41 protein-coding genes (2 of these 41 running past the window's edge) are annotated in these 57,671 nt (G+C 68.6%); 17 read left to right on the forward strand and 24 right to left on the reverse strand.

What is annotated here, in order from left to right:
• Positions 1 to 823: the 3' portion of a carboxylesterase/lipase family protein gene (locus tag AC5P5M_RS14500; protein WP_495206064.1), read on the forward strand. 815 nt of this gene lie to the left of the window's left edge; 823 of the gene's 1,638 nt are visible here — the last part of the coding sequence; its start codon lies off the left edge, out of view; its stop codon occupies positions 821 to 823.
• Between the two features lie 51 nt (positions 824 to 874).
• On the forward strand, positions 875 to 1,462 hold the full coding sequence (locus AC5P5M_RS14505) for a cysteine dioxygenase family protein (RefSeq protein ID WP_053516003.1): 588 nt from the start codon (positions 875 to 877) through the stop codon (positions 1,460 to 1,462).
• Positions 1,463 to 1,481: 19 nt separating this feature from the next.
• Here the strand turns inward: AC5P5M_RS14505 and AC5P5M_RS14510 are convergent, their stop codons facing one another.
• Together AC5P5M_RS14510 and AC5P5M_RS14515 are read right to left on the reverse strand one after the other, a co-directional pair.
• Positions 1,482 to 5,282: a LamG-like jellyroll fold domain-containing protein gene (locus AC5P5M_RS14510; RefSeq protein WP_495206065.1), complete on the reverse strand. Its 3,801-nt coding sequence runs from the start codon at positions 5,280 to 5,282 to the stop codon at positions 1,482 to 1,484.
• A gap of 137 nt (positions 5,283 to 5,419) precedes the next feature.
• Positions 5,420 to 8,185 (reverse strand): TonB-dependent receptor, encoded by a 2,766-nt coding sequence (locus AC5P5M_RS14515; RefSeq protein WP_053515999.1) that lies wholly within the window; start codon positions 8,183 to 8,185, stop codon positions 5,420 to 5,422.
• A gap of 285 nt (positions 8,186 to 8,470) precedes the next feature.
• Here AC5P5M_RS14515 and AC5P5M_RS14520 point away from each other — a divergent pair, with 285 nt between their 5' ends.
• The 3 genes from AC5P5M_RS14520 to adhP all read left to right on the forward strand — a co-directional run bounded on the left by AC5P5M_RS14520 (position 8,471) and on the right by adhP (position 11,238).
• Entirely contained in the window at positions 8,471 to 9,490 is a 1,020-nt protein-coding gene (locus tag AC5P5M_RS14520; RefSeq protein ID WP_495206066.1) for a sugar kinase, read from the forward strand.
• Positions 9,477 to 10,115: a bifunctional 4-hydroxy-2-oxoglutarate aldolase/2-dehydro-3-deoxy-phosphogluconate aldolase gene (eda, locus tag AC5P5M_RS14525; protein WP_065174105.1), complete on the forward strand. Its 639-nt coding sequence runs from the start codon at positions 9,477 to 9,479 to the stop codon at positions 10,113 to 10,115. The genes AC5P5M_RS14520 and eda overlap by 14 nt, the downstream gene beginning before the upstream one ends.
• Before the next feature lie 94 nt (positions 10,116 to 10,209).
• Positions 10,210 to 11,238, forward strand: a complete 1,029-nt coding sequence (adhP, locus tag AC5P5M_RS14530; protein ID WP_495206067.1) for an alcohol dehydrogenase AdhP — start codon at positions 10,210 to 10,212, stop codon at positions 11,236 to 11,238.
• 92 nt (positions 11,239 to 11,330) lie between these two features.
• On the opposite strand, the gene AC5P5M_RS14535 is transcribed toward adhP, so the two are convergent.
• Complete coding sequence (locus AC5P5M_RS14535; protein ID WP_065174107.1) at positions 11,331 to 12,206, reverse strand: methylglyoxal synthase; 876 nt, start codon at positions 12,204 to 12,206, stop codon at positions 11,331 to 11,333.
• 260 nt (positions 12,207 to 12,466) lie between these two features.
• Between AC5P5M_RS14535 and AC5P5M_RS14540 the strand changes: the two genes are divergently transcribed.
• Positions 12,467 to 14,836, forward strand: coding sequence for an ATP-binding protein (locus tag AC5P5M_RS14540; RefSeq protein ID WP_495206068.1), 2,370 nt, complete (start codon positions 12,467 to 12,469; stop codon positions 14,834 to 14,836).
• Here the strand turns inward: AC5P5M_RS14540 and AC5P5M_RS14545 are convergent.
• The 3 genes from AC5P5M_RS14545 to AC5P5M_RS14555 all read right to left on the reverse strand — a co-directional run bounded on the left by AC5P5M_RS14545 (position 14,822) and on the right by AC5P5M_RS14555 (position 21,381).
• Entirely contained in the window at positions 14,822 to 16,267 is a 1,446-nt protein-coding gene (locus AC5P5M_RS14545; protein ID WP_065182099.1) for an FAD-dependent oxidoreductase, read from the reverse strand. The genes AC5P5M_RS14540 and AC5P5M_RS14545 overlap by 15 nt on opposite strands.
• Before the next feature lie 95 nt (positions 16,268 to 16,362).
• Entirely contained in the window at positions 16,363 to 20,817 is a 4,455-nt protein-coding gene (gene gltB / locus AC5P5M_RS14550) for a glutamate synthase large subunit (RefSeq protein WP_065174109.1), read from the reverse strand.
• 174 nt (positions 20,818 to 20,991) lie between these two features.
• Entirely contained in the window at positions 20,992 to 21,381 is a 390-nt protein-coding gene (locus AC5P5M_RS14555) for an I78 family peptidase inhibitor (protein WP_053515984.1), read from the reverse strand.
• 111 nt (positions 21,382 to 21,492) lie between these two features.
• Between AC5P5M_RS14555 and AC5P5M_RS14560 the strand changes: the two genes are divergently transcribed.
• The gene (locus AC5P5M_RS14560; RefSeq protein ID WP_495206069.1) at positions 21,493 to 22,548 is read left to right on the forward strand and encodes a DNA topoisomerase IB; all 1,056 of its coding nucleotides are present in this window, start codon (positions 21,493 to 21,495) and stop codon (positions 22,546 to 22,548) included.
• Here AC5P5M_RS14560 and AC5P5M_RS14565 read toward each other — a convergent pair.
• The gene (locus AC5P5M_RS14565; RefSeq protein ID WP_128987665.1) at positions 22,526 to 22,834 is read right to left on the reverse strand and encodes a hypothetical protein; all 309 of its coding nucleotides are present in this window, start codon (positions 22,832 to 22,834) and stop codon (positions 22,526 to 22,528) included. The two genes, AC5P5M_RS14560 and AC5P5M_RS14565, sit on opposite strands and share 23 nt — an antisense overlap.
• Before the next feature lie 151 nt (positions 22,835 to 22,985).
• On the opposite strand from AC5P5M_RS14565, the gene AC5P5M_RS14570 reads away from it, so the two are divergent.
• Positions 22,986 to 23,219 carry a metallothionein gene (locus AC5P5M_RS14570; protein WP_065174491.1) on the forward strand — a complete coding sequence of 78 codons (234 nt, stop codon included), beginning with the start codon at positions 22,986 to 22,988 and terminating at the stop codon, positions 23,217 to 23,219.
• A gap of 34 nt (positions 23,220 to 23,253) precedes the next feature.
• Entirely contained in the window at positions 23,254 to 24,369 is a 1,116-nt protein-coding gene (locus AC5P5M_RS14575; protein ID WP_164151521.1) for an SDR family oxidoreductase, read from the forward strand.
• Here AC5P5M_RS14575 and AC5P5M_RS14580 read toward each other — a convergent pair.
• Positions 24,326 to 25,423, reverse strand: a complete 1,098-nt coding sequence (locus tag AC5P5M_RS14580; protein ID WP_495206123.1) for a serine hydrolase domain-containing protein — start codon at positions 25,421 to 25,423, stop codon at positions 24,326 to 24,328. The two genes, AC5P5M_RS14575 and AC5P5M_RS14580, sit on opposite strands and share 44 nt — an antisense overlap.
• 256 nt (positions 25,424 to 25,679) lie before the next feature.
• On the opposite strand from AC5P5M_RS14580, the gene AC5P5M_RS14585 reads away from it, so the two are divergent.
• Positions 25,680 to 26,549: a hypothetical protein gene (locus AC5P5M_RS14585; protein WP_495206070.1), complete on the forward strand. Its 870-nt coding sequence runs from the start codon at positions 25,680 to 25,682 to the stop codon at positions 26,547 to 26,549.
• Positions 26,550 to 26,770: 221 nt separating this feature from the next.
• On the opposite strand, the gene AC5P5M_RS14590 is transcribed toward AC5P5M_RS14585, so the two are convergent.
• Positions 26,771 to 27,202 carry a Rap1a/Tai family immunity protein gene (locus AC5P5M_RS14590; RefSeq protein ID WP_193395705.1) on the reverse strand — a complete coding sequence of 144 codons (432 nt, stop codon included), beginning with the start codon at positions 27,200 to 27,202 and terminating at the stop codon, positions 26,771 to 26,773.
• Between the two features lie 171 nt (positions 27,203 to 27,373).
• On the opposite strand from AC5P5M_RS14590, the gene AC5P5M_RS14595 reads away from it, so the two are divergent.
• From AC5P5M_RS14595 to AC5P5M_RS14605, 3 genes are all read left to right on the forward strand, one after another.
• Positions 27,374 to 27,775: a hypothetical protein gene (locus AC5P5M_RS14595; protein ID WP_495206071.1), complete on the forward strand. Its 402-nt coding sequence runs from the start codon at positions 27,374 to 27,376 to the stop codon at positions 27,773 to 27,775.
• Between the two features lie 225 nt (positions 27,776 to 28,000).
• Positions 28,001 to 28,387 carry a BlaI/MecI/CopY family transcriptional regulator gene (locus tag AC5P5M_RS14600; protein ID WP_053515971.1) on the forward strand — a complete coding sequence of 129 codons (387 nt, stop codon included), beginning with the start codon at positions 28,001 to 28,003 and terminating at the stop codon, positions 28,385 to 28,387.
• Positions 28,388 to 28,390: 3 nt separating this feature from the next.
• Positions 28,391 to 30,364, forward strand: coding sequence for a M56 family metallopeptidase (locus tag AC5P5M_RS14605; RefSeq protein ID WP_495206072.1), 1,974 nt, complete (start codon positions 28,391 to 28,393; stop codon positions 30,362 to 30,364).
• 86 nt (positions 30,365 to 30,450) lie between these two features.
• Here the strand turns inward: AC5P5M_RS14605 and AC5P5M_RS14610 are convergent, their stop codons facing one another.
• The 4 genes from AC5P5M_RS14610 to AC5P5M_RS14625 form a co-directional block, all read right to left on the reverse strand.
• On the reverse strand, positions 30,451 to 30,786 hold the full coding sequence (locus tag AC5P5M_RS14610; RefSeq protein ID WP_495206073.1) for an I78 family peptidase inhibitor: 336 nt from the start codon (positions 30,784 to 30,786) through the stop codon (positions 30,451 to 30,453).
• Positions 30,787 to 30,803: 17 nt separating this feature from the next.
• On the reverse strand, positions 30,804 to 32,933 hold the full coding sequence (locus AC5P5M_RS14615; protein ID WP_495206074.1) for a DUF4132 domain-containing protein: 2,130 nt from the start codon (positions 32,931 to 32,933) through the stop codon (positions 30,804 to 30,806).
• Positions 32,934 to 33,065: 132 nt separating this feature from the next.
• Positions 33,066 to 34,106 (reverse strand): ribonuclease H-like domain-containing protein, encoded by a 1,041-nt coding sequence (locus tag AC5P5M_RS14620; protein WP_414487569.1) that lies wholly within the window; start codon positions 34,104 to 34,106, stop codon positions 33,066 to 33,068.
• Positions 34,103 to 36,592, reverse strand: a complete 2,490-nt coding sequence (locus AC5P5M_RS14625) for a DEAD/DEAH box helicase (protein ID WP_495206075.1) — start codon at positions 36,590 to 36,592, stop codon at positions 34,103 to 34,105. The genes AC5P5M_RS14620 and AC5P5M_RS14625 overlap by 4 nt, the downstream gene beginning before the upstream one ends.
• Positions 36,593 to 36,896: 304 nt before the next feature.
• Here AC5P5M_RS14625 and AC5P5M_RS14630 point away from each other — a divergent pair, with 304 nt between their 5' ends.
• Entirely contained in the window at positions 36,897 to 37,415 is a 519-nt protein-coding gene (locus AC5P5M_RS14630; protein ID WP_495206076.1) for a hypothetical protein, read from the forward strand.
• Between the two features lie 18 nt (positions 37,416 to 37,433).
• Here the strand turns inward: AC5P5M_RS14630 and AC5P5M_RS14635 are convergent, their stop codons facing one another.
• From AC5P5M_RS14635 to AC5P5M_RS14675, 9 genes are read right to left on the reverse strand one after another with little or no spacing between them, the layout of a single operon-like run.
• On the reverse strand, positions 37,434 to 39,263 hold the full coding sequence (locus AC5P5M_RS14635; protein WP_495206077.1) for a hypothetical protein: 1,830 nt from the start codon (positions 39,261 to 39,263) through the stop codon (positions 37,434 to 37,436).
• The gene (locus tag AC5P5M_RS14640) at positions 39,260 to 41,440 is read right to left on the reverse strand and encodes a hypothetical protein (protein ID WP_495206078.1); all 2,181 of its coding nucleotides are present in this window, start codon (positions 41,438 to 41,440) and stop codon (positions 39,260 to 39,262) included. Before AC5P5M_RS14640 ends, AC5P5M_RS14635 begins: the two co-directional genes overlap by 4 nt.
• Positions 41,437 to 42,564 carry a BatA domain-containing protein gene (locus tag AC5P5M_RS14645; protein WP_164151540.1) on the reverse strand — a complete coding sequence of 376 codons (1,128 nt, stop codon included), beginning with the start codon at positions 42,562 to 42,564 and terminating at the stop codon, positions 41,437 to 41,439. The genes AC5P5M_RS14640 and AC5P5M_RS14645 overlap by 4 nt, the downstream gene beginning before the upstream one ends.
• Positions 42,561 to 43,454 carry a DUF58 domain-containing protein gene (locus AC5P5M_RS14650; protein ID WP_065174124.1) on the reverse strand — a complete coding sequence of 298 codons (894 nt, stop codon included), beginning with the start codon at positions 43,452 to 43,454 and terminating at the stop codon, positions 42,561 to 42,563. The genes AC5P5M_RS14645 and AC5P5M_RS14650 overlap by 4 nt, the downstream gene beginning before the upstream one ends.
• A gap of 7 nt (positions 43,455 to 43,461) precedes the next feature.
• On the reverse strand, positions 43,462 to 44,445 hold the full coding sequence (locus tag AC5P5M_RS14655; protein ID WP_053515950.1) for an AAA family ATPase: 984 nt from the start codon (positions 44,443 to 44,445) through the stop codon (positions 43,462 to 43,464).
• Positions 44,446 to 44,458: 13 nt separating this feature from the next.
• Positions 44,459 to 45,166: a DUF4159 domain-containing protein gene (locus tag AC5P5M_RS14660; protein WP_065174125.1), complete on the reverse strand. Its 708-nt coding sequence runs from the start codon at positions 45,164 to 45,166 to the stop codon at positions 44,459 to 44,461.
• On the reverse strand, positions 45,166 to 46,500 hold the full coding sequence (locus AC5P5M_RS14665) for a TldD/PmbA family protein (protein ID WP_053515946.1): 1,335 nt from the start codon (positions 46,498 to 46,500) through the stop codon (positions 45,166 to 45,168). Before AC5P5M_RS14665 ends, AC5P5M_RS14660 begins: the two co-directional genes overlap by 1 nt.
• Before the next feature lie 21 nt (positions 46,501 to 46,521).
• Positions 46,522 to 48,156: a TldD/PmbA family protein gene (locus AC5P5M_RS14670; RefSeq protein ID WP_074902370.1), complete on the reverse strand. Its 1,635-nt coding sequence runs from the start codon at positions 48,154 to 48,156 to the stop codon at positions 46,522 to 46,524.
• 28 nt (positions 48,157 to 48,184) lie between these two features.
• Complete coding sequence (locus tag AC5P5M_RS14675) at positions 48,185 to 49,816, reverse strand: TldD/PmbA family protein (protein ID WP_065182083.1); 1,632 nt, start codon at positions 49,814 to 49,816, stop codon at positions 48,185 to 48,187.
• A gap of 653 nt (positions 49,817 to 50,469) precedes the next feature.
• Between AC5P5M_RS14675 and AC5P5M_RS14680 the strand changes: the two genes are divergently transcribed.
• Positions 50,470 to 51,084: a DUF938 domain-containing protein gene (locus AC5P5M_RS14680; protein ID WP_164152952.1), complete on the forward strand. Its 615-nt coding sequence runs from the start codon at positions 50,470 to 50,472 to the stop codon at positions 51,082 to 51,084.
• Positions 51,085 to 51,123: 39 nt separating this feature from the next.
• Here AC5P5M_RS14680 and AC5P5M_RS14685 read toward each other — a convergent pair whose 3' ends face one another.
• Positions 51,124 to 54,810: an indolepyruvate ferredoxin oxidoreductase family protein gene (locus AC5P5M_RS14685; RefSeq protein WP_495206079.1), complete on the reverse strand. Its 3,687-nt coding sequence runs from the start codon at positions 54,808 to 54,810 to the stop codon at positions 51,124 to 51,126.
• A gap of 172 nt (positions 54,811 to 54,982) precedes the next feature.
• On the opposite strand from AC5P5M_RS14685, the gene AC5P5M_RS14690 reads away from it, so the two are divergent.
• Positions 54,983 to 55,621 (forward strand): tetratricopeptide repeat protein, encoded by a 639-nt coding sequence (locus tag AC5P5M_RS14690; protein WP_065182080.1) that lies wholly within the window; start codon positions 54,983 to 54,985, stop codon positions 55,619 to 55,621.
• A 72-nt stretch (positions 55,622 to 55,693) separates the two neighbouring features.
• Here AC5P5M_RS14690 and AC5P5M_RS14695 read toward each other — a convergent pair whose 3' ends face one another.
• On the reverse strand, positions 55,694 to 57,178 hold the full coding sequence (locus tag AC5P5M_RS14695) for an AAA family ATPase (protein ID WP_065182079.1): 1,485 nt from the start codon (positions 57,176 to 57,178) through the stop codon (positions 55,694 to 55,696).
• Positions 57,179 to 57,301: 123 nt separating this feature from the next.
• Here AC5P5M_RS14695 and AC5P5M_RS14700 point away from each other — a divergent pair, with 123 nt between their 5' ends.
• Positions 57,302 to 57,671 carry the 5' portion of a ParA family protein gene (locus tag AC5P5M_RS14700; RefSeq protein ID WP_053519980.1) on the forward strand. Its footprint extends 260 nt past the window's final position, so the window shows 370 of its 630 coding nt (coding positions 1-370); the start codon lies at positions 57,302 to 57,304; its stop codon lies off the right edge, out of view.

A 57,671-nucleotide genomic window follows, 5' to 3' on the forward strand; every position in this document is an offset into this window, starting at 1 on the left:
GATCGCGATGCAGGCCGTTGCTGCACGTGATGTGCAGGCCCTGCTGGATCTGCCGGTCGACATATTGCTGGAAGCCACCCGTGCGCGTGATCCCTCGCGCGTGGAAAGCACGTCGCTGTACTTCGGCCCGGTGCTGGACGATGTGGTGCTGCCAGTGCATCCGTTCTGGCCACAGGCGCCGCAGCAGTCGGCGGCGATTCCGATGGTGATCGGCAACACCCGCGACGAGACCCGCGCGTTCCTCGGCAACGATCCCGCCAACTTCGCCCTGACCTGGGAAACACTGCCGGCACAGCTCGAACGACAGCAGTTCGTCGATCTGCGGCCGGAGACCGTGATCGCCGAGTATCGCCGCCTGTATCCGCACTACACGCCGTCCGAAGTGTTTTTTGCTGCAACCACGGCTGGCCGCAGCTGGCGCGGAGCGGTGGAGGAACTGGAAGCGCGGGCGCGCCAGCCCGCGGGCGCAGCACCGACCTGGGCGTACCAGCTGGATTGGGGGTCGCCGGTGGAGGAGGGGCGCCTGCGTGCTTTCCATACGCTGGACATCCCGCTGGTCTTTGACAACGCAGGGCTGCCGGGCGCGCGCACCGGGGGGGGCGATGATGCGCGTGCGCTGGCGGCGACCATGAGCGAGGCCTTGATCGCCTTCGCCCGCAGCGGCGACCCCAATCACGCCGGATTGTCGCAATGGGCCCCTTATACGCTGCCGCAACGGCGGACAATGCTGTTCGATCGCACCAGTCGCGCGGTTGACGATCCGCGCGCAGGCGAGCGCGCGCTCTACGGAAAAGTGCCTTTCGTGCAGCGCGGCACGCAGTGATGACACCGCAGCACAAACATTCTGTTAACTCCGCTCGGCTAGAGTCGGGTCATGGGAGACACGTTCACGCCACTGCCGTTCGCCGGCCGGGAGCGCCTGCTTGCCGCCATTGATGGTGCGGTAGCACTGGCGGATCCGCACGCGATCACCGAGGGCCTGCAGCGCGTGCTGCGTGATGCCATCACCGATCCTTCGATACAGCTGCCGCCGTGTGTACGGCGACCGGTGCGTGGTCACTACGCACGTCGTGAACTGCACCGCAGCCGGACCCTGGGGTACAGCGTCATCGCCATGTGTTGGGGCCCGGGGCAGGGTACGCCGCTGCACGATCACGATGCGATGTGGTGCGTGGAAGGCGTCTGGCAGGGCGAACTGCTGGTCACGCCGTATGCGCTGCTGGAGCGGAAGGGCACTCGCCACCGCTTTGCCGCGCAGCCGACGCTGTACGGCCAGCGCGGCAGCGCCGGCAGCCTGATTCCCCCGCATGAATACCACACGCTGCGCAATGCCAGCGATGCCGACGTGGCCGTGTCGCTGCACGTCTACCAGGGCGTGATGGAGCGCAGCGCGGTGTTCGAGCCGCTGGGCGATGACTGGTACCAGCGACGGGTGAAGCGGATGGAGACCGACGCGGCATAGCCCGCGCCGGCCGCCGCGTTCAGCGCGGCACGTCCACGACGTTGTTGAGCAGGGTCACTTCCTCGCCACCGTCAGCGAGGGCCACGCGCACTCGCAGGCCACCCCGATGACCGGCGGGGATCATCAGTGTCACGTGGGCGGTCTTCGGTTCCAGGTCATCGGGTGCCGCCATCGCGGGCACATCGGCACGCGCGATCTCACGGCCCGTGGTGTCTTCCAGGATCGCCACGCCCGCGCCGGTGGCCACGTGGCCCAGGCTGTGCACGGTCACCCGCACACGCTGGCCGTCCACCTGCACATCACCGCGGCCGACGCCCAGGTCGGCGCGTGTTTCCACCGGGCTGCCGGCGACGACGCGCTCGAACTCGAACAGTTCCGTGCGCCCGGGACGGAACTGCATCGGCACCGCGCTGCTGGTTTCCAGCCGCACCGTGCGCTCCGTCGGCGTGCCATCGATGCGTCCATCTCCATCGGCATCCACGCCGGCACGGATGCGCCACGTGCCGCTGGCAACGTTCCAGCCGGTCATGTCGGCACTGATGGTGCGGTTACCCAGATTGTGGCTGGTGATGGTGAAGCGCTCGCGCGAGGGCGCATGCACCAGCAGTGCAACCTGTTCGGCGGCACCGTCGCGATCGAAGCGCCAGCTGACCGTATGCCCGGGCCAGCTCTGGTTGCGCTTGAGCGCGATGCCCCCCAGCCGGGCACGCTGCAGGAACTCGCTGGGTGCTTCCACGCGATCGGACCACCAGTGGCCCTCGGTGTTCATGTAGGCCCGCAGCACCTTCGCCTGCAGTCCTTCGGCATGCAGTGCATCGATGTACTTCAGGTCACCACTGGCCTGCCAGGCCATCAGGCTGGCGAAACCGGTCTTTCCGGCGTCGGCTTCGGCAGTCAGCTGCGGATACCAGTCCTGCTGGCGTCCCAGCACCTCGACGATGTTCTCGCCGAGATTGGCCAGCGCGCCCGGTCCCCCGCGTGCCACGCGATAGTCCAGCGCCTGCAGGTACTTCGTATCGCCGGTCCAGCGCCAGGCGGCCCAGAAGGTATGCAGCGTGTCGCCGCCGCCGGAACCGTCGTTGAGTTCACCGCCGCGGGTGGCGCCGGTGGCCCAGTGGATCTCGTTGGGCAGGGTGAAGCGTCCTTTCGCGTCCGTGCCGGCATGGGCGAGGTAGCTGTCGGCCAGGCCGGTCACCAGCCGGCGCCCGGTCGGATCGGCGTTGTACTGGCCCAGCAGGAACGCGGGGTGCAGCACCGGGAACGAATACGGCTTCTGCCATTGCCAGTTCGGTTCGCGGTAGATCCTGTTGCCGCCGAACCAGTTGCTGGAGAACAGCAGGTGTCCCTGCGGATTGGGCAGGATGATCCGCTCGTCGAATGCCTTGACCGTCTCCATCAGCCGTTCCAGCGTCAGCGGATCGCCCCAGTTGAGGTACAGCATCGCGCTGTTGGTGTTGATGCCCTCTTCGTAGGCATGCAGCTCATCGGTTTCGATGGTGCTCAGGCCGTTGCTGAACATGCCATTGCGATACACCGCATCGGACAGGGCGGTGAGCGAGGCATTGAGGCGGTCCGGCTGCACGCCCATCAGCGCCAGGCCCGGCCACTGCTGGGTGAGATCGGAATCATCGGAGATGCCGCCGCCGAAGTCGCCGTAGGGCACCTGGCGATGGTCGATCCACCAGTCGACGAAGCGACGCACCTGTGCGAGGTCCTGCACCTGGTGGAAGGCCCAGGCCGGCACACCGGCGGGCACCGCCGGTGCGGAGTAGGGCGGCCGGCCCTGGCTGTTGTAGCTGATGTAGTTCCAGTACTGCCGCCCCAGTGCGTGGTCCGGATCGACCCGCAGCAGGTCGCTCAGATCGGCGTAGACGCGCGCATACAGGCGCTGTCGTTTGGAGGTGGTGTGCTCCTCCACCAGGAATCCCCAGTTGTCGCGCACCTGGTTGAAGCGGTCGGCCACGTGCTCCTTCAGCGCTTCGGCGCGCGGCTTGAACACCAGCCGGATCTGCGCGCCATCGAGCGCCCGGGCATCGAAGCCGGGCGCGGCCGAGGCGATGCTCAACCACAGGCTGTCAGGGGTGAGGATGCGGTCGCGCAGATCCAGCCACAGGGTGCGCTTCTGTCCCGGCTGCACCGAGACCGACACGTCGATCATGTCGCGCGCCGGCCAGATCGGGTCCTTGATGCGGATGTTGAGCGGGATCAGGCCTTCATGCGTGGCCGCCAGATCCAGCGCGGGAAGATCGATGGCAACGCCGTCCAGGCCGTCGTGCATGTTCTCCCAGCTGTAGGCCCAGCTGCGGATCAGCGGCTGGTCGGGCGGCGCATCGCCTACCCCGGAAGGAATGAGCACGTGCACGATCGGGCGCGGCTGCGCGGGCAGGGTACCGGCATCGCGGCGGCGTGAGCCGGCCCCCTTGGGCAGCGCCATCACCGTGCTGCGTTCGGCCTCGGGATAGCGACCGTCGATGTAGCGGCGCAGGGCATCCAGATTGGTGTAGTCAGGCAGCGCCTGGCTGTCGATCGTGTAGGTCTGCTTGACCGTGCCGTCCGGCTCGCTGCCCTCGCTCACGGCGTAGGCCCAGATTTCCTGGATCGGCGTTTCCTGCTCGACGTTGCTGAAGCGCAGCACGCCGCCGCCGAGGGACGGGATCGGATCGACGCTGCGCACCACGCCGCGCGGGCGGGTGAACAGGGTGCGGGTGGCGTGCGCGGCGTCGCTGCCATGTGCCAGCGTGCCGAAGGCCGCGCCGCGGATCTCGATGCGGTTGACCGTCTCGCCGTCCGGCAGCGTCAGGTCCAGGTGCTTTCCACCCTCCACGTAGGTGTTCCAGTCCGGCAGCTGGAAGTAGTCGTTGCGTCCGGGCAGCCGCGAGCGGTTGTAGACGCCGGGCCATGTGGTCTCGGCGATGCCGTCGGTGGCCTTCCACATCCACGCCTTCAGGTCGCGGGTGTCGGCGAATTCGACCTTGCGGATGCGGGTGGTCGGCGCGGTCAGCGCCGGTGGTGCGGTGCCGTCCCAGCCGAAGCGATGGCGCCAGGCACGCAGGCCTGCCTCGGGAACCTCGGCGGTGGTGGGCGTAACGCCACGGGCCAGCGCCGCCACGGCCGGCGCATCGAGCATGCGGTCGTAGATGCGGATGTGCTGGAAATCGCTGCCGCGCAGGAAGTTGTAACGGCTCTGTACCTGGTACGGTGCCATCACCCGACCGGCCAGGCCAAGCTGGTCCAGCGCGGCATCGTAGTCGCCGGTGGTCTGCGCGCGGGCCACTTCGCGTCCATCGATGAACAGGCGTACACCCTGGTCCTCGTCCCAGGCGAAGGCCAGATGCAGCCACTGGTCCGCGCGTGGCGGCGTGTCCATGCGGAACGAGACGCGGGTGCGGGCAAGATTGGCATCGGTGACGAACGCATCGAAACCGTGGCCGTTCCAGTCGATGCGCAGCCACGCCATGTCCCAGCTGCTGTGATCGGCATAGCCGACGCGGAAGATCACGAACGGGGCTTCGCCCACCGCGTACCGCGCACGCCAATCGAAGGCCAGGGTGCCGCGCTGGGCCAGGATGTTGCCCGGCGCATCCCACGCCAGGACGCCATCGTCCTGCCATTGGATGGCCTTGCCGCGTACACCGTCATCGACCACCGCCACCCTGTCGCGGAAGTTCGGTATCGCCTCGCCGTGCGCCACGGTGGCCTGCAGGCCCTGGTTGGCGTCGACGTGGAACAGCAGGGTTGGGCCATCGGCAGCTGTCGCAGGGCCAGCAGCCAGGGCCACTGCCAGCAGCAGGCAGCGGGACAGGGTCGAGCGATGCGGCATCAGATGTTTCCTTTCAACGGGCGACAGCCGGCGTAGGGCCGCCGGACCGTAGCAAGGCCACGCCGCCACGGCACCTTGCGGCGCAGCAGCGGTCGTGGCGAACGGCGATGCACCGGTCGGCGCATCGCCGGCGCTGCTCAGAACTTGTAGCGCACGCCGAGCAGGAACTGACGGCCGGTCTCGGTGTACTGCAACGGCAGGCGGCCGGTCGCGGGCGAATACACCCACTCATCGGACGCTTCGTTGGTCAGGTTCACGCCTTCCAGGCTCAGTTCCAGCTGGTCACTGATCCGGTAACGGACCGACGCATCGATGACCGTGGTACCGGTCATGCCGTGGTAACCGTCCAGATTGAAGCCGGTTTCCTGGCCCGGCACCTGGGTCAGGTAGTCATCGCGGTTGGTGGCCGAGATGCGCCCGGAGAAGGTGGTGCCTTCGTAGAACAGGGTCGCATTCCACGAGGTGTTGGACAGGCCCAGCAGATCGTTCTTCATCACCGGCTGACCGGCCGAGTTGATGTACTGGATCTTCGAATCCACCCAGGTGTAGTTCAGCTGCAGACCGAGGTTGGCCCACTTGCCCGGCAGGAAGGTGAAGGGCTGGGTGTAGTTCGCTTCTGCGCCGAACAGCTCGCCACCCGGGGTGTTGACCGGACGGGTGAAGGTGAACTCATCGGTCGGCGATGCGCCGGTGCCGATCAGCAGTTCGGCAGGCAGGCCGCTGTCGGTGTACGGCCGATTCTCGCGCAGCGTCTGTACGGAGGTTTCGATGTCCTTGTAGAACAGGCCAAGGCCGGCCATGGCGCCTTCGGCGAAGTACCACTCGAAACTCAGATCGACATTGGTCGCGCGGGTCGGATCCAGGTTGGGGTTGCCGCTGGAGATGGTGCGTGCGCCACCAGCCACGGCCACAGTGGCACCCGGCGTCAGGCTGCCCAGGCCGGGTCGGGTCATCACCTTGGCCGCACCCAGGCGGATCAGGAAATCGGGGGTGACTTCGGCAACCAGGTTGAACGAGGGCAGGGTGTCGTCGTAGGTGCGGGTGGCGGTGGTGGACGTGGTGCCACTGGCCAGCGTCGACAGCCCGGTGGAGGACTGCTTGGTGCGCACATAGCGTACGCCGACGTTGCCGGACAGCGGCAGCGAGCCGATCTCGGTGGAGAACTCACCCATCAGGTAGGCACCGCGATCCTTCTCTTCCACGCTGCGCACGTTGTTGGCGCGCGGTGCGACGGCGTAGATGCCGCTGTTGCTGTAGATGTCGAACTGATCGGCGACGGCGTCCAGGTCCGGCACCACCCAGTTCGAGGGATTGCCGCTGATGCCCTTCAGGCCGGCCTGCGTGGTCATGTCCACCGGAACGATCCTGCTGCCATCGGCGAAGGTGGGCACGGCCAGCTCGCTGCCACGGCGCAGTTCGGTGGTCTTGAACGTGTAATCCTTGGCCAGCACGCCACCCTTGAGGCGGAAGCCGGGGCTGATGTTCCAGTTGAAGTCGATCTGGCCGGTATCGAAATCATTGTCCACGTACTGCGGTCGCAGGCGGATCTCCGCCAGTTCCCAGCCGTTGGGATCGGTGGGATCGATGCCGTAGTTGAGGATCGGCGAGCGGTTGTTGCCCCGGTAGTCGTAGCTGTAGCCGTCGACGTCGTACTTGTCCATGATGATGGTGGTCTGCACCGGGTTCTCATGCCGGGACCGCGAGACCCCCAGCTTGCCGGACAGGGTGAAGTCGTCGCTGAAGCGGTGCTGGCCGTTGAGGCTGATCTGCTTGAACTCGGTGCTCCACTCGTCGTGGCGGTTCTCGCTGCGGATGTCGACGTTGTCGAACTCGCCGTAGACCAGCGCGTTGTTCTCGATGACGCCGTTCCTGACGATCATCGACGGCTTGCCGGCCAGGCGTGGCTGGCTGGTGTTGGCACCGCGGCTGAAGGAAATCGCCTCGATGTAGTGCTCGTCGCGGGTGGCATCGATTTTCGAGTACAGCGCGTCCAGCGAGATCTCGGTCGCGTCGCTGGGCTTCCACTGCAGCGTACCGGTCACGCCCAGGCGCTTCTGCTCATGTTCCATCTGCACGTAGCGCGGGAAGCGCGGGTGGTAGACGTCGGCACTGCGCGCGGCGGTGAACGGGGACGAGGCACTGAAGTTGCCGTTGCTCGGGCCGTTGGCCCAGCGGCCCGTGTTGGAGCCCTCCTCCAGCGCCTGGCGCTCGGAGTAGGCCACCGACAGCAGGGCGCCGAACGTACCGTCGGCGAAGATGTTCGACACCAGCGCGGCCATGCGCGGGTCGGCCTTCTCCGCCATCGCGTTGTAGCCGGCCTGGCCGCTGGCGGCGAAGGTGAAGCCGTCATAGTCGAACGGCCTCGCCGTGCGCAGATCGACGGTGGCGCCCAGCGAGCCTTCTTCGACATCGGCCGAAGCGGTCTTGCGCACCACCAGCTGTGAGAACAGGTCGGAGGCGAAGACATTGAAGTCGAAGCCACGGCCGCGGTTGGTACCACCGCTCTGATCACCGGCGCCGACGGTGGTCAGCGCCTCCATGCCGTTGATGCGCACGCGGGTGAAATCCGGGCCGAGGCCGCGCACCGAGATGTTGCGGCCCTCGCCGGCCTCGCGGGTGATGACCACACCCGGGATGCGCTGCAACGACTCGGCCAGGTTCAGATCCGGGAACTTGCCGATGTCCTCGGCGACGATGGCGTCGACCACGCCGGCCTCGCCACGCTTGATGTCCAGCGCCTTCTCCACGCTGGCGCGGTAGCCGGTGACGGTGACCGTATCCAGGTCCGTGGCGCCGGCGGCGCTGCTCTGCTGCTGGGCGGTCGCATTGGCCGCCAGGGCCAGTCCGACGGCCATAGCGAGCAAGGTAACCGGTGTCTTTTTTTGGTGGTTCCGAGACTGCATGCCTTTCCCCTCTCCCAAAGGTCTGGTGCTGCGGCTGTTTCAGCGTGATGACACCGCTGGTCAGAGCGGACGTTAGCAGCACGTCCCGGATCCGGCATCTTGCACCGCAACAGATCTGAAATGTCTCCAAGAGGCTTGCAGGACAATGCTTCCGTCAGTTTCTACGGGTGCGTGGGGCGCATCGGAAGGCTAGAATGACACCGATGGCCAAACGCCGCGCCGACGCGTGGTACACATTCACGCCGTGCAGTTTCACATGCTGGCGGCAAGCGGGGAGGAGTGGAGATGGGGCGTATCGTATGTTTCGGGGAACTGCTGCTGCGGCTCGGCGCGCCCGGTCGCGAGCTGCTGCTGCAGTCGCCGCAGCTGCAGGTGCACGTGGGCGGGGCGGAAGCAAACGTGGGTGTCTCGCTGTCCCGATTCGGACATGACGTGGCCATGGTCAGCACGGTGCCCGGCAATGCCCTGGGGGCGCACGCACTGGGTGAACTGCGCCGCCATGGCGTCGATACGCGGGCGGTGCGCGAGGTGGCGGACGGTCGCATGGGCCTGTACTTCCTCACCACCGGCGCGGTGCAACGTGCCAGCGAGGTGGTGTACGACCGGGCCGATTCAGCCTTCGCGCGCAGCACTGCAGCCGATCATGACTGGCCGGCGCTGCTGCAGGGCGCGGACTGGCTGCACCTGTCCGGCGTCAGCCCTGCGCTGGGGCCGCAGGTGGCCGAGGCGACGCTGGCGGCGGCATGCGCCGCGCGTGCCAGTGGCGTGCGCGTTTCCTTCGACGGCAATTTCCGGCCCACGCTGTGGCAGCGCTGGGGCGGCGACGTGCAGGCGATCCTGCATGCCCTGTTCGACCAGGCTGACATCGTGTTCGCCGACTACCGCGATATCGAAGTGATCCTGGGCCAGCGCTTTACCCAGGCCGGCGCCGTGGAGCGCGTGGACGCTGCCGCAGCGGCGGCATTCGCCGCGTTCCCGCGGCTGCAATGGCTGGCATGCACGCAACGGCAGGCGCTGAGCGTGGACCATCATGCGCTGGGCGCCCTGCTGCTGGGCCGCGAGGGCGTGCGTGCGCAGGCGCCCGTGCGGCAGCTGACCGGCATCATCGATCGCATCGGCGGCGGCGATGCCTTCGCGGCAGGCATCCTGCATGGCATCCTGTCAGGCTTCGATGCCGACGCCACCGTGCGTTTCGGCCTGGCTGCCGGCGGACTGAAGCATTCCATCCCCGGCGATTTCAATCCTGTCAGCGAAGCTGACGTGCTGGCCCAGATGGGCGAGGAGCGATTCGATGTCCGGCGCTGATCCGCGCGTTCGCGCGGTACTGAAACTGGCACCGGTGATTCCGGTGTTCACCCCCGATGATGTCGACGATGCCGTGCAGGTGGCGCAGGCGCTGTTCCGGGGCGGTCTGCCGGTGATCGAGGTCACCCTGCGCACACCCCGTGCGATGGATGCCATCCGGGCAATGGTCGAGGCCGTACCCGACGCGGTGGTGGGGGCCGGAACGGTGCTGACGCCCGCGCAGATGGAGGCGGCCAGGGCCGCAGGTGCGCGCTTCGCGGTGTCGCCGGGCGCAACGCCGACGCTGTACGCGGCCGCGCGCGATGCCGACCTGCCGTATCTGCCGGGCGTGGCCACGGGGTCCGAGCTGATCCTTGGCCTCGAGCATGGCCTGGATACCTTCAAGTTCTTCCCCGCGGTGCAGGCCGGCGGCGCGGCACTGCTGGCGGCCTGGCACGGCCCCTTCGCCGACGTGCGCTTCTGCCCGACCGGTGGCATCAGTGCCCAGACCGCGGCGCAGTTCCTGCACCTGCCGAACGTGCTGTGCGTGGGCGGTTCATGGCTGACCACGGCGGCCTTGCTGCAGACCCGCGACTGGGGCGCGATCGAACGCCTGGCACGCGAGGCGTCCGTGCTGGCGGGCTGAACCGGCAGGCAATCTTCCAGGATTTGATCGGGATCAAAGCGCCGGCCTCGTGCCGGCGTCACTCTGTCTGCAAGCGCACGACGGAGGAAAACCCATGAACAGAACCATGAAGGCCGCTGTCGTTCGCGAGTTCGGCAGCCCACTGGTCATCGAGGAAGTTCCGGTACCACGCCCGGGGGCGGGCGAGGTGCTGGTCAGGATCGAAGCCTGCGGTGTCTGCCACACCGACCTGCACGCCGCCGAGGGCGACTGGCCGGTGAAACCGGACCCGCCGTTCATCCCCGGCCACGAGGGCGTGGGGCACATCGTGGCCGTGGGCGGCGGGGTCGGGCATGTCAAGGAAGGCGACAGGGTCGGCATCCCCTGGTTGTACTCGGCGTGTGGCCATTGCGAACACTGCCTGGGCGGCTGGGAAACGCTGTGCGAGACGCAGCGCAACACCGGCTACTCGGTCAACGGCGGCTTCGCCGAGTTCGCACTGGCCGATGCCAACTATGTCGGCCTGCTTCCGAAGGAGGTGGGCTTCGTCGAGATCGCGCCGGTGCTGTGCGCCGGCGTGACGGTCTACAAGGGCCTGAAGGTGACGGACACGAAGCCCGGTGACTGGGTGGCGATCTCCGGCATCGGTGGCCTGGGCCACATGGCGGTGCAGTACGCGCGTGCGATGGGCCTGAACGTGGCTGCCATCGACGTGGAGGACAGCAAGCTGGCACTCGCGCGGCGGCTGGGCGCGCAGGTCACGGTCAACGCGCGCACGACCGATCCGGCAGCATTCCTGAAGAAGGAGATCGGTGGCGCACACGGGGCGCTGGTCACCGCGGTATCGCCCAAGGCCTTCGAGCAGGCGCTGGGCATGGTCCGGCGGGGCGGCACGGTCTCGCTCAACGGACTGCCACCGGGCAACTTCCCGCTGGACATCTTCGGCATGGTCCTCAATGGTGTGACGGTGCGCGGTTCGATCGTCGGCACGCGGCTGGATCTGCAGGAGTCGCTGCAGTTCGCCGCCGAGGGCAAGGTGGCGGCCACGGTCAGCACCGACCGCCTGGAAAACATCAACGAGGTGTTCGCCCGCATGCGCGCGGGCACCATCGACGGGCGCGTGGTACTGAACATGGCCGCCTGACACCCGTGCATGGCCGCCGCGGCCCGGCACCCTCTCCCACGGGTGCGGCGGTCATGCCGATCGATGCGCGCCCGGCGTAGCTGCGCAGGTGGTCAGCGCTGTGACCCAGCGCGCCGGGCGGCAGCCGTCGCCCAGCGCGCTGCCACCACCGGAGCCGTGATGCACACCGCCTGGTCGGTCACCGTGGTCACCGCGCGTTCCAGCAGCTGGATGTCTGCCTCGTGCTGGCGTGCCACGTGCGGGTCCTCGAAGAAGATGGCGCGCTGGCAACGGCCCTCCAGCACGCGGTCGGCGATCTGCGCATCGCCGCCCATCGGTCCGCTCTGGTAGCGCGTCACCCAGGGCGTGTCGCTGGGCCAGCCGCGGCTCCATGCCAGCTCGTTGAGGCGCTGACCGGTGGTCCCGGTCGCCACCCGCTCGCCGAAGCGTGCCAGCACGTCGAAGTGCTCGTCGGCGAAGGCGAGCATCGCCGGCTTCATCGCATCATGCGCGATCAGTGCCAGGGTCTGGGTACCGAAGGCATGCAGATCGTCGGCACCGGCGTCGGCCTGCAGGCCGGCGTGCACGCGCTCCACCTCGATCCAGTCGCGTGCGGTGGCTACCGTGGAAATGAAAGGTTTGCCGTGGATCACGCACTGCCGCTTGAGCGCGGTCGCTTCGGGAAACACCGAGGACGGATCGACCGGATCGATCAGATAGATGGCACCGTCGAGCGTGCGCTGCGGGCCCATGCCGACCACCTCGGCGACCAGCTTCATCAGCCCGCCCTCGCGGCCGTAGGGATAGCGATGGAGGCCGGCATAGCCGTCGAGGAAGCCGTGGCGCCCGATCGCATCATGGGTGCGGCCGACAGCGTGCAGCGTTATGCCCAGTTCGCGCAGGCCCGGTTCGCAGGCACGCAGCCAGCGGAACAGGGCGGCGCGCGCATCCTGGTGGTGGAGCCGGTTGGCGGCCAGGCCGATACGCATCGAACGCTCCGTGGGCTGGTAGAAGCGGCAGTTTATGTCGCGAATGGCCAATTCTGCGCGCTTTGCAACTTTCCTCATTGTTGCTGTGCCGTGCGTCGCTAGCGTGGCAGGCAGAGCGGTACCGCTGCGCGGCCGTCGTCTCCGCCTGCGATTCGAGGATGCCCATCGTGAATGCCGCCGGCCCTGCGGCCGCATCCATTGCACGCTCCTGCCCGTGGCTGCGATCCCGCATCGTGCTGCCTGCCCTGTTGCTGTGGCCCATGATCACGCGTGCCGACGGGTGCGACATGCCCCTGGTCGTGGCCTGGCCCAGTGACCGCCCGCCACTGTCCTTCAGCGCGCAGGGCCAGCCCGGCGGCCTGGTTGCCGACTACCTGCGGCGGCTGGGCGAGCAGATCGCGCTGCGTCCACATCCGCTTCCCGCCGCGGCCGGCGCGGCCGGGGCGGCCGGGGCGCTGCCGGCCGGTACCCAGGCCGTGCTGGGATGGCCGCGCGAGCAGGTGCCCGACGGCTGGGTCGTGAGCAGGCCCTACCTGCAGCTGTCACAGGTGATCGTGCGCCGTCGCAACGACACGCCACTGCAGGGACTGGGCGGTCTGCGCGGCCGCCGCGTCGCCAGCCTCGACACGGTGCCACTGGCGGCCCACCTGCGTGAGCAGGCGCCGGGCGCATGGCTGCTGCAGGTCGACGCGCTCGATCATGCGCTGCAGCTGCTGGCCATCGGCCAGGTGGACGCGGTGGTTGCCACGTTGGGCGAAGTGGAAGCCGCATTGCGCAGGCCCGGCAGCGATGCCCTGGTGATCGCCGCGCCGGCCGGCTTCGATGATGCCTGGGTGCTGGCGGCTGCGCCGGCCTGTGCGGCCACCGTCGCCGCCTTCGACACCGTGCTGCAGGAACTGGACGACGCGCAGCGCGACGCGCTCCGTGCGACGTGGGCGCCCAGCGGAGCACGCGCGCCGCCCGCACGGTCGCCGTTGCGCTGGCTGGTGCCGGTGCTGCTGGTCGCGCTGGCGCTGATCCTGGTGTATGCCTTCGGCTACTGGAGGCTGCATCGCGAAAGCAGCCAGCGCCGCGCGCTGGAACAGCGGCTGCAGGAAGTGACCGCCAACCTGCCTGCGGTGGTCTACCGGGCGCGCCGCAGCGGCGAGGGCGACTACAGCCTGCCGCTGGTCGCCGGCGACGTGCAGTCGCTGTTCGGCATGAGCCTGGACAGTGTGCGGCTGGACCATCGCCGGCTCATGGCGGCGGTGCATGTCGACGATCGCAAGCCGGTGCTGGATCATCTGGAAGCCGCAGCGCGGGCCCGTGCGCCGATCGACATCACCTTCCGCACGCTGGGTCCCCATGGCTGGCGCTGGATCCGTTCGCATGGCAGGCCGTTGCCGGGCGAGAGCGACGACATCGAGTGGAGTGGCTACTGGATGGACGTCAGCCAGGCGCAGGCACGCACCCGTGCCCTGGCCGGGGCACGCCATCAGGCCGAAGAGACTGCAGCGGCGAAGACGCACTTCCTGGCCACCATGAGCCACCAGATCCGCACACCGATGAGCACGCTGCTGGGCATGCTCGAATGCCTGGCGGACAGCCCCCTGGACCCGTGCCAGCGGCAGGTCCTGTCCACCGTCGATGTGGCCGCGCAGATGCTGCGGCAGATTCTCGATGATGTGCTCGACAGTCATCGGTTGCAGGCGCTGCCGTTGCAGCTGCGTGCCACCGACATGGGTGCGCTGGCCACGGCCGTGCAGCAGCTGCTGGCACCGATGGCGGCCAGCCGTGCGTTGCACCTGCGGTGCGTGCTTGATCCTGCGCTGCAGCGGTGGCTGCTGGCCGATGGCCTGCGCGTGCGCCAGGTCCTGTTCAACCTGGTGGGCAACGCACTGAAGTTCACCCTGCACGGCGGTGTGGAACTGCGGCTGCGGGTGCTGCGGACGCAGGCGGCAGGACAATGCCTGCGCCTGCAGGTGAGCGACAGTGGCGTAGGCATCAGTCCCGAGCGGCAGCAGGCCGTGTTCGCCGATTACACCCAGGCCGAGCCGTCGACGGGGCGCCGGTTCGGCGGCAGCGGCCTGGGCCTGGCCATCTGCCGGGACCTGGTGGCCTCGATGGGCGGCGAGCTGCAGCTGCAAAGCTCGCCGGGCAAGGGCACGCGCATCTGGTTCGACCTGGAGTTCGCCAGCTGCCTGGCGCCACTGGAGGCGGTGCCGGCCATGGCCGAGGTGGTCGCGCGACTGCCTGCGGCACGGGTGCTGGTGGCCGAGGACCACCCGACCAACCTGCAACTGCTGGTGCAGCGGCTGCGCGAGCTGGGCCTGCAGGTGCACGCCACCGCCGATGGCCTGCAGGCGCTGGCGGCATGGCGGGCGCAGGGCTTCGATGTTGTCGTTACCGATTGCCACATGCCCGGCATGGACGGGTTCGCGCTGGCGCGTGCGATCCGCGAAGACCCCTGTCCTTCGCGTGCACGGGTGCCGATCATCGCGCTGACGGCCAGCGTGCTGGAGAGCACGCGCGAGGCCTGTCGTGCCGCCGGCATCGACCGGTTCCTGGCCAAGCCGGTCGACACCCAGGGGTTGCGCGCGACGCTGGCCGACGTACTGCCGGCAATGGAACCCGGCTCAGTTGGACAGTAGACGGACGATGCTGGCAGCGGCGTCGCGGCCTTCAGCCACAGCGGTTACCACCAGGTCGGCGCCGCGTACCGCATCACCGCCGGCGAACAGGCGCGGATGCGCGGTCTGGAAGGGCAGCCGGTCCTTGCCGCCGGCAACGATGCGACCGTTCGCCTGGCCCTGCACACCGTGTTCGGCCAGCCAGGCCGGAACGCTCGGCGCGAAACCAAAGGCGATGATGACCACGTCCGCCTCCAGCAGCGACTCGCTGCCCTCGATCGGCACCGCGTTGCGGCGTCCCTGGGCGTCGGCCTCACCCAACCGGGTTTCAACCACGGTCACGCCGATCGCTTCGTCGTCGGCGCCGGCCTCGATGGACAGCGGCTGCCGGTTGAACAGGAAGCGCACGCCTTCCTCGCGCGCATTGGCGACTTCACGCGCGCTGCCGGGCATGTTGGCCTCGTCGCGACGGTACGCGCAGGTGACCTTGGCCGCGCCGAGCCGCACCGCGCTGCGCACGCAGTCCATGCCGGTGTCGCCGCCGCCGAGCACGACCACGCGCTTGCCGTTGAGGTCGGGCAGGGCGATCTGGTCCTCCCAGCCGGCGATCGGTCGACCCTGCGGGTCATCGCCGCCGACGATGCGGCTGTTCTGCACCAGGAACGGCAGGGCCGGCAGCACCCCCTTCAGGTCCTGGCCCGGCAGGCCGCCGTCGGTGTAGCGGTAGGCCCCGGTGCCGACGAACACCGCGTCGTGGCTGTCCAGCAGCTGCTGCACGCTGATGTCGCGGCCGATCTCCACGCCCAGGCGGAACTGCACGCCCATCCCTTCGAGCACCTCGCGGCGACGATGGATGACGTCCTTGTCCAGCTTGAAGCTGGGGATGCCGAACTGCAGCAGGCCGCCGATCTGCTCGTAGCGGTCGTACACCACGGCGGTGATGCCGGCCCGGGCCAGGCGATCGGCACAGGCCAGACCCGCCGGACCGGCACCGATCACCGCCACGCTGTGGCCGGTGGGCTGCACGGCACCCAGGTCCGGACGCCAGCCGCTGGCGAGTGCTGTATCGACGATGTACTTCTCCACCGCACCGATGGTCACCGCACCGAATTCCTCCAGGGTGCAGCTGCCTTCGCACAGGCGATCCTGCGGGCAGACCCGGCCGCACACTTCCGGCAGCGGGTTGGTGCTGTGGCACAGCGTGGCGGCCTCGTGGATGCGGTTCTCCTGCACCAGCTGCAGCCACTGTGGAATGGCGTTGTGTACCGGGCATTTCCAGCTGCAGTAAGGGTTGCCGCAGTCCAGGCAGCGCCCGGCCTGGTACTGCGCATCCTCCTTGCCGAACTTTCCGTACAGCTCGCCCCAGTCGCCGGAGGTGCGCAGTTCAACCGGAATGCGCTGCGGCATGGTGCGGGGCAGATCGAGGAACTGGAAGGCGTGCTTGCGGCTCATGGCGGGCTCTGTGATTTCGATGGCCGGCCAGAGGCCGGCACTACTGCGGTGAGGGAGCAGGCGCGCGCCGGTTGCGGGCGACGCGCCGGAGGCGCTTACGCCGCGCGTCGAAGGGTCTCGGTCAGCGATTCGATGCTGGCGGCCTTCGGTTTGACCAGCCAGAACTTGCCGATGTAATCGCGGAACTCGTCCAGGATCTGCTGCGCCCAGATGCTGCCGGTCAGTTCGCGATGGCGGCCGATCAGGCGGTGCAGGTGCTGGCGGTAGTTCTCGAAGCCTTCGGCGGACACGCGATGGATGTCGATCAGCTCGTGGTTGTAACGGTCCACGAAGTCGCGGTCCACATCCAGCACGTAGGCCAGCCCCCCGGTGAAGCCGGCACCGAAGTTCAGGCCGACCTTGCCCAGCACCAGCACCACGCCGTCGGTCATGTACTCGCAGCAGTGATCGCCGGCGCCTTCCACGACCGCGAGCGCACCGGAATTGCGAACCGCGAAGCGCTCGCCGGCACGTCCGGCGGCGAACAGCTCGCCACCGGTGGCGCCATACAGGCAGGTGTTGCCGATGATCGCAGTGCTGCGCGCCTCGAACCGCGCGCCGCGCGGCGGACGTACCACCAGGCGGCCGCCGGCCATGCCTTTGCCGACGTAGTCGTTGGCTTCGCCCTCCACTTCCAGATGCAGGCCGCCGACATTGAAGGCGCCGAAGCTCTGCCCGGCGCTGCCACGGAAGCGCAGCTCCAGGGGGGCGTCGGCCATGCCCTGGTTGCCGTGCGCGCGCGCCACCGCGCCGGCCAGGCGGGTGCCGATGCTGCGGTCGGTGTTGTGGATCAGGAAGCGATGTTCGCCCCCCCTGCGCTGTTCGATCGCGTCCGCCAGCAGGCCATCCATCTGCGTGGCCAGGCTGTCCGGCGATTCGTACAGGCGCTGCGCCGCGCAGTGGCTGCCTTCGTAACGCGCATCTGCCAGCAGGCGCGACAGGTCCACGCGCACGCCGTCGCGCGGTGCGGCCTCGATCTGCCGCAGCAGGTCGGTGCGGCCGACGATCTCCTCCAGCGAACGCGCGCCCAGGTACGACAGCCAGCCACGCACTTCCTCGGCCAGCAGGCGGAAGAAATTCTCCACGCGCTCGGGCTGGCCGGTGAAGTGGTTCTCGCGCAGGCGTTCGTCCTGGGTGGCCACGCCGGTGGCACAGTTGTTGAGGTGGCAGATGCGCAGGTACTTGCAGCCCAGCACGATCATCGGCGCGGTGCCGAAGCCGAAGCTGTCCGCACCCAGCAGCGCAGCCTTGACCACGTCCAGGCCGGTCTTCAGGCCACCATCGGTCTGCAGCAGGGTGCGCCCGCGCAGGTCGTTGGCCAGCAGCGCCTGGTGCGCTTCGGCCACGCCCAGTTCCCACGGCACACCGGCGTAGCGGATCGAACTGACCGGCGAGGCACCGGTGCCGCCGTCGTGGCCGGAGATGGTGATCAGGTCCGCGCCGGCCTTGACCACGCCGGCGGCGATGGTGCCGACGCCGGCATGGCTGACCAGCTTCACCGATACCAGCGCGGTCGGGTTGACCTGCTTGAGATCGTAGATGAGCTGCGCCAGGTCCTCGATGGAATAGATGTCGTGGTGCGGTGGCGGCGAGATCAGGCCGATGCCCGGCCGCGCGTAGCGCAGGCGGGCGATCAGCTCGTTGACCTTGTGCCCCGGCAGCTGGCCGCCTTCGCCGGGCTTGGCGCCCTGCGCGACCTTGATCTGCAGCACCTCGGCATTGACCAGATACTCGGCGGTGACACCGAAGCGACCCGACGCCACCTGCTTGATCTTGCTGCGCCGTGGGGTGCCGTAGCGGGCCGGGTCTTCGCCACCTTCGCCGGAATTGCTGCGGCCGCCGAGGCGGTTCATCGCGATGGCCAGCGCCTCATGTGCTTCCGGCGACAGCGCGCCGAGGCTGATCGCAGCGGTATCGAAGCGCGGGAACAGTTCGCTGGCCGGCGCCACCTCGTCCAGCGGCGTGGGTGCCGGCGCCGGCACCAGCTGAAGCAGGTCACGCAACGCCGATGGCGGCCGGGCATGCACGGCATCGCAGTACTGCTGCCAGGCGCGGGCATCACCACTGCGCGCCGCGCGCTGCAGGGTGGTGACCACGTCGGGGTTGTACATGTGGTACTCGCCGCCGTGCACGTACTTCAGCAGGCCGCCGACATCGACATCCTGCTGTGCATCCCAGGCCTGCGCGCACAGTTCGCGCGCATCGGCATCCAGCCGCGCGAAGCCGGCGCCGCCGATGCGCGAGGCGGTGTCGGGGAAGCACAGCGCGACCACTTCCGGCTCCAGGCCGATGATCTCGAACAGCTGCGCGCCGCGGTAGCTGGCCACGGTACAGATGCCCATCTTCGAGATGATTTTCGACAGGCCCTTGTAGACGCCCTTGCGGTAGCGGCGGCCGATCTGCGACTGCTCACCGCCCTTGCTGAGCTTGAGGATGCCGCGCCGGCCGAGGTCGAACAGGGTCTGGTAGGCAAGATACGGGTACACCGCAGTGGCCCCGAAGCCGAGCAGGCAGGCCATATGGTGCGGGTCGCGCGCAGTGCCGGTCTCGACGATCAGGTTGACGTCGCAGCGCAGCCCCAGCCGCGAGAGGTGATGATGCACCGCACTGGTGGCCAGCAGGGCGTGCACCATCGGTCGCCCGGCCACCGGATAGCGGTCGGACAGCAGCAGCATCACCATGCCTTCGCGTGCGGCGCGTTCGGCCTCCGCACAGATGCGCTCGATGCCGTTGCGCAGCCCTTCTTCCTCGCTGTAGGACAGGTCGAGCAGGCGGTTGGCCTGCAGGTACTGGTCCATCTTCAGCAGCTGGCGCAGCTTGCGTTGGCTGAGTACCGGCGAGTTGAGGATGACGTGGTTCACCGTCTCCGGGCCGGCATGGAAGATGTTGGTCTCCTTGCCGAGCTGGGTGGACAGGGACATGGCGCAGTCTTCGCGCAGCGGATCGATCGGCGGATTGGTGACCTGCGCGAATGCCTGCCGGAAGTAGTCGTACAGCGGCCGGCTGCGCTGGCTCAGTACCGCCATCGGCGTGTCATCGCCCATCGAGCCGGTGGCTTCCTGCTCGGTCTCGGCCAGCGGCCGCAGCACCTGCTCCACCTCCTCGCTGCTGAGCTGGTACAGCTTGTGGTAACTGCGCAGGGTGCCCTCGTCGAAGGGCTCCTCCACCAGCGAAGGATCGATCAGTTCGGTCTGCAGGTAGGTCACGCCCTGCTGCAGCCACTGCTTGTACGGTGCGCGGCCGCGGTTGATGCGGTCCACCGCGTCCGAATCGAGCAGGTCGCCGCGCTTGAGATCGATGGCCACCATTTCACCGGGGCCGAGCTTGCCCTTGCGTACCACGCGCTCGGTCGGCACTTCCCACACGCCCGCTTCGGAGGCGACCAGGAAGTGGCGGTCGGCGGTCAGCATCCAGCGCGCCGGGCGCAGGCCGTTGCGGTCCAGCGTACACACCGCATAGCGGCTGTCGCAGGCGACGATGCCGGCCGGGCCGTCCCAGGGCTCGCTGTTGAGGCCATGGAACTCGTAGAACGCGGCCAGATCCGGATCCTTGAACTCCAGCGACTGCGTCGCCGGTGGCACCAGGATGCGCAGCGCCTGGATCAATTCCATGCCGCCGGCGACCATCAGTTCCAGCATGTTGTCCAGGCTCTGCGAGTCCGAGCCATGCATGGAGATCACCGGATCGAACTCGGCGATGTCGAAGCGCGGTGTCTTCCAGACCTTGCTGCGCGCCTGCGCCCAGCGACGGTTGCCCTCGATGGTGTTGATCTCGCCGTTGTGCGCGAGCAGGCGGAACGGATGTGCCAGCGGCCAGCGCGGCAGCGTGTTGGTGGAGAAGCGCTGGTGGAACACGATCGCGCTGGAGGCCAGCTCGCGCCGCTGCAGGTCCGGATAGAAGCGGCTGAGCTTGTCCGGCAGGACCATGCCCTTGTAGCTGATCGCATCCGGGGTGAGCGTGGTGACGTAGAAATCGCCATGGTCGCGCAGCTGCTGCTCGCTGCGACGGCGTGCGAGGTACAGCGCCAGGGCGAAGCCGGTGCCGTCCTGGCCGACACCGGCATCGACGAACACCTGCTCGATGCGCGGCAGCGTATCGCGCGCGAGCTGGCCGCAGACACTGTCGTCGATGGGAACCTCGCGCCAGCCCGCCACGCGGCAGCCTACCGCTTCAAGCTGCACCTGCAGCTGCGTCCGGCAGGCCTGCGCGGCGTCGGCGTCGTGCGGAAGGAACACCAGGCCCGCCGCGAAGCGGGTGGCCACGGTGATGCCCGCTTCGCTGGCCAGCAGTTTCAGGAATGCATCGGGGCGACGCAGCAGCAGCCCGCAGCCATCACCGGTGAGCCCGTCAGCGGCGACGCCGCCGCGATGGGTCATCCGCGAAAGCGCGGCGATGGCGGTATCCACCAGCAGGCGCGACGGCTGGTCGTCGAGCTGCGCGACCATGCCGAATCCACAGGCATCGCGCTCGGAGCGCGGGTCGTAAAGCCCTTGGCGGTTGCGGGGGGCCATCTCTACCTCGATGCGGAATGAAATGAGCGGGGACACTCAAGCCCGCCCAATCCCTGGAGCGCATCGTGAGGCCACCGGATGCCTCGAATAAAGCACAGGTTGCTGCAACGCCGCAATACACGGTTGCAGGTGCAACGGAAAGCGCCGGCGGTGATCCGCCGGCGCGGGCCGGGATCAGCCGCAGCGGACGCCGCTGACCACGTCCTTGGCGTCCACTTCGATGTTCAGGCGGTCGCCCAGGAACTCCATCGTGGTCGCGTCATTGGGGTGCAGCACGCGCACCTGCTGAGCACCGGCATCTTCCTGGGCCTGCTTGCCCAGCGCATCGGTGTAGGCCTGGCCGACCAGGCTCTGTACCTGGCTGGCGTCGCAGGTGCCCACCGGCGGTGCCTCGGTGGCCTTGCCGGCTTCATCGGCCGGTGCCTTGGCGGCTTCGGCGGCCTGCTGGGCGTGGGCCGTGGCCGAATCCTGTTCATCCAGCGCCGGCGCCTGGCAGGCGGACAAGGCCAGCACGGCCGGCAGCAGCAGGGCGGAGAGCGAACGGGCGCGAATCGGGAACGACATCATGACTCCGGAAGGGACTGTGAAAGCCGGAGCATAGCCGCGAACCCATCCTCACGTGTTTGTCTTGCGTTATTGACGCGGCCGCGTCATGTCGATCGCCACACTGCTGGCATGCCCACGTCCCCCACACCCGAGCGCGCGGCGGCGCGCGCGGCCGGCCTGCGCTACGTTGATGACACCCAACCGGGCTTCACCCGGCTGCGTGCAGGCAAAGGCTTCCGTTACCGTGATGCTGACGGCCACGCAGTGCGCGATGCGGCCACGCTGCAGCGTATCCGCGCACTGGCCATTCCCCCGGCTTACACCGCGGTATGGATCTGCGCGCATGCCAACGGCCACCTGCAGGCGACCGGCCGCGATGCGCGTGGCCGCAAGCAGTACCGCTATCACGCCGACTGGGCGAAGGTGCGCGATGCCGGCAAGTTCGATCGGATCATTGCGTTCGGCGAGGCACTGCCCACGCTGCGGCGGCGGCTGGCACGCGATCTCCGGCAGTCCGGATTTCCACGGACCAAGGTGCTGGCCGTGGTGGTGGCGCTGCTGGCCGATACGCTGGTACGGATCGGCAATGAGACCTACGCCCGCGAGAACCGCTCGTTCGGGCTGACCACCCTGCGCAACCGCCACCTCGAGCTGCTTCGCGGCGGGCGGGTACGCATGCGGTTCCGGGGCAAGTCCGGCCAATTGCAGGAGGTGACGGTGGGCGACCGCCGCCTGGGCCAGATGGCGCGACGGTTGCAGCAGCTGCCGGGGCAGTCGTTGTTCCAGTACCGCGACGATGATGGCCAGGTGCAGCCGGTCGATTCCGGCGCAGTGAACGAGTACCTGCGCGACGTGATGGGTGAGGACTTCACCGCCAAGGATTTCCGTACCTGGGGCGGCACGGTGGCGGCGGTGCAGGCACTGGCTGCCACCGCGCTGCCCGAGCCCGCCAGCCAGCGCGCACTGGCCGCAGCGCAGCGCGAGGTGGTCTGCCAGGTTGCCGCGCGTCTGGGCAACACCCCTGCGGTGTGCCGCAGGGCATACATCGATCCCTGCGTGTTCGCCGGCTGGGAGCGCGGCGAACTCACCGCGCTGGCGGGCCTGCGCGGCCCGCGGCAGTGGGAACAGGCCACGTTGCGCGTACTGCGGCGGGCACGCCGGCTCAGCCGCAGTAGATCGCGGTGATGTTGTTGGTGCGTCCCTTCTCGATGGTCAGGCGATCACCGCCTTCGCTGGCGGGCGGAACACGCGGACCGTCGTGGCGCAGCACCTGCACGTGCAGGCTGTCGCTGTCCACGCGTGCACGTTCAACGGTGGCCGCCGACGCTGCCAGACCGACGGCGCCGCGCACCATGTCGCTGTGGCACTGGCCGGAAATCACGCCGTCGATCGGTTGAACCTGTGCGATTGGCGTGCTGCTGCATGCGGCGACGGCAAAGGTCAGTGCGGCTACGCTGAATGCGCGGATCATGATCCTGCTCCATGGTGATGAGGATGCCAGCGTGCCGCGCGCGGCGTGGTGGCGGCATGAACGGCGTGCACATGCGGGACACGGTGCATTCACCGTCGCCGACAGCGGCGATGGCCACACTGCATGTACTGGCACGCCACGGAGGTATGACATGGCCACCTGTGATGTATGCGGCAACGACTACGACAAGAGTTTCACCCTGCAGCAGGGCGGGCGCAGCGGCACGTTCGACTCGTTCGAATGCGCGATCCACGCCTTCGCGCCACGCTGTGCGCACTGCAACTGCGCCGTGATCGGTCACGGCGTCGAAGGCAACGGGCAGATCTTCTGCTGTGCGCACTGCGCTGGCCATGCCGGCGTGCAGGGCGTGGCCGATCGCGCCTGAACCCACCCGATTCCCCACACCTGAAGGAGACCGCATGGCTACGAGCAAGAAGGTTCCCGCCCGCCGCAAGGCGTCGCCCAAAGTACGCAAGGGTACGAAGGCAGCTGCCGAGGGCAGCGCCGCAGCAGCGGCCGAACGCCCCCGCGTGGTGAAGACGGCAACCCGCAAGGCCGCCGCCGGTGATCCACGTGCCGCACGGGTTGCGGCCCGGCAGCGACGCCTGCAGGACCAGGAAAAGGCCAAGGATGCGCGTGCGGCGAAGAAGGCGACCAGGAAGAAGGCGACCCAGGCGGGCACGCGACGTCAGCCGGAGACCCTGCCCGCCCAGCACCTGGCCAAGCCGGGACATGAGCACGAACTGGACCTGGCCCCGCGCTTCCTGGCACCGGACTACGTCGGCAGTGGCAAGCTGCAGGGCATGCGCGCGATCGTCACCGGCGGCGATTCCGGGATCGGACGCGCCGTCGCTGTCCTGTTCGCGCGCGAGGGGGCGGACGTGGCGGTGCTGCACCTTGATGAGGCCGAGGATGCCGAGATCACCCGCCAGCATGTGGAGAGCGAGGGCGGACGCTGCGTGGTGATTGCGGGCGACGTGCGCGATCCGCGTTTCTGCAACAAGGCGGTGAAGCAGGTCGCCAAGGCCTTCGGGGGCGTCGACATCCTGGTCAACAACGCCGCGTTCCAGCTGCACTGCGAGCGCCTGGAGGACCTGGAGGACGAGCATCTGCAGGAGACGCTGCAGACCAATATCGGCGGCTACGTGCAGATGGCACGGGCCGTGCTGCCATACCTGGGCGAGGGCGCCAGCATCATCAACACGGGCTCGGAAACCGGCCTCTTCGGCAGCAAGGCGCTGATCGACTATTCGGCGACCAAGGGGGCGATCCACGCTTTCACCAAAGCCTTGGCCAGCCAGCTGCTGCCGCGTGGCATCCGGGTCAACTGCGTGGCCCCCGGCCCGGTGTGGACGCCGCTCAATCCTGCGGACAAGCAGGCCCCCGACGTGGCCGAGTTCGGCAAGGACAGTGACATGGGGCGCCCGGCACAGCCGGAGGAGCTGTCTCCGGCCTATGTGTTCCTGGCGTCACCGGCCTGTGCCAGCTACATCAGCGGGGTGATCCTGCCGGTGATGGGCGGCCCGCGGGGCTGACCGGGGGGGCATACAGATCGGCGATGCGCGGAATGAAGCGCTGCGGGTTGGAGCCGACCAGGTTGGTGAGCACCACCACGGCGATGCCGCGGTCAGGGTAGACGACGAAGGCCGAGCGCGCGCCACCGATGCCGGCGACCTGGCGGTCCGGCGCACCCTGCAGTACTGGCCAGCCGGCAGACCACGGGCCCGCCCTGCCATCGGCCAGCGGCTCGGCGGTCCACATCCGTGTGCGCCCGTCCTCGCGCAGCAGTCGCCCGTCCAGCAGTGCGACCAGCCAGCGCGCGGTGTCATCGGCGGTGGTAAGGATGCCGCCGCCGGACCACAGGCTGGGCGGCACGTCGTAGAACCAGTGCGACAGCCGTGGCGGAGTATCGGCGGCTTCGGTCGCGCGCGGGGCCAGGCTGTACATCGTGGCGGCGTCGGGGATCAGGTCGTAACTGTCGCCGAAGTTGGTGCGTTCCATGCCGGCGGCGCCGAACTGCCGGCTGGCCAGGAAGCGGTCGTAGGGCACGCCCGACTGCCGCGCGATGATCCGCGCCAGGAGCAGATAGTTGGTCTGGTTGTAGGCGAAACGCAGGCCAGGTGCTGCATCCATCGGCTGTGCGGTCACGGCCTGCCAGGCCTGTGCCTCGGTGCCTCCGCCCAGCAGCCCGCGCTCGTCAAGGATGTCCGGCAGGCCGGAGGTGTGGGCCAGCAGCTGACGTACGCGCACGGTCTGCCAGGCGGCCGGAAGTGCATCCAGATAGCGCGACAGCGGTGCATCCAGATCCAGCCGGCCCTGCTGTGCCAGCTGTGCGGCGGCGACGCCGGTAAAGGCCTTGGTGGCGGAGTTCAACGGGAATCGCGTGCTGCGTGTGGCGGGCACGCCGTTTTCCACGTTGGCCAGGCCGAACGCTTCGGACAGCACGATCTGGCCGTCCTTGACCACTGCGATCTGCAGGCCCGGAATGCGCTCGTCCTGCAATGTCTGGCGGATCAGGCGGCGAGCCTGTTCGTTCGCCGGCTCCGGGCTGGCTGACGCCGGCGAGAGGGGCAGAGCAGCAAGCAGCAGGAGCAGAAGGGGGAGCGATGGGCGGAACATGGGTTATTCCCGGCGGGATGTGCGGATGGGATGCAGCAGGCAGCAGGAGGGTTTAGATGCCGCCGTTGCGACTTTCCGGGAGGGAGGACATTCCAGCGGAGCCGGCAGTCCACCCTGATGGCAGTGATGCCGATACTGACAGCGAACGGAGGATGCCTGCTGCCGGACTTGCTACAGTCTGTCCGCTGCACGCAACGCAGACCCATGCCCAGGAGGAAGGGCGGCGATGTCCGAACCGTACTCGGCTTTTCTCAGATTGAGCATGTCACGCGCAGATCTTGCGCGGTGGCTTGCGGCAGCACCGCCGGACGTGTCCCGCTGGTCGGACTGGCGCTCCATCGGCGGGCAGTGGAGTCTTCCCGGAGGCGGGGATCTTTCCGACCCGGATGCTCCGGGTCTGCAGACACTCATTTCAGACTGCAACGCGATGTTGGCGCGCCATCGGGACAACCGCGCGGCACTGGAGTTCGTGCTGGGATCGGCAGAGGCGGAGAACATCAGGATTGCGGCCTATGACCATCAGGGAAGACACTTCGTTGCCGGGTCGTTGACCTATTCGGAGAGTCTCTACGACATCCTGTTCTTTCTGGCTATGGGGCGCAGTGCAGCCGAGTTCCTGACCACGGACGACGCCGGCCTGGTCGTTGTCCACGACTATCTGTGGGGCGAGGACGGCGGACGGAGAACGGTCGCCGCGCTTGGCCTCGCTGGAAACGGATACTCCGCATTCCTGGGGCCCGACGCCTCCGCTGCCGCCGCCCGCGAGTTCGACGAACGGGTCGAGGCGATGCTGGATGGACAGGACGATCCGGACTTCTTCCCGCGCGATCAGCTGCAGGATCTGCGGGACCGATCCCGCGCATCAGCTATTGTTGAAGGGCACATAGGGTGTAAACGGCCTGGAAGGATCGAAGTCCTTCTGGCCAGGGTACAGAAGGCAATAGAGCCTGCCTTCATGCACGACTGCCAACGGGTAACAGGCATCCTGCCTGCTCATTCCGCCTGCGCCGCATTCCTGGAGGCCTTCCAGCACCTCCATGGCGGTGCACTTTCCTGCCTTGCAGTCATGTTCCCGGATCGCGCTGAAGCCCTTTGAATAGAAGATCCGCGGTGCCCGATAGCCCTGCAGCGGTTGCAGGTGCTTGGCCAGGGCGGCGTAGGCCCTGTCCACTTCCTCCCGCTCACCCAGGTTGAACGTGGAAGGCGAGTCCGATGTGAACCTGAACTTCGCAGGATCCGTCTCGCACTCCCACGCATGTGAGGCGGGAATGTGCAGCACAAGCAATGCGAACGCACTGATCAAGGATCGGGGCATCATCACTCCTGGGCAGGTCTGCTGTTGCTCGATGGAGCCGCATGGGAACACGGGAAAGAGTGAACCAGCGCTTCCCGCGTCAGCGTCGATGCGTCTTCCTCGAGGCGGGCGCGCGGAAGCGCCTTCAGGTGGCTGTACACGCGATCCACAAGCTCATGGGGCAGGACCGTGGCTCGTCCACACCATTGCCCGGCGCTGCTGTCGGCGACTGCCGCGATGTAACCCTGGGCCCAGGACACCGCGCGAGCGCGGCACAGTGCGTCGCTGCACTCACGCCCCTCCTCGTTGCCTGTGATTCGCTCCAGCAGTGCGCGACCACTGGAAAGTGCATTGCCTGCGTCTGCCGCATGCGCGGGCAGAGCGGCGGACAGGCACGCCGCAAGGAAGGAGGCTGTTGAAGGCCGCCGCAGCCAGCGGCCAACCGGAGTACGCATGCATGCGATTCCTGAAGATGGAGAAGAGAAGGCTCGTCGCCAGGGCCAACTCTATCGGATCGGTAAGTGGAGGGGAGCGTTTCCGGGCGTACGATAAGTCATGCAGGTCACATGCGCCTGTCGTCCCGCTGGTTCGCAGCGGCATGCTTTAGCTGATTCTGGGGAGTGACAATGGATCTGGAAGTTCTGGAGAAGTGGTGTCAGGACGGGATTGCAATGTTGTCGTCTCCGGGTGATGTTCCTCATGTTGTTGAGTTGCGGAGGAAGACGGTTGCGCATTTTTCGCGCAGTCCGAAGCTTTACGAGTTGGCAAAGGATATTGCTGAGGGCCTGAACGATCTTCCTGAGAGTTCGAGGCGGGCTGCGAAGGACTACCTGATCTCCACTTATGGTTTCAGTTTTGAGTTTTTTGTGGATAGGAAGTTGGCCAAGGTTCGCGAAATTCTGAAGCGTGGAAGAATCAGAAGCGCGGCGGAGTTTCGTGCGTTGTCCGATTTTGCAGCGGATGTGGAGGTCGAGGAGAGGCTCGCTCGCGATGCAGAGTTACTTCTTGCGAGCTACTCCAAGGCCTGAAATATGCTGGGCCTGGGCCTTGATGCTCGGCACAAGTTGTGTTTGCAGGGTGGGATCGACCAAGGACTCAGTGCTGGCCTCGCCGGTTCCCAGCCCAGCAGCTGCCGCGTCGGCTGCATAGGCTGCGCTTGCCCCCTACCGTTCGTCGGCCCATGACTTCCGGGGGGTTGACTACAGGTGTCGTCACGCCGACAGTGACGACACGTGTAGTCAAGGGAGCCTGTCATGCGCGGCAAAACCATCGGGGACCAGGAGCTGGCCCTGCTGCAGTACATCGATGAACATGCGCCGGCCAGTGTCGGCGAGGTCGCCAGCGGCTATGGCGAGGCGCGCGGGCTGGCCCGTTCCACCGTGCTGACGATGATGGAGCGGCTGCGCACCAAGGGTTACCTGCAGCGCCGGCAGCACGAAGGCCTGTACCGCTACCAGGCCACGCGTGGCCCTGACAGCGTGCTGCAGGGCGCGGTGGCCCAGTTCGTCGACAACACCCTGCAGGGCTCGGTGTCGCCGTTCGTGGCCTATCTTTCGCAGCGCCAGCAGGTCAGCGACAACGAGCTGGCCGAGCTGGAAGCGCTGGTCGCCCAACTCCAATCGCGTCGCCACGAGGGCTGAGTCATGGACACCACGATGCTGATCCCGATGCTGGAACGGCTGGGCTGGACCAGCCTGCAGACCGTGCTGCTGGTGGCGCTGGTGTATGCCGTGTGCCGGCTGATGCCGTCGCTGTCGGCCGCCACGCGTTGCCGGTTGTGGTGGCTGGTTTCGTTGCAGGCCGTGCTCGGCCTGGTGTGGAGCCAGCCGGTGCAGCTGCCCTGGTTGCCCGCGTCGCCGTCGGTGGCGATGACCGCTACCGATATCGCCGCCGATGTGGTCTATCCGCTGTCTGCGGAAGGCTCCGCGCAGCTGCTGGCCACGATGCCGGTGGAGGTCGTGGCGACGCCCGCAACAGCGTGGTGGGCGCTTGCACTGGCCGCGCTGTGGGCCTCCGGTGTGCTGCTGATGGCCTGGCGCACCCTGGCGGAGTGGCGGCGTTGCCGCGCGCTGCTGGCCGCCGCGTATCCCTGCGAGGACGCGGCGCTGGTGCAGGCGCTGCACCTGGCCGCCGACGCGCATGGACTTCGCCGCCCGCCGCGCCTGTGGATGAGCGCACAGATCGATGCGCCGCAGCTGGTCGGGCCGCTGCGCCCGGTGCTGCTGCTGCCGGCCGGCGCCACTGCACTGCAGGGCGACGCGCTGGACCTGGCATTGACCCATGAACTGCAGCACCTGCAGCGCCGTGACCTGCAGTGGGGATTGTTGCCGGCACTGGCGCAGCACCTGTTCTTCTTCCACCCGCTGCTGCGGCTGTCGGTGCGTGAGTACGCCCAGGCCCGGGAAGAAGCGGTGGATGAGGCGGTGGTGGGCCAGCATGGGGCCAGTCGCCACGCGTACGGGCGTCTGCTGCTGCAGCTGGGCGTTGCACCGCAGCCGCACCTGGGCGTGGCCAGTGCCGCGCCGGACACGACCAGCCTCAAGCGCCGGCTGCTTTCGCTGCAGCCGCGCAAGGCCTGCCCGCGCGTGCTCGCGGTTGCCCTGACGGCCGTGGTGCTGGTGGTGGGTGTGGCACCCATGCGACTGGTCGCAGCGCCGGTGCCGCCGGCGCCTCCCGCGCCGCCGGCGGCCCCGAAGCCCCTGTCGCCGCCGCCGGCTCCGAAGGCACCGCCGGCGCCGGCAGCGTCGGCGCACCTGCCGGCCGTGCCGGTTCCCCCCGCGCCGCCGGCTGACGTGACCGGGCCGGACGATGTGACCGGACCCGATGATGCCGATGTGGGGGCCTTCGACGATGGGACCGACGTGGACGAGGACCATGACGGCATGACCTCTACCGGCACCTCCATCACTACCTACGGGACGTTGGATCTGGGCGAGTCGCCGCGCCAGGCCTACGTGCTGGTGGATGGGGATTCGACCTTCGCCAATGGCGGCATCGATGACGTGGCGCAGGCCCGCAGGCAGCTCGGCAAGGGACCTGCACTGTGGTTCCGCCAGGGTGACAAGCGCTACGTGGTGCGTGATCCGATGCTGGTGCAGTCACTGCAACGTGCCTATGCCGGCGCGGCGGAACTGGGCCGTCAGCAGGGCGAACTGGGACGCCAGCAGAGCGTGCTGGGTCGCCAGCAGGGCGAGCTCGGCCGTCGGCAGGGTGAACTGGGCCGGTTGCAGAGCGAACATGCACGCCAGATCGCGCAGGATGCGATGCGCACTGCGCGCAGTGCGATGGCTGCCCATGACATCAATCGTGAAGCGGCGGCCGAAGCGGCCAGGGCCGCGCGTGACTCGGTCGACGATGCAGCGCTCGCGCGGCAGGCCGCCGCTGAAGCGCGGCGCGCCCTTCAGGCTGCTCGTGATGACGAACGCCAGTCGGGGCGGAGCAGCGAGATGGGTCGGCTGGCCGGAGAGCAGGCCGCGCTGGCCAGCCGCCAGGCGGCGCTGGGCAGCCAGCAGGCCGCGCTCGGCGAACGCCAGGCACGCCTGCACGAGCAGGCCTCGCGACAGGCGCAGCAGGTGATCGCCCGTGCGCTGGCCAATGGCAAGGCCCAGCAGCTGTGAAGCGGCGGTAGCGCCGGGCCATGCCCGGCGTGCCCAGCGACGTGCATGCGGATGGAAACCGCCGGGCCCGGCCCGGCGTTAGCGGCTCAACCGCAGTTGGCGCGCACGATCCGGTTCTGCGCGTCGACCTCGATGGTGACCCGGTCCTCGCGGAAATCCATGGTCACGGCCATGCCGGGCTTCACCACCCGCGCCGTGCGTGCACCACTGGCTTCAACCACCTGCTTCACCGTGGCCTCGTCGGCGGTCCTGCCTGCCAGCCCCTCCAGCTTTTCCGGGTTGCATCGCTGCGGGCCTCCTGCGACATGCGGAGGCCGGGGTGCAGGATCGCTGCTGCTGCCACTGCCTGCACTGCCGCCCGCATGGCTGCAGGCGGCCAGCGGCAGGGTACAACCGAGCATCAACCAGAGACTGGAACGCATCGCGGATCCTCCACGCATCAGGAGCCGACAGTCTCATCGATCGGGGCTTCAGGGGGCGTCAATACCCGTTCGGCGAGCTGTTCGATGCGGCCCAGCAGCTGCGCCAGCACGGCGTCGTCGTAAGGCAGCCAGCGGCGTGGCCGCGCCGGCAGGTCCGGCAGGGCCAGCGTCTGCCCGGCAAGGCTGGCGCGGGCGGTGGCCAGGTGCAGCCTGTAGTGGCCGACCTGCACATGGCGGCGCTGGAAGGTCATCAGGTCACGCTGCGGATGAGCGGCCAGCAGATGCTCCAGGGTTCGCCCGCGCAAGCGGACCATGCGGGCCGGCGGCAGTGGCATGCCCTCGCCACCGCATGCGCAGGTACTGGCCAGCAGGTCGAGTTCGCGCAGCAGTTCGGACGCCACCACTGCGGGCAGCTCGCGCGCCTGCACCGGTTGCCACGCGTCGCGATGCTGCCGCTGGAACTGCACGCGGCCGCTGCGGATCTCGCCGGCAAGGCCATGCGACAGCGGTGCTGACAGCTGCCAGCCGATCCGCCACGGGCCTTTGGCCAACATCAGCTGGCCGCCGTCATCGCCGTGCCAGCCTTGCCGACGGGCCAGCCCGGCCAGGGTCGCCACCGACAGCGTCAGCCCATTGAATGCAGCGGTATCGGCGGGTTCGCCGCGGGCGTCCAGATAGTGTTCGCGGAACACCTGGCGAAGCGGTTGCCGGCAGCGCTGCTCGATCAGCCGCGCGCGCCAGGCGGCGCGCAGATGGGGTTGGCTGCGGGCGGGATGCCACAGGCGCAGACGGTTGCGGCCCTGCAACGCGACCACGATGCCATGCGCATCGGCGAACGCCTCTGCGCCGTCCACCGGCATCGCATCGATCCAGTGCCCGCGCGCATCGGCGAGCTGCCAGACCAGGCCCTGCAGCAGGGTGGCCAATGCCGGTTGCTGGCACGCGTCGCGCCAGTCCTGCAGTGCCCACTCGCCGCCCAGCACGAACGTGGCCTCCAAGGCACGGGCCAGGCTGGCCAGTGAGCGCCTGCCGGCGGCAATGACCGGCAGGCGCAGCAGCAGTTGCGGGCGCTGTGCGAGGCGGCGTTCGGCGGCGGCCAGATGGCGGTCCAGCTTCCGCGCGATGCCGGCATGGCGCACCTGCGACCGCGCCAGCGCCAGCGCGGCGATGGCCTCGGGGGTGGGCATCGCATTGACCGCCTTGGCCAACGCCACAGCCACCGATTGCGAGGGCAGGGTCCGGGCGGCGGTCGGGGCAACGCACACCGGTGGCAGCACCTGCGCCAGCAAGGGCCGCAGCCAGGGCGCATCGCATTCCAGTGCCGCGCGCGTGGCACGCCAGAGCACACCGGCTTCGGCGATGCTGAAGGCACGGTCAGCGATGTAGGGCGCCTGGCCACCGTGGATCGCCTGCAGGCGCTGCGCTGCCTGCTGCAATGCCTGCTCGGCGAACTGCAGGTAGGTATCGTGTTCGCTCAGCGGCTGCAGATCGGCGGGCGCCGGGTCGATGTCGGCCTCGGTGGGGTACAGCTCGGCGATGCGGGCATGGCGCAACAGGTCCTGCAACGGCCAGTGCGCCACCAGGCGCAGCTCATCACGCAGCAGTGGGTGCGCGCTGCAGCCGTCCAGCAGCGAGGCCAGCGTTCCGCTGCCGTCGGCACCGGCACAGCGCGCCAATGCCAGCAGCGACAGTGCATCGCTGCCGGCTTCGACGCTTGCCCCGGCGTGCAGGCCGCAGTGCTGCAGCAATGCCAGCGCGGGCGCCTGCAGCCGCTCGTGGCCGGGCTCGGTGCAGCGCGCAAGCAGGGCCACGCCGTCGACCGGACGAAGCGCGCCCGACCGTGTACCGGTGCTGCGCCGGGACAAGCGCAGCAGTGCAGCGGCGCAGATCGCAACGGTAAGACGGGGCTGCCGCTGCGCGTCGGCGTCGAGAATGCGGTGCGCCCACTGGCGCGCGCTATCCGTGAGCGGCAGGCCGTCGCATCCCAGGGCCATCGGCAGCAGGCTGGCCAGTTGCCCGTCATCCAGCCGGGCCAGCAGCGCCGCCTGGTCCTCGCCATGGAATGCGGCCAGCGTGCTGGACGCCTCCGTGCCGGCCAGCAGGGCAGCAAGGGAGCGCAGCTGGGAGCCCGGGACCTGGGTGCTCATGGAACCTCCGTGTCGTGAGCCGCGCCAGTCTCCGGCGGGGCCGCCTGGGGGTCCAGCGGCAGGGCATCATTCTGCCAACCCCATCGCATTCAGTCATAAAGTGACACCGTCCGCGAACGCGCAGGACCCGGCTCAGGCCATGCCGGGCGGCGCCTGCAGGGCGAGCAGTTCGCGCTCCTGTGCTTCCTCGCGGACCAGCCGCTGCAGCAGCAGGGCCAGGGTCACCACGTCCTGGTGATTGTGATCGGCCACCCGGCGCAGGTTCACCGCGTCGCCGCCGCGCAGGAACCGCAGCCACGCGCCCGGTGCCTCCGATCCCGGCAGATCGTCTTCGCGGATCACGCGCAGCAGCTGGCGCTCGATGGTGGACAGCCTGCAGTTCTCCCAGGTGCCGCGATAGCGGCGGCGGGTCGGATACAGCAGGTCGACATGATCCAGGGCACTGATCGGGTCGCGTTGGCGCGCCAGCCGGTAGCGCGCCTTCAGCAGGGGCGCATCGTAGCTGCGGCCGTTGTAGCTGCAGAACACCGTGGAGGGCTGCAGCCAGCCGGCGAAGGTGGCCAGCATCGCCTCTTCGGCAGCCATCGTCGATATCAGCAACTGGCGGATGCGCAGGCCTTCGCCGCGCTGCGGGCAGGTGTACCAGTCGGCAGCACCGATCATGAAGGCGCGGGTACCGGTGCCGCCGGCCAGCCCGGTGGTCTCGGTATCGAAGAACAGCAGGTCGCGCGCGGCCACGTGCTCGTTCTCGCGCCGGGCGAACGCCAGCGACAGGGGAACCTTCGGAACCGGCTGCGGCTGCAGGGATTCGATCAGGAACAGGCCTGGCGCGATCTCCTCGCCGGGCAGCCGCCGGTCCTGTGCGGTCGCGTGCAGGGGCGCTGCGCTGCCACGTGTGCGCAATCCCAGCAGGCGATGCAGGCTGCCGACGTGGGGCTGCCGCAACGGTGGCGTGGTGGGGGCGGGTGTCATGACGGCCGGGCCGGTCGGCTTGTGGCGGATCTCCTGTTCAACCCAGGCGAATACCGAGCGTTCGGCCGGTGGCTGCCGTGCATCATTGGCCGCTGCCGGGACGACCGCTGCGGGCGCCGCCGCCGTGACAGCCGGCGGCCCGGCCTTCGGGTCGCCCGCCTGCTTCCGCAGCAGACGCAGCTTGTCCAGGCTCAGGCTCACGGTGCCAGCAGCTCCACGGCGCCACGGGTGGCGGGCACCGCATCGGGCACGTGCTGGCAGGCGTCGGCATCGAACAGGTCCAGCACGCGCAATGCCAGTGCGCGCGGCGAGGTCTCGTCCTCCTCCTGCGCCGCCAGTACCGGGCCGACGCAGGCCGGACAGCCCGCCGTGCAGTCGCAGCGCTGCACGAGTTCGCGCGCGCGCTGCACCAGCTCCGCCTGGCGCTGCCACAGGGGTTCGCTAAGGCCGACGCCGCCCGGGAAGTTGTCGTACAGGTACACGGTCGGCACGAACACCTGCAGCAGCTCGACCGCGCCCGGATCGCCATCGCTGCCGCGCAGCTGGCCGCGGCCGCTCTGGTCGGCGACCGCGAACCATGCACCGTCGCCATTGCCGACCGACTTCTGCAGATCGCGTGCGTCGGCCATCACCGCCACCGTAGCGACGATGTGCAGCGCGTAGGCGGCACCCAGGAAGCCATCCAGCGCGTCCTGCCGGCTGGCGAACGCACGCAGCAGCAGCGCCTGCGGGAGCTGCCACCACACTGCGGTGGTGTGCAGTTCCTGGTCGGGCAGGTTGACCGGGCCGTAGCCGATGTTCTCGTGAGTGTAGTACCGGATCTTCTTGTAGCCGGCCACGCGGCGCACCACGTGCACTTCGCCGTGGTGCGAATCGCCGCGCCCGGCCACGCCGCCGTCGAAACGATCCAGCACCTTGAGCTTGGTGAAGTCGATGCTGTCGGTGTAGTAGTCCACGTGGGTGCGGGTGACGTAGGCCTTGCGCCCCTCCCAGTCCAGCGTCTCCACCTGGTACGGCGTGGACTGCACCATGTGGATGGCGCCCTCGTACAGGGTCAGCGCGGCGGCGGAGTAATCGACCTCGGCGATGATCTGCTGGCGGCCGTCGCTGCGGTCGACCACCACGAAGTTGCCGTCGGCCACCGCGCGCAGGCTCACCGCGTTGGCCGGATAGCTGTCGGCGATCCACTCCCAGCGCTCGCCTTCGCGATGGACCACGTCGGTCTCGGCCAGGGCTTGCAGGAACACCTCCGGATCGATCGGGCCGAAGCCATCGCCGACCCGGAACGGCAGCTCGAAGGCCGCGCAGCGGATGTGGTCGAACAGGATCAGTGGCTGGTCCGGGGCGATGCGCGCATGTTCGGGCGAGGCTTCGGCGAAGAAGTCCGGATGGCGTACCACGTACTGGTCCAGTGGCTGCGAACTGGCCACCATCACGCCCAGCGCTGGCTGCTGGCGGCGTCCGGCGCGGCCGAAACGCTGCCAGGTGGCAGCCACGCTGCCCGGATAGCCGTTGAGGATCACCACGTCCAGGCTGCCGATATCCACGCCCAGCTCCAGCGCCGAGGTGCTGACGATGCCATCGATGCTGCCCGCGCGCATGGCGCGTTCGGTCTCGCGACGCTCGGTGGGCAGGTAACCGCCGCGATAGGCGCGTATGCGCGGTGGCTTGCGCGGATCGTGGTCGAAGATGTCCTTCAGGTACTTGGTGAGCACTTCGACCATCAGCCGCGTCTGCGCGAACACCAGGGTCTTGAGGCCGGACTTGATCGCGATGCGGGCGATGCGGTTGCTCTGCGAACGCGCCGATGCACGCAGGCCCAGGTCCGGGTTGATGACCGGCGGGTTCCACAACAGCACCTGCTTCGGTCCGCTGGGCGCACCGGACTCGGTGATGGCGGTGACCGGTGCTTCGATCAGGGCCTCGGCATGTGCCTGCGGATTGCCGATGGTGGCCGAGCACAGGATGAACTGGGGTTGCACGCCATAGAACGCACAGATGCGCTTGAGCCGGCGCAGCACGTTGGTGACATGGCTGCCGAACACGCCGCGGTAGGTATGCACTTCGTCGATGACGATGTAGCGTAGGTTCTCGAAGAACTGCGCCCACTTGGTGTGATGCGGCAGGATCGCCTGGTGCAGCATGTCGGGATTGGATACCACGATGTCGCCATGCAGGCGGATCGCCTGCCGTGCGTCCCCGGGCGTGTCGCCATCGAAGGTGAACGCCTTCACCCCGAGATCGCCGGCGCGGTTGAGCTCCAGCAGTTCGGCCACCTGGTCCTGCGCCAGCGCCTTGGTGGGGAACAGGTACAGCGCCTTGGCGTTGTCCTGCATGGCCGCGCTGACCACCGGCAGGGTGTAGCACAGCGACTTGCCGCTGGCGGTCGGGGTGACGATGGCCACATGCTCGCCGCGCTGGCTGGCCTCCCAGGACTCGGCCTGGTGGCTGTACAGCTGTTCGATGCCACGTGCCTTCAATGCGGCGGCAAGGGCCGGCGGTACCGATTCCGGAATGGGCGCATAGCGGCCCTCGCGGCCGGGGATGGCAAAGCTGCCGGTGATGCGGTCGTGGTAGCGGCGCTGCAGGCGCGCGCTGAGCAGGGCACCGTCGCGGGCGGGCAGACCGTCGCGGGTCGCGAGTTGCTGCTCCGCGTCGGCGGTGCGCTTGGCGAGTTCGTAGGCCATGGGTGCACGGATTCCAGGGGGGCACATGGCACCACAGATGGGTCTCAGGATGTGAGACCCCGCAGCGGGACGGAGTGAACCGTTCAGTGCGCGGGCGGCAACCGGACGTCGAATCCAGTGAAACGCCTGCCGCGTGCGCCGGAACAACGGGCTGGCCCGCCTCGAACAAATGACACGTGCACCTCGCGGGCGCGGACGTGCAGTCCACTTCAGCGCGGGCTGAACAGCGCGCGCCGTTCCAACGAAATCTGAAGCCGCCATCCGTATCCTCAGGCGAAGGACGCAACCAACAGGGGCGGTAGGGGTGGCACGACGAGCAACGCAGGGAGCACTTCTGGCCGGCCTAGTGCTGGCCGGTACCGCGCAGGCGCAGCAGGCGCCATCACCCATATCGGCGGTGCCCGAACCCGGGCAGACCGTCGCCGCACCACCGGAGCCTGTCGCGACCACCGAGGGCACGCCCGCGCAGGGCAACGTCACCACCCTCGGTGAAGTGCGCGCGCTGAAGCCTGAAGACGATCAGCCACTGGATCTGTACCGCTTCAGGAACCCGGTGAAGATCGAGAACAACCGCTTCAGCCGCAACTGGAGTGAACCGCCGACGCCCGAGCAGGTGAGCATGGCCGGCGGCTACGTGATGATGGGCGTGGTCAAGGGCTTGCTGGCGGCGGGCAAGCGCTTGAACAAGATCACCGGGGGGCCGGATCAGATCCAGTCCGCCATCGCCCGGCCACCGCCGGAACTGAGCGCGGAACAGCAGCGTCGCGCGCTGCAGTTCTGTGCGCAGCAGGAGGGTTGCGGTGGTGCACCGCCGCTGAAGTGAGCGAAGGATGGGGGGAAGCTATGCCGTACGGGCAACGCCGGGCGGCCGCCGTTCCAGCCACCACAGCAGCGACGCACACAGCACGAAGGCCAGCCACCATGGCCAGCGTGATCCCGGCACGGGCTGTGTCGCCTGTGCCTTGACCGGTGCGGAGGTGGCCAGGGCCTGCGCCGTCGCATCGATCATTCCCTGCCGGTGCAGCGCCGCCGCATCCGTCCTGTCGAACACATAGCGCCAGTAGGAGCGCTCGCCCTGCTGCAGCCGGTGCCAACCGGCCTCGCGTGGCCACCAGCCGGCACAGCGTGCGCTGCCGGTGCCGCCGTCCACGATCAGCGCCACCGACGCGCCCCGTGTGTCGAACACCTGCAACGGCGCCTGCACATCGCACAGGGCCTGTCGTTCCCCGGCCCACGCGATCGGCTGCGGCGACCACGGCGCGGTGCTGCCGCCCTGCGCGCGCGCCAGGGTGCCGACCACATCGCTCCACAGCTCGCCATGGCGATCGTCGCGGCCGGCCAGCACCCAGCGCCACGTGTCGGTCAGCGGCAGCAGGCCGATGCGACCCTTGCCGGCATCGCGCCAGCCTCCGATGGCAGCGCCGCTGCGGTCGTGCAGCAGTGCGGTGGTGGCGGGCACCTGCAGCGCAAGCTGTTCCAGGGTGGGCAGCGCGGCGGCATGCGAATCGCGATCAGCCTCTTCGCCATCGCGGGTAGGCAGCGTGCCCGACGCCAGCGGACCGCGTCGGGCTGCCAGCATCGCGCTGTCACCATCGCCGGGCAGCGTGACGCTCCGGCTGGCGCCATCGCCCTGCACGGGCAGGCCGAGCTCGCGCAGGCGTTGCCGCGCTCCGGCCGATGGCACGCCGGCACTGCGGACCAGCACACCCAGGCCCTCGTGCATGGCCTGGCGCACCGCTGCGAGCTGGCCACTCCCCAGCGTGGCCAGGCTGCGCTCGTCCAGCAGCAGCAGGTCGGTGCGCGCCAATGATGCCGCGTCCAGACCGACCTGACCTTGGCTGATGCTGAGGCCGGCGCCGGTGTCGGCCTGCATCTGCACGTCGATGCCGGCATCGGTGGCCCAGCGTCGCAGGTATTTCAGTTCGGGTCCCGGCGTGCCGGCGCGGATCTGCAGGCGGACCCGCGTGGCCGGGAGGGTCTGCTGGGGTACCGGAACGGTATCGACGACATGGCCTTCGCCATCCAGCAGGCGCAGGCGGAACACGCTGCGGCCTTCGGCACGGGCCACGCCACTCAGTCGTACCCGTCCGTCCTCGGCCAGCGGGGCGCGGTCGATCACGGTGTCAGCCGGGTCCAGCAGCTCAGCCTGTGCGCGGGGGACGCCGCGGGCCTGCGCCTGCACGTCGAAGCGAGCGCCAGGGGCGACATCCGCGGGCAGCTGCAGCGCGGTCCAGCCGCGAGGGGCGGGCGGTGCCTGCCAATGGACCTGCGCGGGCAGCGTGGCGTCGCGGTCGCGTGCCTCCAGGCCGGCGCCGACCAGGGTCAGCCGCGTCGAGGGATGCTGGCGCAGCGCCGTCGCCAGGTCCGGCACACGCTTCGCACCCGGCACCTGGGCGGCTTCGGGCAACAGGAGGAGCGGTCCCTCGCTTGCCGGCTGCGCGCTGGCCCTTCCGGCATCGGCACCCAGCACCACCAGGCCCGCAGCGGGCTGCTGCCGTGCGGGCGGCAGCAGGCATGCGTACAGCAGTGCAGCGGCGATGACCTGCAGGCCGAGCACGGCCAACAGCGGGCCACGCGGTCGCACCGGTGCGCGCAGCTGGCGCGCGCTGGCGACGAGTACGATCAGCACCAGGACGAGCGCGACCCACAGAGCCGGTGCCGACAGATTCATGGCTGCGCCTCCAGTGCATCCAGGTATCGCTGCCCCATCGCATCGGCCGCGCTGCGGCGTGTGGCCTGCGGCACGGGGCGCTGCAGCGCCCTCCACAGCTGTGACCGCAGGCGCTGCCGGCAGTCGGCACAGCCTGGCTCGATGCGCAACTGTTCGATGGCGGCCGCCAGGTCGAGCGCGTCGGGCAGGTAGGTCGCATTGCGCTGCTGCCAGCCCGCCAGCGCGTCCAGATCCGGCGTGCCGTCGCCGTCGCCCAGTCGCTGCCAGGCCTCGACGATGGCCGGGTCCGGTGCCGTGCGTGCCGTCAGTGGCAGCTGTCGGCTGGCCAGCCCGGCGCGGTCACCGCCCAGGCGCCGGCCCTCATCGATGGGCGGCAGTTCCGGGCCGACGCGGGCCAGGTAGATGCGTTCGGCCTGCTGGACCTGCTTGATGAATCCCAGTGCCTTGTAGGCGTACGGCAGCGCCTGCTCCGGGCGTCCCTGGCGCAGCTCGCCTTCGGAGGCCCACATCTGGTCGAGTGCCGCTTTCAACGTCGCGCGGGTCTGCGGATCGAGCAGGGTCGCCGCCTCGGCGTGGTCGTGCGTGTGGCCATACTCGGTCAGCACGTCCGTGGCGCTGCCGAACACCGGTGGCGTCTCGGCGTTGCCTGCGTTGCCGCCGTGGTCGTGGCCATGCGCGTCGTGGTCGCCGGCCTGCGGCTGCGCCGCGTGGTCGTGATCATGGTCGTGATCGTCGTCGTGATCGTCTGCGGTGGGGGTGTCACTGGTCGGCAGGTCGCTGGTTGGCGGCGGCTTTGGTGCGCCTTCGCTCTCTTCGCCAAGGAACTGGCCGTAGCGCAGGCGCAGGATGCGCTGGTCGACGCCGATGGCGTCGCTGCGCTTGACGAAGTCATCGGCGGCCAGGCTGCGCCGCTGGCGGATCAGCGCCTCCGCATCGAGGATGATCTGCCGTTGGCTGCGGAAGTAGGCCGGCAGGGTCTTCTTGATGCGGCCTTCCAGCTCGGCGCCCAGTACCGCCTCGCTGCTGGGCAGGCGCAGGATCACGCTGCTGCTGCGGCCGGTCTGGGGTGTCGGGGCATGGTTGTCGCGCACTTCCAGCTGGGCGATCACATCGTTGCCGGGCTGCGCTCCCAGTGCGCCCAGATCCAGCGTGTGAGCGAACCGTCGCGCCGTTGCTTCGCCACTGCCGGTGAGCGTCACGCTGCGCTGGACGAAGGTGATGTTCTCGCCGCTGCCCTGGGTAAGGGTGATCGACAGGCGGGCCTGCGTGGCCACGCCGTGATCGTCGCTGGCCTCGAAGCGCAGTGCCCACTGGCGCTGCCCGGGCGTGCCCAGTACCAGGCTGGCAGCGGGCTCCAGCACGCGTACGGTCGGGGCACGGTCCGCCACCACGTCCAGGCGGTACAGGCGTGTCGTGGCCAGTGCCGGTTCGCTGACCACGCGGTACAGCACCGGTGCACGGGCCACATCCTGCGCCTGCCAGTGGCCGTCGCGCTCGCTCAGCGGCACGCGCCGGCCATCGTGGAACTGCAGCCATGCGCTGCGGGGCGCACGATCAAAGCGCAGCGACCAGGACAGGCGGCTGTCGGCGGCGACCTTGGCATCGAGTGCGTTCTGGTTACGGGGTGGTTGACCCGTATAGGCCGGAGCCTCGATGCGCAGGCGGGTGGACTGCAGCTGCAACGGGCCCGCAACTGCCGGGGCAGCGGGGCGCGACGAGGACACGCCCGGCATGGACGGACCGGACCGTGGCCAGCCCAACGCAAGCAGTGCGACGGCGATCCCCCCGACCCAGCACAGCAGCAACGCGCCGCGCGGCCAGTGCGGACGCAGTTCCGGCATGGCGCGTTCGAGCCTGGCCTGCACGTGTGCGCGCTGGCGCTGCTGCAGCGGATTGAGTGCGGCAGGATCGGCGAACAGCAGGTCGGCGCTGTCTTCGCTGGCCCCGCTGCCGTCAAGCCGGCGCTGCACCCAGCGGCGATCCAAGCGGCGGGCGCGGACCGTGGCCAGCACCGTGCAGGCGAGCAGAGTGGCCGTCGCAACGATGCAGGCGATATCGAAACCGCCCAGGCGCAGTGCAAGTGTGGTCGTGGCCAGCGCCCACGGCAGTCCCAGCAGCAGAGTGATGGCGCCGCTGCGGCGCCGTGCGCGCTGCCAGGCGCGTTGCAGCATCGTCATGCCGGTAGCCTCCGCCGCGCGTTGCTGGCCATCCAGCGCTCCAGCGCGAACAACAGCACGATGGCCAGCAGCAGCCAGGCGGTGGGCTCACGCACGGCAGGCGTGGCAGCCGGCAGGGCGACCTGGCGCGGTGCGTGATCCTGCGCATCGCCTGAGCGCGGAGGTGGCGCGGGTTGCAACGCCTGCAGCAGGGTGTGCGGCAGGCGGGCATCGCGCAGCGCGGCATTGCCTGCGGCGTTCCATTCGCCGGGCAGGAACAGCAGGCGGCCGTGGCCAACGCGCTGCTGCCACAGCAGCGTCGCGCCCTCGGCGTCGCGCAGCAGCGCGCGTGCATCCGCTGCCGGCCGGGCGGCGGTCAGCACGCTGCCACCGGCCTGCAGCCATGCCTGCCAGTGAGCGGGCAGCGCATCGGCGCGGCTCCAGACACCGACTTCGCCCGGAGCGGGCAGCGCATCCGCAGGCAGGACGGGCGCGGGTGATCGGGTGCCCCATGCGCGCTGCAGCGCAGCCAGCCAGCGCTGTGCCGCGGCCGGGGCATCAGCGTGCATGCGCAGTTGCGGCAGCGGGGTGGGCGCGGCCGTTGCGGCGGTCGCACGGGGATGTGTCTGCCATTGCACCGCCCGCGAGAGCTGCAGGCGCATGCCGTCGAGGCCGGGCAGCGGATCAGGCACGTGCACGGTCAGCGCGGTGCCGGTCGGCAGCTGCGCATCCAGTTCGCGCAGCAGGCTGGGCAGGGCCACATCCGTGGCTGGTGGTGGCTGGTCGATGGTGGGGAATCCGGGCGCAAGCCAGCGCCAGTTGTCGTCGTCGGCAGGAGCGCCGGCATGCAGCGCGGTCGCATCCAGACCGGGTGCGACGACCGTCCATGCGCCGGTAGCCGGCGCCGGTCCGGTCAATGCCGGCCGCGCCAGCAGCACGGCCAGCGCGGCAAGCAGCAGCAACCGCACCAGCAGCAGCGGCCAGTCATCGAAGCGGACGCGCTGGCGCGGGCGGATCCGTGCACGCAGCCAGCGCAGCGCGGCGAAGTCCAGCGGCGTGTAGGGATGGCGACGCGCGAGATGGATCAGCAGCGGCAGCAGCCACGCCGCCAGTGCGGCCAGCCCGAGCGGAAACAGCAGGCTCACGCGCCGCCCCCGCGGCCGAACAGCGCCTGCAGCGGCTGGTCCACCGGTTGATCGAGCCAGCCGGTGGCACTGGCGATGCCACTGGCCTGCAGCCGCAGGTGCAGTGCTGTGTGTGCAGCGGTGAAACGCTGCAGGTAGTCGGCGCGGATCGCCGCGCCATCGCCGAGCAGTTCCTCGCCGGTTTCAGGGTCGCGGAACCGATGGCCGGCATCGAACGGGAAGTCGCGCTCGTCGGCGGTCAGCACCTGCAGCAGCAGTACCTCGCGGCGTGCACTGGCCAGCTGCTCCAGCAGCACGATGCCGGCGTCATCAAAGCCATCGCCGATGGCCAGCAGCAGGTCGCCCGGGCGAACGCGCTCCCACAGCGGGCGCAGCGTGTCACGGGCGGGCCAGCCGCCTCGTGGCTGCAGGGCATGCAGTTGCAGGTGCACGCGGTCGCGCTGGCGTGCGCCCTGCGCTGCGGGTACCAGCTGCAGGCCGTCGCCGGTGACGGTCAGCAGGCCGAAATGATCGCCCTGCTGCAGTGCCAGCTCGCAGACACAGGCGGCCAGCATGCGCATGTGATCCAGGCGGCTGCGTGCCGGCGCGCCACGGTCGGACTGGCCGGCCGATGCGGTGGCATCGAGCAGCAGCCATACCGTGATCGGGCTTTCGCGCTCCGACTCGCGCACGAAGAAGCGGTCCGAGCGCGCGTACAGTTTCCAGTCGATCTGGCGCAGTTCATCGCCGGGTTCGTAGGCGCGGTACTGGGCGAATTCCAGGCCGGCGCCACGACTGCGGCTCGCGTGCTGGCCGATGCCGCTCGCGCCGCTGGCCAGACGTGGCCGCAACCGCAGCGCGCGCAGGCGCGCTCGCAGTTCGGGAGGCAGGACCAGCGTGCCAGCACTCACGCGTGGATCACCCGGGGAACGGCACGGCGTGCAGCAGAGCGGCGACCACGTCGTCGGCACGCTTCTGTTCGGCTTCGGCGGCGAACGACAGCAGCAGGCGGTGGCGCATCACCGGTGCAGCCAGGGCCTGCACGTCCTCGCGGGTGGCGGCGAAGCGGCCCTGCAGCAACGCGCGCGCCTTGGCCGCGAGCACCAGCGATTGCCCGGCGCGTGGTCCCGCACCCCACTTCACCCACTGGTTGATCGCCGCGGGCGCTTCCGGCCCGGGTCGGCTGGCACGCACCAGCCGCGTGATCCAGGCCAGCACATCGGGGCTGACGTGCACCTGGCGCACTGCCGCCTGCAGGGCGATGACCGCAGCGGCGTCCATCACCTTCGGTACCGCCTCGCCGGCACCGCCGGTGGTCTGTTCCAGGATCTGGCGCTCCTCGGCCTCGCTGGGGTAATCGACCAGGACGTGCAGCAGGAAGCGGTCCAGCTGGGCCTCCGGCAGCGGATAGGTACCGGCCTGTTCGATCGGATTCTGCGTGGCCAGCACGAAGAACGGCGCGGGCAGCGCATAGGTGGTGCCGGCATAGCTGACGGTGCGTTCCTGCATGGCTTCCAGCAGCGCGGCCTGGGTCTTGGGCGGCGTGCGGTTGAGCTCATCCGCCAGCAGCAGATTGGTGAAGACCGGCCCCTGCTGGAAGCGGAAATGACGATGGCCGGTGCCGTGGTCTTCCTCCAGCAGCTCGGTACCCAGAATGTCGCTGGGCATCAGGTCCGGCGTGAACTGCACGCGTCGGAACTGCAGCTCCAGCGCCTGCCCCAGCGAACGCACCAGCAGGGTCTTGCCCAGGCCGGGCGCGCCTTCCAGCAGGCAGTGGCCGCCGGCCAGCAGTCCGATCAGCAGCTGCTCGACCACCGTGTGCTGGCCGACCACGGCACGGGCCAGGGCGGCGCGCAGATCGTGCAGGCGCGGCAGCAGGGAATCGAGATCAGGGCGGGTCATGGGGGGCTCTCACTCAATTGTTCAATGCGTACATCACGATGTTGACGCCGAAGCGCGTGTTGTCCTCGGCCAGGAAGCGCTTGTTGCGCCAGTCGTAATCCCACTCGCAGCCATAATCCTTGTTGCTGTACAGCACGCCCAGGCGGCCATCGACCTCGATGCCCTTCAGATAGTCGTGCACCAGATCGTCGCCCCAGCCGTTCAACTCGAAGCTGGTGGCCGGTGGTCCATCGGGGAAGCGGAAGAAGCTGCGGTACAGCGCGTGGCTGTTGGGCAGCTTCTGCAGCGCCCTGGGCCCGAACAGGCGGCCCATCTGCGCCTCGAAGGAGGTTGCGAACAGGCCATCGATGTCATGGTTGCAGTCATCGACGAAGACGAAGCCTCCGTTGCGCACGTAGCGCACGAAGTTCTGCCGCTCGGCCGCGTTGAATTCCACCAGCGTGTGCCCGGCCAGGTAGCAGAAGGGCGCTTCCAGCATGCGTGGGTCGGCCAGTGCCACCACGTGTTCCTGCGGGTCCACGCGCAGCGAGGTGTAGTCGATCAGCGAAGTGATCAGGTTGGACGGCATGCGCGCGTCCACGTCCCAGTCGCCCGAGTCGTACTGCAGGCGGGTGAACCAGAAGTCGTAGCGCGAACTGCGCGGGCCTGCCTGTGCCCAGGCCGGAAGCGCGGCCGCCGAAGCGGCAGCAGCCAACCAGCGCAGGCAGGCCCGGCGATCCATCAGACGGCGTCGGACAACGAGGTGAAGGTGAAATCGCGCAGCTTCATCGGCGGGATCATCATCACGAAGCTCGACTCGTCGCCGGCCACGCGCACCGGCTTGCCCAGCTCTTCGATGTTGTTGAGCATGATCACCGGCGATTCGTTGAAGCGGAAGTTCTTCACCGGGTGCTTGATCTGGCCGTTCTCGATGTAGAAGGTGCCGTCACGGGTCAGGCCGGTCAGCAGCACGGTCTGCGGATCGACCATGCGGATGTACCAGGTGCGGGTGACCAGGATGCCCTTCTGGGTGCCACGCACCAGCTCGGCGGTGCTCTTCTCGCCACCGCTCATCAGCAGGTTGCCCGGCGTGGCCTTGGCGGTCTTGCCCTGCTTCTGCGCCCAGAAGCGCGAGTAGTCCAGGTTGGCCACCTTGCCGTTCTCGATGATGGCCAGGCGCTCGCGCGGCATGCCCTCGTTGTCCCACGGCAGCACCGGCGCTTCCGGGTGCCACGGATCGGCATACATGTTCACGCGTGGGTCGTAGACCTGCTCACCGAGCTTGTTGCCGCCGCCCTTCTTCGACAGGAAGCTGCGGCCTTCGTCGGCCGAGCGCGCACTGAAGAAATTCATCATGAAGCTGATCAGGCCTGCGGCCGCGGCCGGCTCCAGGATGACCGTGTACTTGCCCGGCTCCAGCGCCTTGGCTTCGGCCGATTCGGTGGCCTTGCGCATGGCGATGCGGACATCCTGGTCGGCCTTGAAGTCCGCCGCGTCCTTCAGGTTGCGGCCGACCCAGCCCGATCCGCGGCCGTCCTCGGTACGCACGGTGCAGGTGTAGTCGAAGTTGGTGGTGCGCTGGTAACCGAAGTTGCCGTTGCTGTTGGCAGTGGCGTAGAAGCCCTGGCCATCTTCAAGGAAGCCGGCGGCAATCAGTCCGTTGCCCCGGCAGGGCGCGATCGAATCGGCGGCCACCTTGGCGCGGAACGCCGGATCGATGGCGGCGGTGGACTCGCTGAAGGTCGGGCTCGGCCGGTAGGTCTGCTTGCCGATGGCGGGCATGAACTCCGGGTTCTCCGGTGCCAGGCGGGCCAGATCCTCGGCGCGGCGCACCACGCGTTCCAGTGCGGCGTCGTCGAACTCGTTGATCGAGGCGGTGCCTACGCGCTTGCCGAAGGCCACGGTAACGGCAAGCTCGGTGTTGTCCACGATGCCGCTGGTGGAAACGTTGTTCAGGGCGAAACGAATGTTGCCGGCGATCGATCCCGCCAGCACGGCGGTGCATTCATCGGCCTTGGACAGGGCGATGACCTTGTCGAGGATGGCCTTGGCCTGGGCTTCGGTGAAGATACTCATGGTGTAAGGGCTCCTGACCGGTCAGCCGAGGCTGCGTGCGGTGTTGATGACATTGATGCCGTTGAAGCGTGCGGTCGACGAGCCGTGCGAAACCGCCGAGACCTGGCCCGGCTGGCCCTTGCCGTCGAAGAACGAGCCGCCCAGGCGGTAATCGCGTTCGTCGGCCACGGCGGTGCAGGCGTTCCAGAACTCCGGCGTGCGGATCTGGTAGGCCACGTCCTCCAGCATGCGGGTGATCTGGCCGTTCTTGATCTCGTAGAACAGCTGGCCGCCGAACTGGGCGTTGTAGCGCTGCTGGTCGATCGAGAACGAGCCGTCGCCGATGATGTAGATGCCGTTCTCCACGTCTTTGATCAGGTCCGGCACGCTCAGCGGCGTCTTTCCCGGTGCCATCGACACGTTGGCCATGCGCTGGAACTGCACGCTGGACCACGAGTCGGCATAGCAGCAGCCATCGGATTCGGTCTTGCCGAGGATGTGGGCCTGGTCGCGGATGGTCTGGTAGTCGACCAGCTTGCCGTTGCTGATCAGGTCCCAGCGCTTGCACTTCACGCCTTCATCGTCGTACGCGACCGCGCCGAGGCTGCCCGGCTGGGTCTTGTCGGCGAACACGTTCACCAGCTCGCTGCCGTACTGGAAGCGCTGCTCGCGCTTGTCCAGGGTGGCGAAGCTGGTGCCGGCGTAGTTGGCCTCGTAGCCGAGCACGCGGTCCAGCTCCAGCGGATGGCCGATCGACTCGTGGATGGTCAGCCAGGTGTGCGACGGGTCCAGTACCAGGTCGTACTTGCCCGGCTTCACCGACGGCGCCTTCAGTTTCTCCTGCGCCTGCTTGGCGGCCGCGATGGCGTCCTCCTTCATGTCGTAGGAGGAACTGTAGTTGACCACGCCGTTGGGGCTGACGACCTTGCCGGCGGCGGCGCCGTCCAGATACTCGTAGCCCAGGCCCATCGGCGCAGACAGGCCTTCGCGGGTGCGGAACTTGCCACTGGTCTTGTCGATGGCGGTGACGGTCATCGGCGCCCAGATGCGGTGCACGTCCTGGTCGATGTAGGAGCCATCGGTGGATGCGAAGTACTTCTGTTCATTGACCAGGAACAGCATCGAATTGACGAAGCTGGCACCGGCGCCGATCGCTGCGGCATTGACGTCCAGCAGCAGGTCGACCTTCTCCTTGATCGGCACCTCCATCGCATTCTTGCGGATCGGCGTGCGCCAGCTGACCTCGCCCACGCCGGGCGTGCTGGCCAGCTGCACCGGCGCGCTCTGCACGCCTGCGTTGGCCTTGGCGATGGCCGCAGCCTGCTGGGCGGCCCTGGCCACGTCGGCAGTACCCAATGCGTTGGTGGCGGCGAAGCCCCAGGCACCGTTGACGATCACGCGGATGCCCACACCGGTGGACTCGGTGTTCACCACGTTCTGCACCTTGTCTTCGCGGGTGATCACGAACTGCCGCAGATAGCGGCCGATGCGCACGTCGCAGTAGGTGGCGCCGGCACTGCGGGCGGCCTGCAGGGCAGCGTCGGCCAGGCGCTTCTTCAGCGCGGGGTCAAGGCTGGACTGCAGCTGCTCGGCGGCGATCACTTTGCCGAAGAAGGACGGCACGATCAGGCCGCCCGCGGTAAGCCCGGTCAGGGCCAGGAAGTCACGTCTGTGCAAGGCTGCTCTCCATGAACGATGGGGTGGCTCAAGCGCCGAGACTGCGCGCGGTGTTGATGATGTTGATGCCGTTGAAGCGGGTGGTGGACGAACCGTGCGACACCGCCGAGACCTGGCCCGGCTGGCCCTTGCCGTCGAAGAACGAGCCGCCAAGGCGGAAGTCGCGTTCGTCGCAGATGGCCGTACAGGCGTTCCAGAACTCCGGCGTGCGGATCTGGTAGGCCGCGTCCTCGACCATGCCGGCGATCTTTCCGTCCTTGATCTGGTAGTACAGCTGGCCGCCGAACTGCGCGTTGTAGCGCTGCTGGTCGATGGAATAGGAACCACGGCCGTGGATGTAGATGCCGTTCTCCACGTCCTTGATCATGTCCTCCACGCTCAGTGGCTGCTTGCCCGGCGCCAGTGAGACATTGGCCATGCGCTGGAACTGCACGCTGGACCAGGAATCGGCGTAGCTGCAGCCATGCGACGCATCGCGGCCGAGGATGTGTGCCTCATCGCGCGTGGCCTGGTAATCGACCAGGATGCCGTCGCGGACCAGGTCCCAGCGCAGCGTCTTGACGCCCTCGTCGTCATAGCCGACGGCACCGAGGCTGCCCGGCTGGGTCTTGTCGGCAAAGAAGTTGACGATGTCGCTGCCCCAGCGGAAGCCAGCATCGCGCTTGTCCAGGGTGGCGAAGCTGGTGCCGGCGTAGTTGGCCTCGTAGCCCAGCACGCGGTCCAGCTCCAACGGATGGCCGACGTTCTCGTGGATGGTCAGGAACAGGTTGGAGGGATCCAGTACCAGATCGTACTTGCCGGGCTTCACCGACGGCGCCTTCAGCTTCTCGCGCGCATGCCGCGCCGCTGCGATCGCATCTTCAACCGGATCGTAGGAGTCGCGGTAGGCGGTGATGCCGCCGGGCAGCTGCACCTTGCCGCGCGCGTCGCCATCGAGGAACTCGTAGCCCATGCCCATCGGCGAGGACAGACCGGCGCGGGTGCGGAACTTGCCGGTGGCCTTGTCGATGGCGGTGGCCGTGAAGGGCAGCCAGATGCGATGGATGTCCTGATCGATGAACGAGCCGTCGCTGGAGGCGAAGTACTTCTGTTCGTTGACCAGGAACAGGGTGGAATTGATGTAGTCGGCACCGGCGTTCATCGCCGCCGCATTCAGGCTCAGCAGCAGGTCGACCTTGTCCTGGATCGGCACCGCCATCGCGTTCTTGCGGATCGGGGTCTTCCAGCTCACATCGCCGACGCCGGTGACCGGTGCCAGCTGCACCGGCCGGCTCTGCAGGGGGGCGTTGGCGCGTGCGATGGCGGCGGCCTGCCCGACGGCGGCCAGGACCGCGGCGGGGGTCTGCTCGCGGGTGGCGGCGAAGCCCCATGCACCGTTGACGATGACCCGGATGCCGATGCCGGACGACTCGCTGTTGGTGACGTTCTGCACCCGCGCCTCGCGGGTGATCACGGCCTGGTTGAGGTAGCGGCCGATGCGCACATCGCAGTAGGTCGCCCCGGCCCGCTTGGCAGCGGCCAGCGCGGCCTCGGCCAGCACCTTCCTGCGGGCCATGTCGCCCGGTTCGAGCAGCTGCTCGGCGGCGATCAACCGCGCGTGCGGCAGCAGCAGGCCGGCCATGCCCAGACCGGATAAAGCCAGGAACTCACGTCGTTGCACAGCGCTCTCTCTCACTCGCGTGCGGCCGGCAACGGGCCAAGCCGATCACGTCAACTGCTCGACTTTCGCCAGCGGAGGGCAATCAGCACAAGTGACTGCAGTCATGGGTGGGGCGCGGCAGGGCTTGCCGCCCTGCACCTGCTGGAATCAACGTCAACGTCAAAAGCGGGCATTCCGTGGGATGGCGGGGTGGGTCCGGTTGCGGGGGACGGCGTGAATACGTCCCTGTAGCCTCGGTCGCGCCATCCATGGCGCTCACGCCCCCGCAACCGGACCCACCCCGCCTTCGACAGTTGGCCGGTGGCCAGCAGATCCACGCCATGCGTGGATGAAAGCTGTTGGATATCGAATCAAATTCCGGGGTCAGATCCGTTCTCCTGCGGAAAACGGATCTGACCCCAAGAGTATTTCCGACAGATCGCGGCCAACTGTCGAAGGCGGGGCGCTGTGGGTTTGCGGGGTGTGAGCCGCATGGATGCGGCGACCAAGCCCCCATGGACGGGTTTACGGCGTCCCCGCAAACCCACAGTGCCCCGCCATCCCACGGAATGCCCGCTTTTGACGTTGATGTTGCTTCGGTGGGTGCAGGGCGCAGCCCTGCCGGACACCCTCCCTCGTGCACAATGGCCCGACCCCGTCCGGATGCCGTCCCGATGTCGAGCAAGCCGTATTCAGAAGCCTGCGAACGCAACCGCGAACCGATCGCTGCCGCGCTCGATCCGTGGATGGGCGACCGCCACCGGGTACTGGAGATCGGCAGCGGCACCGGCCAGCACGCCGTGTTCTTCGCCGAACGCTGGCCCTGGCTGCGCTGGCAGCCCAGCGACCACCCGGACCATCTGCCGGGTATCGAGGCGTGGCGCGCCGAGGCGGCACTGCTGAACCTGCTGCCGCCGGTGGCGCTGCAGGTGGAACTGCCACCGGCAGCAGGGCTGCCGGTGCCCGAGGGCAGTCTGTTCGACGCCGCATTCAGTGCCAATACGCTGCACATCATGAGCTGGGAGCACGTGCAGGCGCTGTTTGCCGCGTTGCCGTCGGTGCTGCGACATGGCGCACTGCTGGCGGTGTATGGCCCCTTCAACTACGGCGGCCGCTACACCAGTGACAGCAATGCGCGGTTCGATGAGTGGCTGAAGGCGCGGGATCCGCGCAGCGGCGTCCGCGATGCGGAGGCCGTGCAGGCGCTGGCCGCGGAAAGCGGCTTCACCCGCCTGCGCGATGTGGGGATGCCGGCCAACAACCGCCTGTTGGTGTGGCGGTTGGGCTAGGCAACCGCCGCGGCTGACGGTGGCCGGTGCTCCTCCGGCTCAAGCCACCTGCACGATATGCAGCGCCTTCGGGTTGCGCCACTGCGCCAGCAGCGCAGCTTCCCGCGCCTTGGCGCTCTCCACATGCGCTTCCTTGACGTGGCCGAAGCCGCGGATGTGCTCGGGGATGCTGGCGATCTCCACGGCCAACGCCAGGCGACCGTCATCCAGCCCGTCCAGCAGCAGCTGCACGGTGGCTTCGTAGTCGCCGATCAGCTTGCGCTCCATGCGGCGCTCGGCAGTGCGGCCGAACACATCGAAGGCACCGCCCCGCAGGAACTTCAGCTTCGCCAGCAGGCCGAACGCCTTGAACATCCACGGACCGTACTCCTTCTTCTGCAGCCGGCCCTGTTCATCCTTCTTCGCGAACAGCGGCGGCGCCAGATGGAAGCGCAGCTGGTAGTCACCCTCGAACTGCTGCTGCAGCCGGCGCTGGAAATCACCGCTGGTGTAAAGGCGGGCGACTTCGTATTCGTCCTTGTAGGCCATCAGCTTGAACAGATAGCGGGCCACGGTCTCGGTCAGCGCGGTCGAGCCGCCGATGCGCTCGCGTTCGGCGGCGCGCACGCGTTCGACCACGCTGCGGTAGCGATCGGCGTAGGCGGCGTCCTGGTAGTCGACCAGGAACGCGGCGCGGCGTTCGATCATTTCATCCAGCGAGCGCGACAGGCGCGCGTCGTCCAGCGGCAGGAAGGCAACCTCGCCGCCATGCGAGGGCAGGCCACGCAGTTCGCGTTCGTCGCCGGTGTTGCGTGGCGCAGCGGTGGCACCCCACTCGTTGCCTTCCCACTCGCCCGGTGGCAGCGGATGCAGCGGGCCGGGCGTGGATTCGGTATCGGTATGGCGGTTGCGCACCAGGCCGGCGGCCTCCTGCACGGCCTGCGGATCGATCGCCGCCAGCCGGCCCCAGGCGAAGGCCTGCTGGTTCATCGCCACCGCCGCGCCGTTGAGCTCGATGGCACGCATCAGCGATTCGAACGACAGCGGCACCAGGCCCTGCTGCCAGGCGTAGCCGAGGATGAACAGGTTCGCGGCGATCGCATCGCCCAGCAGCGCCGTGGCCAGCTGGGTGGCATCGAGCAGCAGCGGCTCATCGCCGCCCAGCGCCACGCGCACGCCGGCGATGATGTCGGCCGCCGGGAACTGCATGTCGGGACGGGTGGTGAACGTGCCCGGCATCGCTTCGTAGGTGTTGAGCACGACCTGCGAGCGGCCTGCGCGCACCTTCGACAGTGCCCAGTAATCGTTGACCACCACCATGTCGCAGCCCAGTACGAGGTCGGCCTCACCGGCGGCGATGCGCACGGCGTGGATGTCCTCCGGCCGGCGTGCGATGCGGATGTGGGTGGTCACCGCGCCGCCCTTCTGCGCCAGGCCGGTCTGGTCGAGCACCGTGGCGCCCTTGCCCTCCAGGTGGCCGGCCATGCCCAGCAACGCGCCGATGGTGACCACGCCGGTACCGCCCACGCCGGTGATGAGGATGTTCCAGGGCTGCTCCAGGCTGCCGCGCACCGTCGGCGCCGGCAGGTTGTCCAGCAGGGACGATGCATCGCGCCGGCTGCCCTTTCGCGGCTTCCCGCCATGCACCGTGACGAAACTCGGGCAGAAGCCATTCACGCACGAGTAGTCCTTGTTGCAGTTGGACTGGTCGATCTCGCGCTTGCGCCCGAACTCGGTTTCCTTCGGCAGCACCGATACGCAGAAGCTCTTCTTGCCACAGTCGCCGCAGCCCTCGCAGACCAGCGAGTTGATCATCACGCGCTTGGCCGGATCTTCCAGCTTGCCGCGCTTGCGGCGCCGCCGCTTCTCGGTGGCGCAGGTCTGTTCGTAGATCAGGATCGAGACCCCCTTCACCTCGCGCAGGCGCTTCTGCACCTCGTCCAGCGCGCTGCGGTCGTGGAACTCGACGTCACTGGGGAAATGCTCGCGCTGGCGGGTCCACTTGGCGATGTCGTCGGACAGCACCACGATGGTGTGGATGCCTTCGGCGCGCATCTGCCGGGCGATATCCGGCACGCTGAGCGGGCCATCCACCGGCTGGCCACCGGTCATCGCCACCGCATCGTTGTAGAGGATCTTGTAGGTGATGTTGACGCCGGCCGCGATCGCCTGGCGGATCGCCAGCGAGCCGCTGTGGAAATAGGTGCCGTCGCCCAGATTCTGGAACACGTGCGGGGTATCGGTGAACGGCGCCTGCCCTGCCCAGGTCACGCCTTCGCCACCCATGTGGGTGAACGTGTCGGTGCTGCGGTCCATCCAGGTCACCATGTAATGGCAACCGATGCCGGCCAACGCACGTGAACCGTCCGGCACCGTGGTGGAGGTGTTGTGCGGGCAGCCCGAGCAGTAGTGCGGTACGCGCGGGAAGCTGGCGCGCGGCAACGCGAGCTCGGCCTCCTTCTGCTGCATCCACTGCAGGCGCTGTTCGATCGACTCGTTGTTGAAGAACCGCTGGATGCGCCGGCCGATCACGCCGGCGATGGTGGCCGGGGTCAGCTCGCCGGTGGACGGCAGGATCCATTCACCGGCTTCGTCGTACTTGCCGACGATGGACGGGCGCGGGCCCCAGCCGGCCGGCCAGTTGAAGAACTGCTCCTTCATCTGCCGCTCGATGAAGGCGCGCTTCTCCTCCACCACGATGATGTCGTCCAGGCCCTGCGCGAAGCGGGCGATGCCTTCCGGCTCCAGCGGCCAGGTCATGCCGACCTTGTAGACGCGGATGCCGATGTCGGCGCAGGCGGCCTCGTCCAGGCCCAGGTACTCCAGTGCCTGCAGCACATCCAGGTAGCTCTTGCCGGTGGTGACGATGCCCAGCCGTGCACGCGGCGCGTCCATCACCACCCGGTCGATGCCGTTGGCGCGGGCGAAGGCCTGCGCGGCCTTCACGGCATAGCGGTGCAGGCGCATCTCCTGGTCCAGCGGCGGGTCCGGCCAACGGATGTTGAGGCCGCCGGCCGGCATCGGGAAGTCGTCCGGCAGCACGATGCGACGCGCCAGCGGATCCACGTCGACCGATGCCGACGATTCCACCGTCTCGGCGATGGTCTTGAAGCCGACCCAGCGCCCGGTATACCGGCTCATCGCCCAGCCGAGCAGGCCCATGTCGAGAATGTCCTGCACGCCCGCCGGATTCAGCACCGGCATCATCGCGCTGACGAATTCATCCTCGCTGCCGTGCGGCAGGGTGGAGCTGCGGCAGGCATGGTCATCGGCCGCCAGCGCCAGCACGCCGCCATGACGGGACGTGCCTGCCGCATTGGCGTGCTTGAAGACGTCGCCGCAGCGGTCCACGCCCGGGCCCTTGCCGTACCACATGCCGAACACGCCCTGTACGTTGGCGCCGGGGAACAGGTTGGTCTGCTGGGTGCCCCAGACCATGGTGGCGCCCAGGTCCTCGTTCAGGCCCGGGGTGAACTTCACCCGCGCGGCCTCCAGGTGCGTGCGGGCGCGCCACAGCTCCAGATCGAAGCCGCCCAGGGGGCTGCCGCGGTAGCCGCTGATGAACCCCGCGCTGTCGATGCCTTCGGCGGCATCCCGCAGCCGCTGCATCAGCGGCAGCCGCACCAGCGCCTGCACCCCGCTCAGGTAGATCCGTCCCTCGTTGCGGGTGTACTTGTGATCGAGCGTGTAATCACGGTCGATCAGGTCGGCGGAAGAGGGCGAGGTGAGTTGCGCGGTACTGGTCATGGCTGGCCCGGTCAGGATCGGCTGGCACCGGCCGCGTGCAGGCACGCGACGGGGAAGGCGCGAATTGTAGCAGTGAGGCCGCGCAGGCCCCGGCACTCGCGCCGGCGGCCATGCTGCGGTTAGGATCAGGAGGAGAGAGAGGGGCTGCGGTCGCAGCCCGGGGGAAGAAGGAATGTCAGTGGCAGTAAAGATCCTGACCGGCATCCTGCTGGTCTCGGGGGCGGCCTCCGCGTGGGCGGCGCCGGTATTGCCGGCGCCACAGGAGTTCTATTTCGACAACGATGCCGCGGCTGCGCCGATGGTGGTGGTGCAGCAGTCGCAGGGCGATGCTCTGGTGGCGCAGCTGCTCAAGCAGCGCGAGCGTGGCCGGCGCGTGGTGGAAGCGACCGTGCAGCTGGCCTCGGTGGCGATCGCGCAGGGCCGTACCGAACTTGGCGAGCAGCTGTACCGCGAAGCATTGAAGGATGCCCCGGTGCAGAGCAGCGTCGGTCGCGGCGTACGCTGGAACTATGGTTGGGACCTGCTGCGGCAGGGGCAGCCGGAGGCCGCGCTGGAGCAGTGGCAGGCCGCCGCCGGCAGTACGCTCAGCAAGCCGAGCTGGTTGCCGCCAAGCTACGCGTTGGCACTGTGGCGCCTGGGGCAGAAGGAGCAGGCAGTGCAGTGGTACGCCGCTGCCGTGCGCACCGAACCGTCGCAGTGGAGCGACAGCAGCCGCTACGCGCAGCTGCTGCCGCAGTGGCGCGAGGACGAGCGCGCGTCGCTGGCCGAAGTACAGCAGGCCTGGGCTGCCGCGCCGCCGGCCTGGCCCTGAGGGCAGGTGTGGTGCCGGGGTGCACCCGGCACCTGCAGAGGGCAACAACCTGCGCCGCGGGTGGCAGACCGCTCAGTCGTCCGCAGACACCGTGCGACCGGACGCCCACTCGCGCAACGCCGCCACCTGCTCGGCCATCAGCACCGACAAGGGCCTTGTCGCCCGGATCTCGCCCATCAGCGTTTCGGTATCCAGCGGCCGGTTCTCGGCATGGGCCGCATACAGCCCGGCCACGATGGCCTGCTCGATCTCCGCACCGGAGAACCCGTTGGACGCTGCGGCAAGCGCCGGCAGCGCGAAGTCGTCCGCAGTGAGCTGGCGTCGCCCCAGGTGCAGGCGCAGCAGTTCCACCCGCACCTCGGGCGAGGGCAGGTCGACGAAGAAGATCTCGTCGAAGCGTCCCTTGCGCAGCAGCTCCGCGGGCAGCTCATGCACCTGGTTGGCGGTAGCGACGATGAACACCGGCGCCTTGCGTTCGGCCATCCAGGTCAGCAGGTAGCCAAGCACGCGGCGCGATACCCCACCGTCGTCGCCACCACTGGCCAGGCCCTTCTCGATCTCGTCCATCCACAGCACGCAGGGCGCCAGCTGCTCGGCCGAGGCCAGGGCCTGGCGCAGGTTGGACTCGGTCTCGCCGTGGTACTTGTTGTACAGCGCGCCCACGTCCAGGCGAAGCAGCGGTACGCCGAACCCGGCGGCGGTGGCCTTGGCCAGCATCGACTTGCCGCAGCCCTGCACGCCCAGCAACAGCATGCCGCGCGGCGGATCCAGCCCTGCCGGTGCCGAGCCGGCGATGAAGGCGACACGGCGCTGGTTGATCCAGCGCTTGAGCCGGTTGGCTCCGGCCACGTCGCCGAAGCGCGCGCTGTCATGCTCGAAGAACAGGTGGCCGCTGCGGTTGAGCAGCTCGAACTTCAGCCGCGCCAGCTGCGGCAGGTCGTCGTCGCGCAGCGCACCGTCGGCGTAGATGAGCTGCCGGGCGATGCGCCGGGCGTCGACCAGGCTCAGGCCCTGCAGGTTCTTCAGGATCTTCTTCACCGCCTCGCTGTCGACCTCCACGCGGCGGCCACCGTGCTCGCGTGCATAGGCATCGGCCTCTTCGCGCAGCATCTTCAGCAGCGCATTGGCGTCGGGCAGGCGCGGGTTGAAGCGCACCGCCAGGGCTTCCAGTTCGGCCGGCAGCTCGACCTTGGCGCCGATCAGCACCAGCACATGGGGTTCGCTGTGGCGGCGCTGGATCAGGTCGCGCAGCGCGCGCTGGTGGCTGGCATAGCCCAGATAGGGATGGAAATCGAGCAGCAGGTACACCCCGCGCTGGTCGGCCTGGCGGATCATCTGCAGCGCCGCGCTGGCATCGGGCGGTCCGACCGGCGCATCCTCGCTGTCCAGATCGATGCGGCGCAGGCCCTCGGTGATCGACCAGCGGTGCAGGGCCCGCCATACATGCATCAGTGTCTGCCGGAACAACTCGACGATGCGGCCCTCGTCCTGGGTCTCCACCACGATCAGGGGGGTATTGGCGCGGATCAGCGCGCTCAGGTCCTGCAGTTCGCTCATGCGGGTTCGATCCTTCGGGGGCGTCACCATAGCAAAGCCGATGCCGACAGGTTCAGCGCGGCTCTACCTCCCGTCACCATCGCCGGTGTACGCTCGGGGCACGTACCCGGAAGCGAGGCTGGCATGAAGACGATCCTGGTGGCCGGTTCCAAGGGCGGGGTGGGCAAGACCACCGTCGCCACCCACCTGGCCGCGTACGCGGCATTGCAGGGCAAGGCCACGGTGATCGCCGATGCCGACCCGCAGGGCTCCAGCACCCGCTGGGCACAGCGCCGCGCCGGCCTGGAAAGCGCGGTGCTGCCGATCGACGTGTACCGGAAGAAGCAATGGGCCCAGAAGCTGCCCGATGGCACCGAGACCGTCATCATCGATGCGCCTGCCGGCGCGTTGGCCGACGATATCCCCCATTTCCTTGATGCCGCCGATGCGGTGGTGGTGCCGGTGCTGCCCTCGGCGCTGGACATCGAAGCCATCGTCGGCTTCCTCAACAGCC

This window comes from Stenotrophomonas sp. YJH_SMC_106-19, assembly GCF_059368375.1.

Coding starts and splice junctions, on each gene's coding strand:
- AC5P5M_RS14600 (WP_053515971.1), top strand. CDS start 28,001: ATGCGCGGCAAAACCATCGGGGACCAGGAGCTGGCCCTGCTGCAGTAC.
- AC5P5M_RS14585 (WP_495206070.1), top strand. CDS start 25,680: ATGTCCGAACCGTACTCGGCTTTTCTCAGATTGAGCATGTCACGCGCA.
- AC5P5M_RS14635 (WP_495206077.1), bottom strand. CDS start 39,263: ATGAATCTGTCGGCACCGGCTCTGTGGGTCGCGCTCGTCCTGGTGCTG.
- AC5P5M_RS14690 (WP_065182080.1), top strand. CDS start 54,983: ATGTCAGTGGCAGTAAAGATCCTGACCGGCATCCTGCTGGTCTCGGGG.
- AC5P5M_RS14660 (WP_065174125.1), bottom strand. CDS start 45,166: ATGGATCGCCGGGCCTGCCTGCGCTGGTTGGCTGCTGCCGCTTCGGCG.
- AC5P5M_RS14540 (WP_495206068.1), top strand. CDS start 12,467: ATGATCACGCGTGCCGACGGGTGCGACATGCCCCTGGTCGTGGCCTGG.
- AC5P5M_RS14515 (WP_053515999.1), bottom strand. CDS start 8,185: ATGCAGTCTCGGAACCACCAAAAAAAGACACCGGTTACCTTGCTCGCT.
- gltB (WP_065174109.1), bottom strand. CDS start 20,817: ATGGCCCCCCGCAACCGCCAAGGGCTTTACGACCCGCGCTCCGAGCGC.
- AC5P5M_RS14595 (WP_495206071.1), top strand. CDS start 27,374: ATGGATCTGGAAGTTCTGGAGAAGTGGTGTCAGGACGGGATTGCAATG.
- AC5P5M_RS14695 (WP_065182079.1), bottom strand. CDS start 57,178: ATGAGCGAACTGCAGGACCTGAGCGCGCTGATCCGCGCCAATACCCCC.
- AC5P5M_RS14575 (WP_164151521.1), top strand. CDS start 23,254: ATGGCTACGAGCAAGAAGGTTCCCGCCCGCCGCAAGGCGTCGCCCAAA.
- AC5P5M_RS14605 (WP_495206072.1), top strand. CDS start 28,391: ATGGACACCACGATGCTGATCCCGATGCTGGAACGGCTGGGCTGGACC.
- AC5P5M_RS14535 (WP_065174107.1), bottom strand. CDS start 12,206: ATGCGTATCGGCCTGGCCGCCAACCGGCTCCACCACCAGGATGCGCGC.
- AC5P5M_RS14560 (WP_495206069.1), top strand. CDS start 21,493: ATGCCCACGTCCCCCACACCCGAGCGCGCGGCGGCGCGCGCGGCCGGC.
- AC5P5M_RS14665 (WP_053515946.1), bottom strand. CDS start 46,500: ATGAGTATCTTCACCGAAGCCCAGGCCAAGGCCATCCTCGACAAGGTC.
- AC5P5M_RS14655 (WP_053515950.1), bottom strand. CDS start 44,445: ATGACCCGCCCTGATCTCGATTCCCTGCTGCCGCGCCTGCACGATCTG.
- AC5P5M_RS14625 (WP_495206075.1), bottom strand. CDS start 36,592: ATGGCCTACGAACTCGCCAAGCGCACCGCCGACGCGGAGCAGCAACTC.
- AC5P5M_RS14505 (WP_053516003.1), top strand. CDS start 875: ATGGGAGACACGTTCACGCCACTGCCGTTCGCCGGCCGGGAGCGCCTG.
- AC5P5M_RS14570 (WP_065174491.1), top strand. CDS start 22,986: ATGGCCACCTGTGATGTATGCGGCAACGACTACGACAAGAGTTTCACC.
- eda (WP_065174105.1), top strand. CDS start 9,477: ATGTCCGGCGCTGATCCGCGCGTTCGCGCGGTACTGAAACTGGCACCG.
- AC5P5M_RS14680 (WP_164152952.1), top strand. CDS start 50,470: ATGTCGAGCAAGCCGTATTCAGAAGCCTGCGAACGCAACCGCGAACCG.
- adhP (WP_495206067.1), top strand. CDS start 10,210: ATGAACAGAACCATGAAGGCCGCTGTCGTTCGCGAGTTCGGCAGCCCA.
- AC5P5M_RS14685 (WP_495206079.1), bottom strand. CDS start 54,810: ATGACCAGTACCGCGCAACTCACCTCGCCCTCTTCCGCCGACCTGATC.
- AC5P5M_RS14565 (WP_128987665.1), bottom strand. CDS start 22,834: ATGATCCGCGCATTCAGCGTAGCCGCACTGACCTTTGCCGTCGCCGCA.
- AC5P5M_RS14610 (WP_495206073.1), bottom strand. CDS start 30,786: ATGCGTTCCAGTCTCTGGTTGATGCTCGGTTGTACCCTGCCGCTGGCC.
- AC5P5M_RS14545 (WP_065182099.1), bottom strand. CDS start 16,267: ATGAGCCGCAAGCACGCCTTCCAGTTCCTCGATCTGCCCCGCACCATG.
- AC5P5M_RS14555 (WP_053515984.1), bottom strand. CDS start 21,381: ATGTCGTTCCCGATTCGCGCCCGTTCGCTCTCCGCCCTGCTGCTGCCG.
- AC5P5M_RS14510 (WP_495206065.1), bottom strand. CDS start 5,282: ATGCCGCATCGCTCGACCCTGTCCCGCTGCCTGCTGCTGGCAGTGGCC.
- AC5P5M_RS14520 (WP_495206066.1), top strand. CDS start 8,471: ATGGGGCGTATCGTATGTTTCGGGGAACTGCTGCTGCGGCTCGGCGCG.
- AC5P5M_RS14590 (WP_193395705.1), bottom strand. CDS start 27,202: ATGCGTACTCCGGTTGGCCGCTGGCTGCGGCGGCCTTCAACAGCCTCC.
- AC5P5M_RS14615 (WP_495206074.1), bottom strand. CDS start 32,933: ATGAGCACCCAGGTCCCGGGCTCCCAGCTGCGCTCCCTTGCTGCCCTG.
- AC5P5M_RS14640 (WP_495206078.1), bottom strand. CDS start 41,440: ATGACGATGCTGCAACGCGCCTGGCAGCGCGCACGGCGCCGCAGCGGC.